The sequence below is a fragment of the Leclercia sp. GLN_9 genome (assembly GCF_043105735.1).
In the GTDB taxonomy this organism is placed as follows: domain Bacteria; phylum Pseudomonadota; class Gammaproteobacteria; order Enterobacterales; family Enterobacteriaceae; genus Enterobacter; species Enterobacter adecarboxylatus.
In genome coordinates this window covers 112,896-170,566 of sequence record NZ_JBICLV010000022.1, presented here as the reverse complement: position 1 = coordinate 170,566, position 57,671 = coordinate 112,896, and the positions used below count along the sequence as shown (strand labels likewise).

Genomic DNA, 57,671 nt, shown 5'->3' with positions numbered 1-57,671 from the left:
CTGAGGGTAACCACCAGGTCGTAGAGTTCAAAGCTGAAGGGCTGATCGATTACATGCACCAGCGCGCTGGCCAGCGACGCGGCATCGTTCGGGGTATCGATCTCGGCCAGCAGAACAAACTCGTCACCGCCAATACGGGCGAGGGTGTATTGACCTTTCAACGGCTGCTCAAGGCGTTCTGTGACAGCAATCAGCAGCTTGTCACCGGCGTCGTGCCCATAGGCATCGTTAACGGCTTTGAAGCCGTCCAGATCCATAAACAGCAGCGCGAATAACTTTCCTTCGCGATCGGCTTTGTTGATCGCCTGATCGAGACGGTCCTCCAGCAGCACACGGTTTGGCAAGCGTGTCAGCGTGTCGTGCAGCGCCAGCTGCGCCAGTTCACGGTTCGCTTCCGCGAGCGACGAGGCCAGAAGGGCGGTGCGAGCCTGTAGCCTGGCGTCAAACATCGAGACCAGCAGCGTAATACCCAGAATGGAGAGCGCAACGACGCTCACCAGCACCGCCAGCCAGCTGCCGTTTACGCCCTGGTGGTGCATATGGGCCTGAACCGGGAACTGCGCGGCCATCATCCCCGTGTAGTGCATGCCAGCAATGGCAACGCCCATCAGGACGGCGGCGCCTGCACGCATCAGCGCAACCTGGGCCGCGTCGCGGCGTAGACGAAACGTGAGCCACAGGGCGGCCAGCGAGGCGAGCAGGGCGATCACTACCGATAGCGCAACCCAGCGCATATCCCATACGATAGCCGGCTCCACCTGCAATGCAGCCATCCCGGTGTAGTGCATCGCGACAATACCGGTACCCAGAATCACGGCACCGGTGAACAGGCGACGCCTGCGAAAATGATCCCGGCTCACCAGCCAAATGGCGAACAGCGAGGCGCCGATGGCAATAAGCATTGAGAGTGCCGTTGGCAGCAGGCTGTAGTTCAGCCGCAGGGTGACATCCATCGCCAGCATGCCGATAAAATGCATAGACCAGATGCCGATGCCCATGGCGATACCGCCACCCGTCAGCCAGACACGTGCCGCGATGCCCGTACTTCCCACTACCCGGCCTGCCATATTCAGGGCGGTGTAGGATGCAAGAATGGCGACAACAAAAGAGATAACCACAAGAAGTTGGTCGTATTGGCTAACCAGCATGATCTCATCAACTCAAACGCAGGGAGGTATTACGTGATACCGGGTGAGACGGGCTGAGACATTATCATCCAACGGAGATGCCTCAAAGGCTTTTAAGTCCGCACATTTTTCGAGGGAAAGTAAGGGCTTAATCCAGATCTGCGCAGTTAATTAGCTTAAGTGGATTTACGGAGTCCATATTACGGCATTTGTCCGTTTCCGTAGACATCAGCTCAATCCACTGCATTAACAGTGCATCAAAAATGAAAACGCTAATCGCGAAGACGACTAACCACCCATACTTACGGATCATTCGGAGTTTCCGGGTACAAAGGAAAAGAGTGCAGGAAATATACACGAAAAATAGCGGCTGAGAAGTGGGCAGACCGATGTTTACGTTTCGGTTGTTAGCCGCGTGATGAGGGGAGCAAAACGGGGGAAAAGAGGGCATAAAAAAAGGCGCGTCCCCATGCCGGTTTGCGCCTTTTTATACAAGCATTTAGCTAATCGAAATTAGTTCATGCCGTACTTTTTCAATTTCTTACGCAGCGTACCACGGTTGATACCCATCATCAGGGCAGCACGGGTCTGGTTACCACGGGTGTATTGCATCACCATGTCCAACAGGGGCTGTTCAACTTCAGCCAGTACCAGCTCATACAGGTCGTTAACATCCTGACCATTCAGTTGAGCAAAATAGTTCTTCAGTGCCTGTTTAACCGAGTCACGCAGGGGCTTTTGAGTTACTTGATCCTGAGAGTTAACGGTGGAAACGGTCAGTACGTCAGAATTTACGCGTTGTTCGAACATAGTTCTGTCAGCTCTTTATTTCATTACGCAAGATTTTCGAAGTATGCCTCCAACGCCTCCAGCTGTACGCTGGCATCCTCTATGGCGTTGAATGTGCGCCGAAACTGGTCATTTGGAGCGTGTTCCTGGAGATACCAGGATACGTGTTTACGCGCAATTCGGTACCCTTTTGCCTGGCCGTAGTGGTCATGCAATTCCCGAACGTGCGAACAAAGCAAGCGCTTGACCTCTGCCAGTGGCAGCGGGGCAAGCAGCTCCCCAGTGTCCAGATAATGCTGGATTTCCCGAAAGATCCAGGGTCTTCCCTGAGCCGCACGTCCTATCATCAGAGCATCAGCTCCCGTATAGTCGAGCACAGCTCTGGCTTTAAGCGGGTCAGTAATGTCGCCATTCGCGATAACCGGAATGGAAACTTTCTGCTTAACTGCCCGAATGCTGTCGTATTCAGCTTCGCCGTTGAACAAACAGGCGCGAGTGCGTCCATGTATGGTCAGGGCCTGAATGCCACAATCTTCGGCCAGTTGGGCAATCTCTACGCAGTTACGGTGATCCGGCGACCAACCCGTGCGAATCTTCAACGTAACAGGAACGTCCACTGCGCTGACAACCGCCGTCAGGATTGACTTCACCTGGTCGGGGTATTGCAGAAGGGCTGAACCTGCAAGCTTGCGATTCACTTTTTTGGCCGGGCACCCCATATTGATATCAATAATCTGGGCACCACTTTCCACGTTAATACGCGCGGCGTCTGCCATCTCTTCAGGTACGCTACCGGCAATTTGCACGGTGCGGATACCCGGTTCATCAACGTGCACCATCCGAAGACGGGATTTATCGCTTTCCCAAACCTGCGGGTTAGACGACATCATCTCGGAAACGGTTAAACCTGCTCCCATCTCATAGCACAGCGTCCTGAAGGGCCGGTCGGTAATACCTGCCATAGGTGCTGCGATCAGGCGATTTCTGAGCTGGTGGTTTCCGATGCGCATGAGTTAAGAAATGACCATACTGTGACTGCAAGGCGGCGTATCTTACGCATTTTTTGCACGAGATGAAAGGCCAAACTTTGAACAATCCTCTGTTGTAGATCAAGGAATCGCAACTCTGACTTTTTAGTGCGGATTATTCACTATTTAAATCATTGGGTTAGTGTTGAATGGATATTTTGTGGGCGCTTACAATTTCCCGTAACTTCTCATCATTTCTGGATAAATGAATCAATTCTCCGGGATAATCTGCTGCTATAAGCAGCAGATTATGGTGCATCTTTGCAATCTGCGTCACATTTCAGCACAGGATATCAGAGCAAAAAATGGGCTTATTCAACAACCAGACGGCCATGAAGGGATTGTACCGGGCGGCTGTTATCGTGATGCATGGTGTGGGTGAATTTTTCCAGCTGTGCGGCAGAGACGGTCAGAGGATGCTTGAGCACTACCCACGTTACCCCTTCTGAGCAAGGTGGCGTGGTCAGAGAGCCGCTAAAGCGCCAGTAGGTTTTATCCGCAGGAAGCAATTTGTTCATATCGAGATTTGGCGTAATCGTGACGTTTTGATCAACCCGATCCGGCATTACGCCCCAGAGTTTATCCAGCTCAGGGTTTGCGGCACCCTGATCAAACATAACAGCAACAACCGTCAGTTCGCCGTCGGCATTTTTGTGGACCAGATGCATTTCCATTGCGTATTTTTTACCGTGCACCGTATTTTCGCTTGGCGCATGGAAATGGAACTGCTGTAACGTCCAGTTTTGGTTATCAAGCGTGATGCTGTCGCGTGTATCCGCCTTTTCACTTGCCTGGATAGTGTGACCGTTGTTCGTCAGGGTGACCGGGCCGTCGATATAGTGTGTTTCCAGCGGAGAGAGGTGGGCCTTAACGGTGGTATCGATGTTGACAGGGGACTGATTCATGCCGCTTTTGCATATTTTGTATGCCTCGTCCAGCTCGCCCCAATGTTCCGGTGCGCCTTCCGCCTGATAACTCCAGTGTGATGCAAAAGCCGAAGTTGAGATCATACCCAGCGCCAACAGCGCTGCCTTGCCTGAAATGTTTTTCATGATATTTATCCGATAGATTTTTATATTCAAATCATTAATTAACATTATGATTTGTGTGGTTATTTTAACGGACAAATAAGAGGGAAGGGAGAAAATTCAGACGAGGAAAGGCGTGGTCAGAGGACCACGCCAAAGGCTTATTTTTTACGGCCAGTGATGCGGCACCACTCTTCTTTCTCGACAACCGGGTCGAGGTCAAAGAGATCGGCATAGGCTTCGCAGACGCTGTCTGCCTGGCTGGCAAGGATACCGGAAAGGCCCAGCAGGCCACCCTCAACCGGTAGTACGCTGATTAATGGCGCCAGCTCGCGTAACGGGCCAGCCAGGATATTCGCGACGACCACATCGGCTTTCATGGCCGCTGGCTGGGCATCCGGCAAATAGAGTTCGAGACGATCGGAAACGCCATTGCGCTCGGCGTTGTCACGGCTGGCCTGAATCGCCTGCGGATCGATGTCGATCCCGATCGCTTTTGCTGCGCCCAACTTCAGGGCGGCGATGGCGAGGATCCCGGATCCGCAGCCAAAGTCGATCACCGTTTTGCCATCCAGATCCAGACCATCCAGCCACTGCAGGCACAGGGAAGTCGTCGGGTGGGTGCCTGTTCCGAATGCCAGGCCCGGATCGAGCATCACGTTAACGGCATTTTCATCCGGCACGTCGCGCCAGCTTGGGCAGATCCACAGACGCTTGCCAAACTGCATCGGATGGAAGTTGTCCATCCACTCGCGTTCCCAGTCTTTGTCTTCAAGCTGTTCGATTTTGTGCGCAAAACCGGCGCCCAGCAGCGGATGATTTTCCAGAATCGCGACCACTTCGGCCATATCAGTTTCGGCATCAAACAGGCCGATGACGTCGGTGTCGCCCCACAGGCGGGTTTCACCCGGCAGCGGTTCAAACACCGGGGTGTCATGCGTGTCCTGGAAGGTGATAGAGACCGCACCGGCCTCCATCAACGCATCACTCATCTCTTCGGCATTCGCGCCGGTTGTGTTCAGTTTTAATTGGATCCACGGCATGGCAAAACTCTTTATTTATCAGTAGAAATGACGGCAGGTTGCGGGGCGGATTGACCGAAACGGTTTCCCACGACAAACGCCAGTAAACTTAGCAGTAACGAAGGCACAATCGGATGGAAGCCCAGATACTGAATTTTAAACGTGGCGAGAACGGCATACAGCACGCCTCCGACGATCATCGCGCTCAGGGCGCCCGCCGCATTTGCGCGCTCCCAGTACAGGCCCAGCACCAGTGGCCAGAGGAACACAGCTTCCAGACCGCCAAAGGCCAGCAGGTTCAGCCAGATGATCATCTCAGGTGGCTTCCACGCAGCCAGCAGCAGCAATACACCTAACAGCAGAGTAATGACTGCCGACATCCGTTTCAGCAGTCGCTCATTGTTCATCTGCTCAGGACGCATATTGAGATAGAGATCTTTAATGATGGTAGCGGAACTTTGTAGCAGCTGGGCGTTAATTGTCGACATGATCGCAGCCATTGGCGCGGCAAGGAAGATCCCGGCAGCAAACGGCGGCAGGACTTTTACCATCAGGGTGGGGATCACCAGGTCCGGCACGGTTAAGTCCGGGATCACCGCCCGGCCCAGCGCCCCGGCAAGGTGCATGCCGAGCATCAGGATTGCCACGACGATGGTGCCGATGATAATCCCCCGATGCACCGCCTTGCTGTCCTTATAGGAGATGCAGCGCACGGCCGTATGCGGCAGGCCAATCACCCCGAAGCAGACCAGTACCCAGAAGGAGGTCATAAAGGTGGGGGAGAGGATGTTCTCCGCGCCCTGCGGCGAAACCAGCTTCGGATCGATGGTCTGCAGCGTTTCCACCGCATGAGTTAGTCCCCCCGCTGCGTGTACCACGCCCACCAGCAGCACAATGGTGCCAATCAGCATCACCATACCCTGCATGGTATCGTTGAGCACGCTGGCGCGGAATCCCCCAAACGCGGTGTAGAGCGCAATACTGATACCAAAAATCAGCAACCCGGTTTCGTAAGGGATCCCGGCGGCGGTTTCAAGCAGGCGCGCGCCACCGATAAACTGCACGGTCATGGCGCCGATAAAGGCCACCAGCAGGCTCAGGCTGGCCAGCCAGACTAGTAGGCGGCTCTGATAGCGGGCAAACAGCATGTCGTTAAGCGTTACGGCGTTGTAGCGGCGCGCGAGAATCGCAAATTTTTTCCCCAGAATACCCAGCGAGAGCCAGATGGCAGGAAGCTGGATCATCGCCAGCAGCACCCAGCCCAGTCCGTATTTATAGGCCGCACCCGGGCCGCCAATAAAGGAGCTGGCGCTGATATAGGTGGCGGTCAGGGTCATCGCCAGCACAATACCGCCCATCGAGCGGCTGCCGAGGAAATACTCATTCAGGAAAGTGCCCGTTGTCCTTTTGCGCATGGCATAAACGGACAGGCCAAAAACAACAAACAGATACGCGACGAGCGGCAGGATCACTTCAAGCTGCATTATCGTCATCCTCCAGCGGAATATCGCGATAGATAAATTTCACCATCGCCCAACAGAGCAGAATAAACACCAGCGGGAGCAGCAGGCAGGCCATCTCAAACCAGTGCGGCAGACCGGTAATGCCAATGGCAGAATCAGGTATGTAAGCAGTTACTAACCATGCGGCGAGATAGATAAGGGTTAACCACAGCGCCCAGCGCGCTTCTTTGTGGGCCTGAACAAAACGTTTGTCCATTTTTTGTCCCTTGTGGAAAAGAAAGCGGGGATTGTACCTTATGGGGCTTCGCAATCCCCAGAAATAATAAAGGCCGGATTAACCGGCCTTTTGCTGCTTATAAATGCTTATTTTTCATGAAGACCGAGTTTCTTCTCCAGATAGTGGATGTTGGTGCCACCATGCTGGAAGTTCTCGTCGCTCATAATACGCATCTGCAGATCAACGTTGGTTTTGATGCCGTCGATGATCAGCTCCTGCAGGGCGTTCTTCATGCGGGCAATCGCCACGTCACGGGATTCGCCGTAGCAGATCAGCTTGCCGATCATGGAGTCATAGTACGGCGGTACGGTGTAACCGGCGTAGATATGGGACTCCCAGCGCACACCAAAGCCACCCGGCGCGTGGAAACGCGTGATTTTACCCGGGCTTGGCAGGAAGGTGTTCGGGTCTTCGGCGTTGATACGGCATTCCACCGCATGGCCTTTAACCACAACTTCATCCTGCTTGATGGACAGCGGTTGACCCGCTGCGATACGCAGCTGCTCTTTGATCAGGTCAACACCGGTAATCATTTCGGTCACCGGGTGTTCAACCTGAATACGGGTGTTCATTTCAATGAAGTAGAACTCGCCGTTTTCGAACAGGAACTCAAAAGTACCCGCCCCGCGATAGCCGATATCGACACAGGCTTTCGCGCAACGCTCGCCGATGTAGCGACGCAGTTCCGGGGTGATACCCGGTGCTGGTGCTTCTTCGACCACTTTCTGGTGACGACGCTGCATGGAGCAGTCACGTTCTGCCAGATAGATAGCGTTACCCTGACCGTCAGCCAGCACCTGAATTTCGATGTGACGTGGGTTTTCCAGGTATTTTTCCATGTACACCATGTCGTTACTGAAAGCGGCTTTCGCTTCAGCTTTGGTCATGGAGATGGATTGAGCCAGTTCAGTGTCGCTGCGCACAACGCGCATACCGCGACCGCCGCCGCCGCCGGACGCTTTGATGATAACCGGGTAGCCGATGCGTTTCGCATGAGCACGGTTAGCATCCATGTCGTCGGTCAGAGGGCCGTCGGAGCCAGGAACGGTTGGAACACCGGCTTTCTTCATGGCGGTGATCGCAGACACTTTGTCGCCCATCAGGCGGATAGTGTCAGCTTTCGGGCCGATGAAGATAAAGCCAGAACGTTCTACCTGTTCAGCAAAGTTGGCGTTCTCAGAGAGGAAGCCATAACCCGGGTGAATGGCCACCGCGCCAGTGATCTCAGCGGCGCTGATGATAGCCGGGATATTCAGATAGCTTTTTACGGACGGAGCCGGGCCGATACAGACCGTCTCATCCGCCAGTAATACGTGTTTCAGATCGCGGTCCGCGCTTGAGTGCACAGCGACAGTCTTGATGCCCAGCTCTTTACAGGCACGAAGAATACGCAGTGCGATCTCGCCGCGGTTGGCGATAACAATTTTATCCAGCATGTTCGCCTCGTTACTCGATGACGACCAGCGGCTCGTCAAATTCAACCGGCTGACCACTTTCGACCAGAATCGCTTTCACAGTACCTGACTTGTCAGCTTCGATCTGGTTCATCATTTTCATGGCTTCAACGATGCACAGGGTATCGCCCGCGTTAACTTTCTGGCCCACTTCGATGAACGCTTTAGCGTCCGGGCTCGGGGTGCGGTAGAAAGTACCAACCATTGGGGAACGTACGATGTGACCACTGATTTCCGCTGCTGCTGGCGCTTCCATTGCTGGAGCAGCCGCCGGAGCGACAGCGTTAGACAGAGCTGGCTGCTGCATCATTGGTGCAGCATAAGCTTGTTGCATAACCGGGAAGCCTGCGTTTGGCGCGGCACGGCTGATGCGTACAGACTCTTCGCCTTCAGAAATTTCCAGTTCGGAGATGCCTGATTCTTCAACCAGCTCGATCAGTTTTTTAATCTTACGAATATCCATGAGTGGGTTCCGTACTCTTTGTTTAGTGTGATTGTGACAGGCGTTTTACCGCTGTCTGTAAAGCGAATGAATAACCGTCAGCCCCCAGTCCACAGATGACGCCAGTGGCGATATCCGACAGGTAGGAGTGGTGGCGGAACGGTTCCCGCGCATGCACGTTGCTGAGGTGGATCTCGATAAACGGGATACTCACGGCCAGCAGCGCGTCGCGAATAGCAACACTGGTGTGCGTAAACGCGGCCGGATTAATCAGGATATAGTCTGTTGTGTCTTTAGCCTGATGAATGCGGTCGATGAGTGCGTACTCCGCGTTTGACTGAAAATGGTCAAGTTCCACATTAAGTGCCGCCGCTTCGTTACCCAATTGGTTAACAATATCGGTCAACGTCAGCGTGCCGTACTTCTCTGGTTCACGGGTGCCGAGCATATTCAGGTTCGGTCCGTTCAAAACTAAGATGTGAAACTTGTCAGCCATTGTGCCGCTATCTCCTGCGATTCTCCGGTAAAAAACAAAATATACCTTCGATGCGCGATTGTCACCCTTTCCGGCTCTGAAAAACCCGTCGGGGAAACCGAAGTCGCACATTATAACGATTTCGTAGCATTTGGCAGCTAAATACTGGTCTTATCAGGGAAGATTATCAACAGCATTCGGATAAATACTCAGGAAGGGTGAGCGATCTGTGGAGATTCGCCCACTTTCGTCCGTTATCGCCACCACTGGCGAAACTTCTTATAACGCCATGCCAGAAGCACTATGGCCAGCACAGCATAGATGATCGGCTGCGGCGAGAGAATTTTCACTGACCAAAGGTAGTGGATGGGGGCGAGGATCGCGACCAGATAGACAAAATTATGCAGAAGTTGCCAGCGCCTTCCCAGTTTTCGCTGGGCGTATTGGGTGGAGGTGAGGGTCAACGCCAGTAAAATCACCCAACTGATAATCCCCAGGGTTAAGTAAGGCCGGGTAATCAGTTCGCTCCCCAGCAGGGCCAGATTGTTAATGCCCAGCTCCAGGAACGCATAGCTGGTGAGATGCAGCGTCGCCCAGGCAAAACACCATAGCCCAAGCAGGCGGCGGGTACGGATCAATAAAGGCTGTTTTGCGTAGCGCGCCAGCGGCGAAACCAGCAGCGTCGCCAGTAAAAATTTCAGCGCGGTGCGCCCGGTGAAGTGCTGAATATCTTTTGCCGGATCGGCACTCAGGCCGCCGTGGTTGATGGCCCAGAACAGCCATATAAATGGAAGCAGCCCCGCAAGATGCAGGGCGACTTTCAGCCAGGTAATCTGTTTTGCCGTCAGACGCACTTAGAAAAACTCCCGTAAGTCGAGGCCGCGATAGAGTGATGCGACCTGGTCAGCATAGCCGTTAAATAGCAGCGTAGGCTGGCGTTTGACGTCCAGTGCGCCGCCCGAGCCAATAAACCGCTCGCTCGCCTGCGACCAGCGGGGATGATCGACGTGCGGGTTCACGTTGGCGTAAAAACCGTACTCATCCGGGGCCGCAAGGTTCCAGGTAGTGGGCGGGCGTTCACGGGTCAGCTTGATGCTGACGATCGATTTAATGCCCTTAAAGCCATATTTCCACGGCACGGTGAGGCGGATAGGCGCGCCGTTTTGCGGCGGCAGGGCTTTGCCGTAAACACCAACGGTCATCAGCGTCAGCGGGTGCATGGCTTCATCAATACGCAATCCTTCTACGTACGGGTAATCCAGGCCACCGCCAATAAACCGGTCTTTCTGGCCGGGCATGATCTCCGGGGCGTAAAGGGTCTGGAAGGCGACATACTTCGCGTTGCTGGTGGGTTCCACCATCGCCAGCAGCTTATGCAACGGAAAACCAATCCACGGCACCACCATCGACCAGGCCTCAACGCAGCGCATGCGGTAGATTCGTTCCTCCAGCGGGAAGCGGGTGGTCAAATCGTTGTAATCGAGAGTCAGAGGTTTCGCCACTTCGCCGTCGATTTTCAGCGTCCAGGGATCGGTCTTCAGGCTGCCCGCGTTGGCCGCAGGATCGGCTTTATCCAGGCCGAACTCGTAGAAGTTGTTATAGCCTGTCACTTTCTCTTCGGGGGTTTTGGCAAGCGTGCTCTGCCACTGGGCGGGTTGGGTAAAGTTAAGCGGTTTCCCGGACGGTGCTTTTGGGCGATCGTTGCCCTTAAACCAGTCCAGCAGGTCGGCCTGGGCGAGGGGGGAGAGCGTCAGCGCACCGGCACCGATCCCCAGCATTTTCAGGATCTGGCGTCGCTTAAGCATAAAAACGGATTCCGCGGTGATATCGGCTTCCGTCAGGGGTTTCACTTTCATGGCTTCCTCCGTCATGCGTTTTTTTAAGCATGACGGAGGAGCCGGGTTAAAGCGAATATGTCACGAAAATTTGAAGATTACGCCAGCTTCACCAGCGTACGGCCCTGGATCTGGTTATTGATGATCTTCGCGGCGTATTCCGGTGCCTGCTCAAGGCTAATCTGGGTGGCGCTTTGGGTGTAGAAGGAGGCGGGCAGATCGCGAACCAGTCGTTCCCAGGCCTGGGCGCGGCGCGCTGGCGGGGTCATCACGGAATCCACACCCTGCAGACGGACATTGCGCAGAATAAACGGCATCACCGTGGTCGGGAGGGCAAAACCGCCCGCCAGGCCACACGCCGCCACGCAACCGCCGTAGTTCATCTGCGCCAGCACTTTCGCCAGCACTTTATCCCCGACGGTATCGACGGCACCGGCCCAGATCTGTTTCTCCAGCGGGCGGGTCTCTGCGAACTCATCGCGGCCCAGAATGCGGCTGGCACCGAGGCTACGCAGGTAGTCATGGGTACTTTCACGCCCGGAGACTGCTGCCACCTGATAACCCAGCTTGTGCAGCAGAGCGACAGCGGTACTGCCGACGCCGCCGCTGGCACCCGTTACCACCACCTCACCGGATTGCGGTGTTACACCGGCCTCTTCCAGCGCCATTACGCACAGCATGGCGGTAAAACCGGCGGTGCCGATGATCATTGCTTTACGGCCATCGAGTCCGTTCGGCATAGGCACCAGCCAGTCGCCGTTAACACGTGCCTGCGCGGCCAGGCCGCCCCAGTGGTTTTCGCCCACGCCCCAGCCGGTCAACAGTACCTGCTGGCCAGCATGGAAACGCGGATCTTCGCTGGCGTGTACGCGGCCCGCAAAGTCGATACCTGGAACCATTGGAAAATTGCGAATGATTTTGCCAGTGCCCGTAATGGCGAGCGCGTCTTTATAATTCAGACTGGACCAGTCGATATCAACGGTCACGGCCCCCTCAGGCAGGCGGCTCTCCTCAATAGATTGCACTGATGCAAGTGTTTTGCCTTCCTGCTGTTCTAAGATCAAAGCCTGCATATGAATTCCTTACTCAGCATGATGATTGGAAAAAATTTTTTGAAGACTATACTCGCTCATTGATATGCAATGCCGATTTAACGCAATAAATTGCCAGATACACCGGATTTGGTAGTATGCCGATGCCGTAGTGCAAGTTAGCGCTCACTTGCTATCCTCATCAACTCACGGAGTAATCTCAAGGATGCGATTATCGACGAAGTTCTCCGCTTTCATCTCCTTGCTGACTGGCTTGACCATCTTTGTCACCCTGATCGGCTGCTCGCTCAGTTTTTATAATGCGATCCAAGGGAAGCTGGCGAACCGCGTACACTCCGTTGCGTCGGTCATTGATTCGCGTCTTGTCAGCACACCTTTTCCTGAACTTTCCCATCAGCTGGACGAGCTGATGGCACCGGTGGAAATCACGCGTGTTGAGATTAAGCAGGGCGGGAAAACCATTTTCAGCCACAACGGGTTAAAAGGCTATCGACCGGCCGGCGCGCCACTCCAGAATCTCGAACTGACCGTTCCTTCTCTTAAAAACCCCGGTATGACCATAAGTCTGGCCTATCTGGACCCGATGAACAGTTATTTTCGTTCGTTGGTGACCACCGCACCGCTGACGGTAGCGGTGATCTTCGTGGTCGTGCTGATCTTTCTGGCAGTGCGCTGGCTGCGTCGCCAGCTCTCCGGGCAGGAGTTACTGGAGGCGCGTTCGGTGCGCATCCTTAACGGTGAACGTGGCGCCCCTGTGCGCGGGTCCGTCTATGAATGGCCATCACGCACCAGCAGTGCGCTGGACGTTCTGCTGTCCGAAATTCAGTTTGCCAGCGACCAGCGCAGCCGGATGGACACGCTGATTCGCTCCTATGCCGCCCAGGACAACAAAACGGGCCTTAATAATCGTCTTTTCTTTGATAATCAGCTGGCTACCCTCCTGGAAGATCCTGAAAAGGTTGGGTCGCACGGGGTGGTGATGATTGTTCGCCTGCCGGACTTCGATCTACTGAAAGACAACTGGGGACGGGCAGTGGCGGAGGAGCATCTGTTTATGCTCATCAATATGCTCTCCACCTTTATGATGCGCTATCCCGGCGCACTGCTGGCGCGCTATCACCGCAGTGATTACGCCGTGCTGCTGCCGCATCGCACCCTGAAAGAGTCAGAGAGCATTGCCAGCCTGCTGTTGAAGTCGGTGGATACGCTGCCTCCCAGCAAAATGCTCGATCGTGATGACATGGTGCATATTGGCATTTGCGCCTGGCGCGGCGGCCAGACCACCGAACAGGTGATGGAGCACGCCGAAGCCGCCACCCGCAATGCTGTGTTGCAGGGGGCTAACAGCTGGGCGGTTTATGATGACTCCCTGCCAGAGAAAGGGCGGGGCAATGTGCGCTGGCGTACTCTGATCGAACAGATGCTTACCCGCGGCGGACCGCGGATTTATCAAAAACCGGCGGTGCTGGCAAATGGCCAGGTCCATCACCGGGAACTGCTCTGCCGCATCTTTGACGGCAACGAAGAGGTAGTGTCAGCAGAATATCTGCCGATGGTGCTGCAGTTTGGCCTGTCGGAGGAGTACGACCGCCAGCAAATTTCGCGATTGATGCCATTCTTATCCTTCTGGCCCGAAGAACACCTGGCGCTGCAGGTGACGGTGGAGTCTTTGATCCGCCCGCGTTTCCAGCGCTGGCTGCGCGATGTGTTGATGCAATGTGAAAAATCGCAGCGTAAACGGATTATTTTTGAACTTGCAGAGGCGGATGTTTGTCAACACATCAGTCGGTTACAGCCGGTGGTACGGCTGATCAATGCGCTGGGTGCGCGTGTGGCGGTAACGCAGGCGGGCTTGACGCTGGTCAGCACCAGCTGGATCAAGGCGCTGGAGGTAGAGCTGTTGAAGCTGCATCCGGGGCTGGTAAGGAACATTGAAAAACGTACGGAAAACCAACTGCTGGTACAGAGTCTGGTTGAAGCCTGCAAGGGAACGCAAACCCATGTTTTTGCCACAGGTGTGAGGTCTCGAACCGAATGGCGGACGTTGACAGAGCGCGGAGTTACAGGGGGTCAGGGCGATTTTTTTGCTGCCTCTCAGCCTCTTGACAGCAATGTGAAAAAATATTCGCAAAGATACTCTGTTTAACCTGCCGTTTGGTGAGTTTTCACGTAGAATATCGCGCCTGTAGCGTGATGTATGACGAGCAAAATGACAGTGAGCGACCTTAAACGGGTTACAAATGAACGTGAGGAACGCTGTTTTTTCTCTGACCTGAGGGAGTCAGGCGACGATTTGTAACAAAGGAAACGTGCTGCACAAATTTTCACCGTAGCAGGCGATTTTTGCGCCTTGTCGCTGCTGCGTGTGGTTGGTAAAGTAAGCGGATTTTGTTTTCCGCCCCAGCTTTCAGGATTATCCCTTAGTATGTTGAAAAAATTTCGTGGCATGTTTTCCAATGACCTGTCCATTGACCTGGGTACTGCGAATACCCTCATTTATGTAAAAGGACAAGGCATCGTACTGAATGAGCCTTCAGTTGTGGCCATTCGTCAGGATCGTGCTGGTTCACCGAAAAGCGTAGCGGCCGTCGGCCATGACGCTAAGCAGATGCTTGGTCGTACGCCGGGTAATATCGCTGCCATTCGACCGATGAAAGACGGCGTTATCGCTGACTTCTTCGTGACCGAGAAAATGCTTCAGCACTTTATCAAACAGGTGCACAGCAACAGCTTTATGCGTCCAAGCCCGCGTGTTCTGGTGTGTGTGCCGGTTGGCGCTACCCAGGTAGAGCGTCGTGCTATTCGTGAATCCGCTCAGGGCGCTGGTGCGCGTGAAGTCTTCCTGATTGAAGAGCCGATGGCTGCGGCTATTGGTGCCGGCCTGCCGGTTTCCGAAGCGACCGGCTCCATGGTGGTGGATATCGGTGGCGGTACCACTGAAGTGGCCGTTATCTCTCTGAACGGTGTGGTTTACTCCTCTTCCGTACGTATCGGTGGTGACCGCTTCGACGAAGCCATCATCAATTACGTTCGCCGTAACTACGGCTCTCTGATCGGTGAAGCCACCGCAGAGCGTATTAAGCACGAAATCGGTTCTGCTTACCCGGGTGACGAAGTGCGCGAGATCGAAGTGCGCGGCCGTAACCTGGCAGAAGGCGTTCCACGTGGCTTTACCCTGAACTCCAACGAAATCCTCGAAGCGCTGCAAGAGCCGTTGACCGGCATTGTTAGCGCCGTCATGGTTGCCCTCGAGCAGTGCCCGCCGGAACTGGCTTCCGATATCTCCGAGCGCGGTATGGTTCTGACCGGTGGTGGTGCGCTGCTGCGTAACCTCGACCGCCTGTTGATGGAAGAGACAGGTATTCCTGTCGTAGTTGCTGAAGATCCACTGACTTGCGTAGCCCGTGGCGGCGGCAAGGCGCTGGAGATGATCGACATGCACGGCGGCGACTTGTTCAGCGAAGAGTAGTCAGGTGTGAAAGGGTAGCGGATGGCTACCCTTTCTCTCTGACGCGAGAGTACGCATAGCCTATGAAGCCAATTTTTAGCCGTGGCCCGTCGCTACAGTTTCGCCTGATCCTTGGGGTGTTAGTAGCGCTTGGTGTCATTATTGCCGATAGCCGCCTCGGTACGTTCAGCCAGATCCGAACGTACATGGATACCGCCGTCAGTCCTTTCTACTTTGTATCAAATGGTCCCCGTGAACTACTCGACAGCGTCTCGCAAACCCTGTCCTCACGCGATCAACTCGAACTTGAAAACCGCGCGTTACGCCAGGAACTGCTGCTGAAAAACAGCGAACTACTGATGCTGGGCCAGTACAAGCAGGAGAATGCCAGACTGCGTGAACTGCTGGGTTCCCCGCTGCGTCAGGATGAGCAGAAGATGGTGACCCAGGTGATCTCTACCGTTAACGATCCGTACAGCGATCAGGTGGTGATCGACAAGGGCAGCGTCAATGGCGTATACGAAGGCCAGCCGGTGATCAGCGATAAAGGCGTTGTCGGCCAGGTGGTCGCCGTCGCCAAGCTCACCAGCCGTGTGCTGCTGATTTGCGATGCCACCCATGCGCTGCCGATCCAGGTACTGCGTAACGATATCCGCGTGATTGCGGCCGGTAACGGCTGTACTGACGATCTGCAGCTCGAACATCTGCCTGCGAATACCGATATTCGCGTGGGCGATGTGCTGGTGACATCGGGTCTGGGCGGGCGCTTCCCGGAAGGTTATCCGGTTGGGGTGGTCTCCTCCGTGAAGCTGGATACTCAGCGCGCCTATACCGTGATTCAGGCACGCCCAACGGCAGGTCTGCAGCGTCTGCGCTATCTGTTGCTGTTGTGGGGCGCCGATCGTAACGGGACCAATCCGATGACCCCGGAAGATGTACATCGCGTTGCGAATGAACGTCTGATGCAGATGATGCCGCAGGTTCTGCCTGCGCCAAACTCAATGGGGCCGCCTGCGCCAGTACCTGCGCCGGCAACCGGGCTGACCCAGCCGCTGCCTGATGCGCCACCGCCACCGCAACTCTCCCCGGGAGGGCAATAGTGGCAAGCTATCGTAGCCAGGGACGCTGGGTTATCTGGCTCTCGTTTTTGATCGCGCTGTTGCTGCAAGTGATGCCCTGGCCGGACGACATTCTCGTTTTCCGGCCAAACTGGGTGCTGCTTATTCTGCTCTACTGGATCCTCGCTCTGCCGCACCGCGTAAATGTGGGCACAGGTTTTGTGATGGGTGCCATACTGGATCTGATTAGCGGTTCAACGCTTGGCGTACGCGCCCTGTCCATGAGCATCATCGCATACCTGGTCGCTCTAAAATTCCAGCTCTTTCGTAATCTGGCGCTCTGGCAACAGGCGCTAGTGGTGATGTTGTTATCCATGGCCGCGGATATCATTGTTTTCTGGGCAGAGTTTTTAGTGATCAACGTCTCTTTCCGTCCGGAAGTGTTCTGGAGTAGTGTAGTAAACGGTGTGCTCTGGCCGTGGTTGTTCCTGCTGATGCGTAAGGTTCGCCAGCAATTTGCCGTGCAATAAAAGGTTTCTATGACGTCTCTATATCTTGCCTCCGGTTCACCCCGTCGCCAGGAGCTGCTCACCCAATTGGGTGTCGCCTTCGAACGTATCGTGACCGGTATCGAAGAAAAACGTGCTGAGGGCGAAAGCGCACAACAGTATGTTTCCCGTCTGGCACGGGAGAAAGCGCTGGCTGGCGTGGCGCAGGTGCCGCGTGATTTACCGGTGCTGGGGGCAGATACCATCGTGATCATGAATGGTGAAGTCCTCGAGAAACCGCACGACGAAAAGCATGCGTTTAAGATGCTGAGCAAATTGTCCGGCCAAACGCATCAGGTCATGACCGCCGTCGCGCTGGCAGACCGCCAGCAGGTGCTCGATTGCCTGGTGGTGACCGATGTGACGTTCAGAGTACTCACCGAAGAGGATATCGCCGGTTATATCGCCAGCGGTGAACCAATGGATAAAGCAGGTGCATACGGTATTCAAGGGTTGGGTGGCTGCTTTGTCAGGAAGATCAATGGCAGCTATCACGCCGTAGTCGGCTTACCGCTGGTGGAAACGTATGAGTTGCTGAGCAATTTTAACTCACTGCGTGAGGGAAGGGATAATTATGACGGCTGAATTGTTGGTAAACGTAACGCCCTCGGAAACCCGTGTGGCGTATATCGACGGTGGAATTCTTCAGGAAATTCATATCGAGCGTGAAGCGCGGCGCGGAATAGTAGGCAATATCTACAAAGGTCGTGTCAGTCGTGTACTACCGGGTATGCAGGCGGCATTTGTAGATATTGGCCTCGATAAAGCGGCCTTCTTACATGCTTCAGATATCATGCCGCATACCGAATGCGTGGCGGGTGAAGAGCAGAAACAGTTCACCGTTCGTGATATCTCCGAGCTGGTCCGTCAGGGCCAGGATCTGATGGTGCAGGTGGTGAAAGATCCCTTAGGCACCAAAGGTGCGCGCCTGACGACCGACATTACCTTACCTTCCCGTTATCTGGTCTTTATGCCGGGTGCATCGCACGTTGGCGTATCCCAGCGTATCGAGAGCGAAAGCGAGCGTGAACGCCTGAAAAAAGTCGTGAGCGCGTACTGCGATGAGCAGGGCGGGTTCATTATTCGCACCGCCGCAGAGGGGATAAGCGAGGACGATCTGGCCTCGGATGCCGCCTACCTGAAACGTGTCTGGACAAAAGTGATGGAGCGTAAAAAACGCAACCAGACCCGCTATCAGCTATACGGTGAGCTGGCGCTCGCCCAGCGCGTTCTGCGCGACTTCGCCGATGCCCAGCTTGACCGCATTCGCGTCGACTCCCGTCTGACTTACGATGCGCTGCTCGAATTTACCGCCGAATACATCCCGGAAATGCCGGGTCTGCTGGAGCACTACACCGGGCGCCAGCCGATTTTTGATCTCTATGACGTCGAGAACGAGATCCAGCGCGCGCTGGAGCGCAAGGTCGAACTTAAGTCCGGCGGCTATCTGATTATCGATCAGACCGAAGCGATGACCACCGTGGATATCAACACCGGGGCCTTTGTCGGCCATCGCAATCTGGGCGACACCATTTTCAATACCAATATCGAAGCGACACAGGCCATTGCGCGTCAGCTTCGTCTACGCAATCTGGGTGGCATTATCATTATCGACTTTATCGATATGAGTAACGAAGACCACCGCCGCCGCGTACTGCATTCCCTGGAGCAGGCGCTGAGTAAAGATCGCGTCAAAACCAGCATCAATGGCTTCTCCCAGCTGGGCCTGGTTGAGATGACCCGCAAGCGCACCCGCGAAAGCGTGGAGCATGTGCTGTGCAGCGAGTGCCCGACCTGTCATGGCCGCGGCACGGTAAAGACGGTAGAAACGGTCTGTTACGAGATCATGCGTGAGATCGTTCGCGTCCATCACGCCTACGACTCCGACCGCTTCCTGGTCTATGCTTCTCCTTCAGTGGCGGAAGCCCTTAAAGGCGAAGAGTCCCACGCGCTGGCAGAAGTGGAAATCTTTGTCGGCAAACAGGTAAAAGTGCAGATAGAGCCGCTCTATAACCCGGAGCAGTTTGACGTAGTAATGATGTAATCCGCAGGGTGCTGCGAGACAAGAACGGCTGACAAGGAGAGACGCGTGAGGCGATTGCCGGGGATTTTATTGCTTACAGGGGCAACGCTGATCGTGATTGTCGCGCTGCTCGTAAGCGGGCTGCGTCTCATATTGCCGCATCTGGACAGCTGGCGCCCTGAGCTGCTGGCGAAAATCGAATCCGCGACCGGTGTGCCCGTCGCGGCCAGCCAGCTCAACGCGAGCTGGCAGAACTTCGGCCCGACGCTGGAAGTGCGCGACATCAAGGCGCAGCTGAAGGACGGCGGTCACCTTAACATCAAGCGCGTCACCCTGGCGCTGGACGTATGGCAAAGCCTGCTGCACCTGCGCTGGCAGTTTCGCGATCTGACCTTCTATCAACTGCAGTTTCTGACCAACACTCCGCTACGCAGCGACGACCAGGGTGAAGGCTTCGAGGCCAACCGCATCAGCGATCTGTTCCTGCGCCAGTTCGATCACTTCGATCTGCGCGACAGCGAAATCAGCTTTATCACGCTTTCCGGGCAGCGCGCCGAACTGGCAATCCCTCAGCTTACCTGGCTTAACGGCAAAGATCGGCATCGGGCGGAAGGCCAGGTCAGCCTATCGAGCCTGAACGGGCAGCATGGCGTGATGCAGGTGCGGATGGATCTGCGTGACGACAATGGCCTGCTGAATAACGGCAAAGTGTGGATGCAGGCCGATGACGTAGACGTCAAACCCTGGCTGGGTGAGTGGCTACAGCAGAATATGCAGCTGGAAACCGCGCGTTTCAGTATTGAAGGGTGGATGACCCTCTCCAACGGCGAGTTCGCCAGCGGCGATATCTGGCTGAAGCAGGGGGGCGCCAGCTGGCCGGGTAAGGCGCGTCAGCATCAGCTTTCGGTTGATAACCTGACTGCGCACGTTACCCGCGAGAAAGAGGGCTGGCAGTTCGCCATCCCGGATACCCGTATTACGATGGACGATAAGGCGTGGCCGCGCGGCGCGTTGTCGCTGGCCTGGATCCCGGCGCAGGACGTTGGCGGTGCCAACAACAAACGCAGCGACGAGCTACGTATTCGTGCCAGCAATCTGGAACTGTCGGGCCTTGAAGGGCTGCGAACTATCGCGGCGAAGCTCTCCCCCTCGCTGGGCGAAGTGTGGCAGGCCACCCAACCGGTTGGGGCGATTAACGCCCTGGCCCTCGATATTCCACTGCAGGCGACGGAAAAAACCCGCTTTAACATCGCATGGACCGATCTCGCCTGGAAGCAGTGGGAACTGCTGCCGGGTGCCGAGCATTTTAGCGGCACTCTGGAAGGCAGCGTGGAAGATGGCCGTCTGGTGGCCCACATCCATGATGCGAAAATGCCTTACGAAACCGTCTTCCGCGCTCCGCTGGAGGTAGAGAAAGGCACGGCAACCCTTCATTGGTTGAAAAACGAGAAAGGATTCCAGCTCGACGGACGCAATATCGACGTCAAAGCCAAAGCGGTGCATGCCCGGGGTGGTTTCCGCTATCTGCAACCGGCGGGTGATGAACCCTGGCTGGGGATCCTGGCGGGCATAAGCACCGACGACGGGTCGCAGGCCTGGCGCTATTTTCCTGAAAACCTGATGGGCAAAGCGCTGGTGGATTACCTGAGCGGTGCTATTCAGGGCGGACAGGCGGATAACGCCACCCTGGCCTATGGTGGCAACCCACACCTCTTCCCCTACAAGCACAACGAAGGTCAGTTCCAGGTTCTGGTGCCGTTACGCAACGCCACCTATGCCTTCCAGCCTGACTGGCCAGCCCTGAAAAACCTCGATATTGAACTTAACTTTATCAATGACGGGTTATGGATGAAGACCGACGGCGTCGCGCTGGGCGGGGTGAAGGCCAGTAACCTGACCGCGGTGATCCCGGACTATTCGAAAGAAAAACTGCTGATCGACGCCGATATCAACGGGCCAGGAAAAGCCGTTGGGCCGTACTTTGACGAGACGCCGCTGGATGATTCACTGGGTGCCACCCTTAAGCAGCTCCAGTTGGATGGTGATGTGAATGCTCGCTTACATCTGGATATCCCGCTGGACGGTACCATGACCACCGCCGAAGGCGACGTCAGGCTGAAAAATAACAGCTTATTCATTAAGCCGCTGAACAGCAGCATTAACAATCTGAGCGGCCAGTTCAGCTTCGTGAATGGCGATCTGAAAAGCGGGCCGCTGACGGCAAGCTGGTTCAATCAGCCGCTGAATATCGACTTCTCCACCACAGAAGGCGAGAAGGCCTATCAGGTGGGGATCAATCTGGATGCCAGTTGGCAGCCGTCTCGGTTGGACGTGCTGCCAAAAACGCTCAGTCAGTCTCTGGGTGGCCGCTTGCCGTGGAACGGTAAGGTCGCCATTGAGCTGCCTTATCGGGGTGATGCCCATTACAAGGTTGATCTCAGCGGCGATCTGAAGAACGTCAGCAGCGATCTGCCATCTCCGCTGGACAAACCGGCGGGCGAACTGCTGCCAGTAAAAGTGAACGTCGACGGGGATCTCAACAGCTTTACCCTGACGGGCAATGCGGGCGGCAAAAACCACTTTAACAGCCGCTGGCTGCTGAACCGCAGGCTGACGCTCGATCGCGCCATCTGGACCTCCGACAGTCGCACGCTGCCGCCACTGCCGGAACAGGCAGGTGTTGAACTCAACCTGCCGCCAATGGACGGTGCCGAGTGGTTAGCGCTGTTCCAGCGTGGCGTCGGGGAAAATGTGGATGACTCAGTGCAGTTCCCGCAGCACATCACGGTGCGCACTCCCGCGCTGACGCTGGGTGGGCAGCAGTGGAATAATTTGAGCATTGTCACGCAGCCTACCCTTAACGGCTCAAGCGTTGAGGCGCAGGGACGGGAAATCAACGCCACCCTGCTGATGCGCGACACTGCGCCATGGCAGGCGGCGATCCGCTATCTCTATTACAATCCGGGCACCGCCACCACCGGGAAAGGCAACACTGTTTCGCCATTAGCCAGCACCACACAGGTCAATTTCAGCGGCTGGCCTGATTTACAGCTGCGCTGTGCCGAGTGCTGGCTGTGGGGACAGAAATATGGCCGTATCGATGGTGATTTCACCATCAAGGGCAACACCCTGACTCTGGCGGGCGGGCTTATTGATACTGGCTTCGGCCGCCTGACCGCCAACGGTGAATGGGTAAACGGTGCCGGGGAGCAGCGCACCTCACTGAAAGGGCAACTCAAAGGCAACAAGCTGGATGCGGCATCGAACTATTTCGGTATCACTACTCCGATTCGCGGGTCGTCGTTTGATCTCGACTACGATCTGCACTGGCGTGACCAGCCGTGGAAGCCTGACGAAGCCTCGCTGAACGGCATCCTTAAGACCCGGCTGGGCAAAGGTGAAATAGCCGATCTGAGCACCGGCCATGCGGGCCAACTGCTGCGTCTGCTCAGCTTCGACGCCCTGCTGCGTAAGCTGCGCTTCGACTTCAACGATACCTTCAGCGAAGGGTTCTACTTTGACTCGATTCGCAGTACCGCGTGGATCAAAGATGGGGTGTTGCACACTGATGATACTCTGGTGGACGGACTGGAAGCGGATATCGCCATGAAAGGCTCCGTCAATCTGGTGCGCCGCGAGCTGGATATGGAAGCGGTAGTGGCACCGGAAATTTCTGCCACCGTCGGCGTGGCAGCGGCCTTTGCCGTTAACCCGATCGTCGGCGCGGCGGTGTTTGCCGCCAGTAAAGTGCTGGGGCCGCTGTGGAGTAAAGTCTCCATTCTGCGCTACCACATCACTGGCCCGGTCGATAAGCCGCAGATTAATGAAGTGTTGCGTCAGCCGCGTAAAGATGCACAGCAATGATTTGACGCAGGCAATTAATTGCCTCACTCTCAATAGATAAGATCTTAGATACGTCCTGTGGACGGCAACGAACGAGTAGCAAAACGATGAGTCTGAACCTGGTAAGTGAACATTTGCTGGCAGCGAACGGCCTGAGCCATCAGGACCTGTTCTCCATTCTTGGTCAACTGACCGAACGCCGTCTCGACTACGGCGATCTCTACTTTCAGTCGAGCTATCACGAATCCTGGGTTTTAGAAGACAGCATTATTAAAGATGGCTCTTACAACATCGACCAGGGCGTCGGTGTTCGTGCTATCAGCGGTGAAAAAACCGGTTTTGCCTATGCAGATCAGATTAGCCTGGCTGCGCTTGAGCAGAGCGCGCAGGCGGCACGGACCATCGTGCGCGACAGCGGTGACGGCCGGGTGAAAACCCTGGGTGAAGTACAGCACACTGCGCTCTACACCAGCGTCGATCCGCTGCAAAGCATGAGCCGTGAAGAGATGCTGGATATCCTGCGTCGGGTGGATAAAGTCGCCCGCGCGGAAGATAAGCGCGTCCAGGAAGTCTCCGCCAGCCTGAGCGGCGTATATGAGCTGATTCTGGTAGCGGCGACGGACGGCACGCTTGCCGCCGATGTACGTCCACTGGTGCGTCTGTCCGTCAGCGTGCTGGTGGAAGAGGACGGCAAACGCGAGCGCGGCTCCAGCGGCGGCGGCGGTCGTTTTGGTTATGAATGGTTCCTTAACCCGGTCGAAGGTGAAGTGCGCGCCGACGCCTGGGCAAAAGAGGCCGTGCGGATGGCGCTGGTTAACCTCTCTGCAGTAGCGGCACCTGCGGGCACCCTGCCAGTGGTACTGGGCGCGGGCTGGCCGGGCGTACTGCTGCACGAAGCGGTAGGTCACGGTCTGGAAGGCGACTTCAACCGTCGCGGCACCTCCGTATTCAGCGGTCACATGGGTGAGCTGGTCGCCTCTGAACTCTGCACCGTGGTGGATGATGGCACCATGACCGATCGTCGCGGCTCCATTTCTATCGACGATGAAGGGACGCCGGGTCAGTACAACGTGCTGATCGAGAACGGTATCCTGAAAGGCTATATGCAGGACAAACTGAATGCGCGCCTGATGGGTGTGGCCCCAACCGGTAACGGCCGTCGCGAATCCTACGCGCACCTGCCGATGCCGCGTATGACCAACACCTATATGCTGGCAGGTAAATCCACGCCGCAGGAGATCATCGAGTCGGTGGAGTATGGCATCTACGCCCCGAACTTTGGCGGCGGCCAGGTGGATATCACCTCGGGCAAATTTGTCTTCTCCACCTCAGAAGCCTATCTGATCGAGAAAGGCAAAGTAACCAAAGCGGTGAAAGGCGCGACCTTAATCGGTTCCGGCATCGAAGCGATGCAGCAGATCTCCATGGTCGGTAACGATCTGAAGCTGGATAACGGCGTGGGTGTCTGCGGTAAAGAAGGCCAGAGCCTGCCAGTAGGTGTGGGTCAGCCGACCCTGAAGGTAGATAACCTGACCGTTGGCGGTACCGCGTAATCTCTCCTTTCGACATGCCCTCTCCCTGTGGGAGAGGGCAACAGACTACTCCTTCCTTGCCCGCATCTCCTGAAACAGCGCCGCCACCTGCACGAAATAATCGGTCAGATAGTTAATGCACACCTGCACCTTCAGCGGCAGCTTGTCCTTTTCGGTATAGACCGCATACACCGGACGTGGATCCGATTGATAGCGTGGGAAGAGGATCTCCAGCTCACCGCTGTTGATCTCATTGATCACCCACATCAGCGGAACGTAGGCGATCCCGGCCCCGGCCACCAGCCAGCGGGAGATGGTCATCGGATCGTTGGTGACAAAACGCCCCTGCGGCAGCAGTTTGGTGGATAACCCTTCCGGCGCGACCAGTTCAAATTCATTATCCGGGCGCACGCTGTACTCCAGCCAGGCGTGATTGCTGAGATCGGCCGGTTTCTCCGGGATCCCCGCTCTGGCGAGATACTTTTTCGCCGCGCACACCACCATCGGCATACTGCCCAGACGGCGGGAGAAGAGGCTGGAGTCCTGCAACGCCCCGACGCGAATCACCACATCCAGCCCATCGGCAATCAGATCCGGGGCGGGAATGCCGGTGACCAGATTAACCGTCAGACCCGGATACTCCTGCAACATCTCGGCGGTCATTTCGGCCAGGACATTTTGTGCCATAGTTGAAGAGCAGCCGATACGTAGGGTGCCGATGGGGGTGTTATTAAAGGCGTAGAGTTGCTCATGTACCGCCTGGGCCTCATACAGCATTCGCCGACAGCCCTGATAATAAATTTTGCCTGCTTCGGTCAGGCCGAGGCTGCGGGTGCTGCGGTTGAGGAGCTTTACCTGGAGGTCATCTTCCAGTTTGGCGACGGTCTGACTGATTGACGAGACGCTCATCTGCAGTTGCCTTGCCGCGGCGGTAAAAGAACCCAGCTCAACGACTTTGGCAAAAACTGACATTCGTTTTAGACGTTCCATTGTTCACTCTGGCTTAAAAGTGATTTAGATCACATATGATAGATAACAGCATAACAGTTACGCTAATATATTATTTATACATTATAGCTACGCCACGCCGCCCGGCTTCTCTTGCCCCTTCTGCGGTGCCGTATGCTGAATAATTCTTTCGCCTGCTCGCACTAATCAAGGTCAACATGAGTCTGTTTCCCGTTATCGTGGTGTTCGGATTGTCGTTCCCACCGATATTCTTCGAACTTCTTTTATCACTGGCGATTTTTTGGCTGGTGCGAAAGGTGCTGGCTCCGACCGGGATCTATGATTTCGTCTGGCACCCTGCATTGTTCAATTCTGCGCTGTATTGCTGCCTGTTCTATCTGGTATCGCGCTTGTTTGTTTGAGGTTGATGTGAAAACGCTAACAAGAAAAATCTCCCGTACCGCCATTACTGTGGCGCTGGTCATCCTCGCGTTCATTGCTATTTTTCGCGCGTGGGTTTACTACACTGAGTCGCCATGGACGCGTGATGCACGCTTTAGTGCCGACATCGTCGCGATCGCCCCGGATGTGGCGGGACTGATCACTGCCGTCAATGTGCATGATAACCAGCTGGTGAAGAAGGATCAGGTGCTCTTCACCATTGACCAGCCCCGTTATCAGAAAGCGCTGGAAGAAGCGGAAGCGGATGTCTCCTACTACCAGGCACTGGCCGCGGAAAAACGCCGTGAGGCAGGGCGCCGTAATAAGCTGGGGATTCAGGCGATGTCCCGCGAGGAGATCGACCAGTCGAATAACGTGCTGCAAACGGTCCTGCATCAGATGGCGAAGGCCGAAGCCACACGCGATCTGGCGAAGCTCGATCTTGAGCGTACCGTGATCCGCGCCCCGTCTGACGGCTGGGTGACCAACCTCAACGTCTACACCGGCGAATTTATTACTCGCGGTTCCACCGCCGTGGCTCTGGTCAAACAGCACTCTTTTTATGTCCTCGCCTATATGGAAGAGACTAAGCTGGAGAACGTCCGTCCTGGCTATCGGGTAGAGATCACCCCGCTCGGCAGTAACCGTGTACTGAAAGGGACGGTTGATAGCGTGGCGGCAGGGGTGACCAACTCCAGCGCCACCCGTGACAGCAAAGGGATGGCCACCGTCGATTCCAATCTGGAGTGGGTGCGTCTGGCGCAGCGCGTGCCGGTACGTATTCGTCTTGACGATCAGCAGGGCAACCTGTGGCCTGCGGGGACCACCGCCACCGTGGTGATCACCGGTGAGAAAGATCGGGATGCCAGCCATGACTCGCTGTTCCGCAAAATTGCCCACCGCCTGCGTGAGTTTGGTTAATCGCCATGGGCATCTTCTCCATCGCCAACCAGCACCTGCGCTTTGCGATTAAGCTGGCCTTCGCCATTGTGCTGGCGCTGTTCGTCGGCTTTCACTTTCAGCTGGAAACACCCCGCTGGGCGGTGCTGACCGCGGCGATTGTCGCCGCAGGTCCGGCATTTGCAGCGGGGGGTGAACCTTACTCCGGTGCCATTCGCTATCGCGGGATGCTACGTATCGTCGGCACCTTTATCGGCTGTATCGCCGCGCTGACCATCGTTATTCTGATGATCCGTACCCCGCTGCTGATGCTGATGGTGTGTTGTATCTGGGCCGGTTTCTGCACCTGGATCTCCTCCCTGGTGCGGGTGGAAAACTCCTATGCCTGGGGGCTTTCTGGCTATACGGCGCTGATCATTATTATCACCATCGAGGCCAACCCGCTGCTGACGCCACAATTTGCCGTGGAGCGCTGCAGTGAGATCGTCATGGGGATCGTCTGTGCGATCGTGGCGGATCTGCTCTTCTCCCCACGCTCCATTAAGCAGGAGGTGGATCGCGAGCTGGACGCGCTGATCGTCGCCCAGTATCAGCTGATGCAGCTGTGCATTAAGCATGGCGACAGTGAAGAGGTTGATAACGCCTGGAGCGCGCTGGTGCGTCGTACCACCGCGCTGGAAGGGATGCGCAGCAACCTCAATATGGAGTCGTCGCGCTGGTCGCGGGCAAATCGCCGTCTGAAAGCGATCAATACCGTCTCCTTAACCCTGATCACCCAGGCCTGCGAAACTTATCTAATCCAGAACACGCGTCCCGAGGCGATCACGGAGACCTTCCGGGAACAGTTTGCTACCCCCGTCGCCACCGTTCAGGATGTGCATAAACAGCTCAAACGTATGCGGCGTGTCATCGCCTGGACTGGTGAACGCGACACTCCGGTGACGATCTATACCTGGGTTGGCGCGGCGACGCGTTATCTGCTGCTCAAACGTGGTGTGATCGGCAATACCAAAATCAGCGCTACCGAAGAGGAGGTGCTGCAGGGCGAGGTGGTGGTCAAAGCCGAATCGGCAGAACGTCACCATGCGATGGTCAACTTCTGGCGCACCACGCTTGCCTGTATGCTGGGGACGCTGTTCTGGCTGTGGACCGGCTGGACTTCCGGCAGCGGTGCCATGGTGATGATTGCCGTGGTTACCTCGCTGGCCATGCGTCTGCCTAACCCGCGGATGGTGGCGCTCGATTTTCTGTACGGAACCCTGGCGGCACTGCCGCTTGGCGCCTTCTATTTCCTGGTGGTTCTGCCCTCAACCCAGCAAAGCATGCTGTTGCTCTGTATCAGTCTTGCCGTGATGGCCTTCTTTATTGGTATAGAGGTGCAGAAGCGACGTCTGGGTTCGCTTGGGGCGCTGGCCAGCACCATCAATATTCTGGTGCTGGACAACCCGATGACGTTTCACTTCAGCCAGTTTCTCGACAGCGCGCTGGGGCAGATTGTTGGCTGCTTCCTCGCGATGATGGTCATTCTGCTGGTGCGCGATAACTCTCAGGCCCGCACCGGACGCGTGCTGCTGAACCAGTTTGTTTCCGCGGCTGTTTCAGCAATGACCACCAACACCGCCCGGCGTAAAGAGAATCATCTGCCTGCGCTCTACCAGCAGCTGTTTTTACTGCTGAACAAATTCCCGGGCGATATTGCGAAGTTCCGGCTGGCGCTGACCCTGATCATCGCCCATCAGCGCCTGCGCAATGCACCGGTGCCGGTCAATGACGATCTCTCTGCATTCCACCGCCAGCTGCGACGCACCGCCGATCATGTCATTTCGGCCTCCAGCGATGATAAGCGGCGACGTTACTTTACCCAGCTGCTGGCAGAGCTGGACATCTACCAGGAAAAACTGCGCATCTGGGAGGCACCGCGACAGGTGACCGAACCGGTGCAGCGGCTGGTGGGAATGCTGCATCGCTACCAGAATGCGCTCACCGACAGCTGATCCTCCTGAAAACCGACGCCGTAAGCGTCGGTTTTTTTGTGACTATACTTATCCTGGCAAGTACTTAAACCCGGACGGGAGGATACATGACGACCCAGGCTCTTCAGGACAGTGCGCTATTTCAGACAGGATATTTGGTCGATGGTGTATGGAAAACGCTCGATACCACATTTGATGTCGTAAATCCGGCCACCGGCGAGGTGATCGCCAAAGTAGCAAAAGCCGGCACCAAAGAGACCGAAGAGGCTATCGCCGCCGCCAGCCGTGCTTTCCCGGCGTGGCGTGCGAAAACCGCCAAAGAGCGCTCGGCCATCCTCTATCGCTGGTATGAATTAATCATTGAGAACAAGCAGTGGCTTGGACAACTGATGACCACCGAGCAGGGCAAGCCGCTGAAAGAGGCGGAAGGCGAGGTGGAGTACGCGGCCAGCTTTATACAGTGGTTCGCCGAGCAGGCCAAACGCGCTAACGGTGAAATCATTCCTCCGGTTAAACCTGGCTCCCGCATTCTGGCCACCCGCGAACCGGTTGGCGTGGTGGCGGCAATCACACCGTGGAATTTCCCGATGGCGATGCTGACCCGCAAGCTCGGCCCGGCGCTGGCCGCAGGCTGTACCGGGGTGATCAAACCGGCCAACAACACGCCGCTCAGTGCCTTTGCATTACTTACCCTCGCCAAAAAGGCGGGCGTCCCGGACGGCGTACTCAACGCGGTCGCAGGCAACACCTCTGAGATAAGCGATGCGATCATGGCCAGCCATGAGGTGCGAAAAATCTCCTTTACCGGCTCGACGGCGGTAGGAAAAACGCTGGTACGCAATGCCGCCGAGACCATGAAAAAAGTCTCGATGGAGCTGGGCGGTAATGCGCCTTATATCGTCTTTGAGGATGCCGATATTGATGCCGCGGTGAAAGGGGCCATCGCCAATAAATTCCGCAACGCGGGCCAGGTCTGCGTCAGCGTTAACCGCTTCTATATTCAGGAGTCGGTGTATGACGCCTTTGTCAGCCAGCTCGCCGCTGCCGTGAACGACTTAAAAGTGGGTAACGGCCTGGAGGAGGGCACCGTTGTCGGGCCGCTGATTGAGCCTGCCGCAGTGAAAAAAGTGCGCGAGCATGTCGAGGACGCCGTCGCCAAAGGGGCAACAATACTGGCAGGCGGCAAAGCGCACGAACGTGGGGGCAACTTCTGGCAGCCGACGGTGCTGGGCGATTGCCATGAAGGGATGGCGCTGGCCAGCGAAGAGACCTTTGGGCCTGTTGCGGCCTGCTTCCGTTTTACCTCAGAAGAGGAGGTGATTCAGCGCGCCAACAATACGCCGTTCGGTCTGGCTGCCTATTTCTACACCCAGAGTCTGCAGCGGGTGTTCCGCGTCTCGCAGGCTATTGAGAGCGGAATGATCGGAATTAACGAATGCGCGGTCTCCACTGAACTGGGTCCATTTGGCGGGGTGAAAGAGTCCGGGCTGGGTCGTGAAGGGTCTGTACTGGGACTGGAGGAGTTCCTGGAAGTGAAAACCCTGCATATCGGGGGATTATAATCGACAGGGCGGCATCAGCCGCCCGCCTGGACGGGGTGGCGGGAAATGAATATTTATACGTTTGATTTTGATGAAATCGACAGTCAGGAAGACTTTTACCGTGAGTTTTCAAGTACCTTTGGCATCGCGCGAGAGAGTGTGACGGACCTGGATTCTCTCTGGGAGATCGTCACCGGTAATCAACTGCCGCTGCCGCTTGAAATCGAGTTTACCCATTTACCGGAGAAGCTGCGCAGGCGGTTCGGGGCGCTGATCCTGCTGTTTGATGAGGCAGAAGAAGAGCTGGAAGGTCAGATTCGCTTTAACGTTCGCCCGTAAAAGGCAAAAAAAAAGCCCCTGCGAGGCAGGGGCAAGTCGTAGGTCAATACGACGAGGGTTTATTTGTACAGCTCGGCCGTGGCATGCCAGTGGTCACCTGTATTCAGTTCGGTGATGCGATAGCTGCTGGCGCCTGCTTTTTCTGCTTTTGCTGCCAGAGCCTGACGGACATCCATTGGCGAACCGGCAACTTCGGTAACGCCTACGCTACCCAGTGATTGCAGACCTTGCGCTTGCTCCGCGGTGACCTGATGCACAGCTGCGCTGGCACCAAATGAGAGAACGGAAGCTAAACCAAGGGTGGCGATGATTAATTTCGTGTTCATAGTCTTTACTCCTTACAGGGCACGTTCAACGACGAGAAGGGTTATGCTGCTATTTTTATGCCTGGTGTCGTTGAACAGATATAACGGGTATTACGGTTAATGCTCGGTACGACTTATTTGTACAGCTCAGCAGTAGCATGCCAGTGGTCACCAGAACGCGCTTCGATAACGCGATAGGAGGAGGCACCCTGTTCCTGCGCTTTTTTGTTCAGCATCTGATTCATGTCCATCGGAGAAGTACCGATTGCACCGACAGAGACAGTACCGATAGATTCACGGGTCTGGGCCTGATCGGCGTTAATTGAATCGGCGGCAAAAGCACCGAAAGACAGAACAGACAGAATGCTTAGTGTGGCTACGGTAGTTTTGATTTTCATGATTATCTTCCTCGTCATATTCTTTACTGGGGTCTTCGTTTCGTGACCCTCATCACAAAATCAAGTATACACTAATAACGGCAAAAATTAATACCATGCTAATTGTTTCCTATGAAATCACGTATTAAGCATCGGGGTTTTTATAACTGAAGGGAATAAAAAAGCAGGTATGAAGCGTGTTAAAGCGCTTAATATTCAGGAAAATCATAAAGATAGTACAATTTGATTATTCGTGCGATCGCAGGGCGAATCATCCACTGCATGAATGAATTGATGTGGAAAAACGCACTATTTGTTAAAGCGTGGATAACAGATTGTAAGGCAAAATGAGGCGGGAGCCGAAGATTCCCCGCTGCGATGTGCAGCAGGGAAGAGGATCAGAGTTCCTGTTCGAACAGGACCAGAATAGCTTCGTAGAGGTCTTTTACCGAGAAACCATTGGCTGGGGTCGTGAAGATGGTATCGTCACCGGCGATGGTGCCAAGAATGCCTTCTGCTTTACCGAGCGAGTCGAGCAGACGCGCAATCAACTGGGCTGCACCCGGGCTGGTGTGGATCACCACCACGGCATCGTTATAGTCGATATCCAGCACCAGATTTTTCAGGGGGCTGGAGGTTGTTGGTACACCCAGTTCAGCAGGCAGACAGTAGACCATCTCCATTTTGGCGTTGCGGGTACGCACCGCGCCAAACTTGGTTAACATGCGGGAGACTTTCGACTGGTTGATATTTTCGAAGCCTTCTTCCTGTAAGGCCTGGACGATCTCACCCTGAGAACTAAACTTTTCTTCTTTAAGCAGCGCTTTAAACGCTTTAACCAATTCTTCTTGTTTAGAAGAGATTCGCATAAATCACCCGAAATATAGCGGTAGAAACAACATTATTATGCACATGGATGAATTTTTATGCAAACTATCTGCCCAATCTTAGGCTGAAATAATGTTATGAAAGGGAGTGATTTTATCAAAATTCGTTATCGAGGAACATGCCTGCGTCACGCCTCGCAAATAACCTTAAAAGTAAATTAAATGTTATCAAATTGATGTTGTTTTGGTGGCTGGCGTGGGTGTATTGTAACCCCCTCTTGATTCGTTGCTTAGTTACCGCATAACGCCTGATAGCTTTCCGGCAGATGCGAAAAGTGCGTGACCGCTAATTCTCACACTGTGAAGATTGTAATTGTTGATCTGCTGAATTAAGGTCGCCGCGACGGAGTAACAGAAAGTTAGCTCACCATAATAAGGAGTTTAGGATGAAAGTCGCAGTCCTCGGCGCTGCTGGCGGTATCGGCCAGGCGCTTGCCCTACTACTGAAAACTCAGCTGCCTGCAGGCTCAGAACTCTCTCTGTACGATATTGCCCCGGTAACCCCTGGTGTGGCGGTTGACTTGAGCCACATCCCGACGGCTGTCAAAATCAAAGGCTTCTCCGGTGAAGATGCCCGCCCTGCGCTCGAAGGCGCAGACGTTGTGCTGATCTCCGCAGGCGTAGCACGTAAACCAGGTATGGATCGTTCCGACCTGTTCAACGTGAATGCCGGTATCGTTAAAAACCTGATCCAGCAAGTGGCGACCACCTGCCCGAAAGCCTGCATCGGGATCATCACTAACCCGGTTAACACCACCGTTGCTATCGCAGCGGAAGTGCTGAAAAAAGCGGGCGTGTATGACAAGAACAAACTGTTTGGCGTAACTACGCTGGACATCATCCGCTCCAACACCTTTGTAGCGGAACTGAAAGGCAAACAGCCAACCGAGCTTGAAGTTCCGGTTATCGGCGGCCACTCTGGCGTGACCATTCTGCCACTGCTGTCTCAGATCCCAGGCGTGAGCTTCACTGAGCAGGAAGTCGCTGACCTGACCAAGCGCATTCAAAACGCGGGCACCGAAGTGGTGGAAGCGAAGGCGGGTGGCGGCTCTGCAACCCTCTCTATGGGCCAGGCCGCAGCACGTTTCGGTCTGTCTCTGGTGCGCGCCCTGCAGGGCGAGCAGGGCGTGGTGGAATGTGCGTACGTTGAAGGCGACGGCGAGCATGCACGCTTCTTCTCTCAGCCGCTGCTGCTGGGTAAAAACGGTATCGAAGAGCGTAAATCTATCGGCACCCTGAGCGCGTTTGAGCAGCAGGCGATGGCCGGTATGCTGGACACGCTGAAGAACGATATCGTCCTGGGCGAAGAGTTCGTTAACAAGTAAGCGACTCACTTCTCGTCAGGGCAATAAAAAACCGGAGCAATGGCTCCGGTTTTTTTATGTCTGCACACTCAGTTGGTGGCGGGGTATTCCTGAATGGTCACCTGTAGCGTCAGTTTCTTATCATCCCGCATCACTTCTACCGGAATGATGGAGCCTGGCCTGATTTCAGCCACCTGATCCATGGTCTCCAGAGCCGACAACGCCGGTTTACCGTTCACCGAGACAATCACATCATTGACCTTAATGCCTGCTTCTGCCGCCGGGCCACCGGAGGTGACTTCGTTCACCACAATGCCCTGAATCTGATCGATGCCACCGCCCTGGGTATGCAGCGGAGCGATCTCACGCCCGCCAATACCAATGTAGCCACGGATCACGCGTCCGTCGCGAATGAGCTTATCCATAATCTTGTTGGCCAGCTGGAACGGAATGGCAAAGCCGATGCCTTCAGGTGTTTCTCCGTCGTTGCTTTTATCAAAGGAGAGCGTATTGATACCCATCAGCTCACCCACTGAGTTCACCAGCGCACCGCCGGAGTTACCGTGGTTAATGGAGGCGTCCGTTTGTAGGAAATTCTGTCGCCCGGAAGGGTTCAGACCAATACGCCCGGTCGCGCTAATAATCCCCTGAGTAATGGTCTGCCCGAGGTTATAAGGGTTACCGATAGCCAGCACCACATCACCGATGTGCGGAATGCGCTTACGATTAATAGGGATCACCGGCAGGCCGCCCGTGGCGTTAATTTTGAGTACTGCCAGGTCGGTTAAACTGTCCGACCCCACCAGCAGCGCCTCAAAGACGCGGCCATCCTGGAGGGCAACGATAATCTGGTCGGCATCATTGATCACATGTTTGTTGGTAATGATGTAGCCGCGTTCATCCATGATCACCCCGGACCCCAGCGTGCGGATCTCCAGTTGATTATGGCTGGTGCTGTTAAGTCCACGGTTATAGACGTTAACCACCGCAGGGGCAGCACGGCGCACTGCCTGGTTGTAGCTGGCAGGCGTTTCATCTGCGCTGTCGAATTGCGGCGCAGCCAGCTGATTGAACTGACGTAAAGAGGGCATCGCGACCAGTAACAGGCCACCTACAACCAGGCCGATGGCGACCGAACGAATGAGCTTTAAAACCATGATACGGGCGTCGTTAAGGGAAGATCGCAAGCAGCATAGCATGACTTATCCGGACATCACACGGGGTGATGTCCGGATGCGTACAGGCTTAACGCAGCAGAATATAAAGCGTGTCGTTACCGCGCACGATCTGCAGGGCAATAACGGAAGGTTTGCCTGCCAGCACTTTGCGCATTTCGGCAATGGACTGCACGCGAACGCGGTTCACCCCGATGATGACATCATTCTCATGCAGACCGGCCTGCGCGGCAGGGCTGCTCTTCTCGACGCTGTCGAGGGTGATGCCTTTCGTGCCGTCTTTCAGCTGCCCGTCGCTTAAGGTCGCTCCTTGCAGCGCCGGGGCAATCATCTCTGCGCTGGCGGATGAAGAGGTGCTTTTGTCCAGCGTGACCTGCAGGTCCAGCGGTTTACCGTCACGTAAAATGCCGAGCTTAACCGTGGCGCCAGGTTCCGTGGTGGCGATGCGCGAGCGCAGTTCGGCAAAGCTGCTTAACGGTTTATCATTCAGGCTGACGATCACGTCCCCGGATTTGACGCCCGCTTTTGCCGAGCCGGAATTAGGTAACACTTCACTGACGAAGGCGCCGCGCTGCACGTTCAGGTTGAACGCTTTGGCGATATCCGCGCTCATTTCCGTGCCTTTGATGCCCAGCAAGCCGCGTTTCACTTCGCCAAAATCAATCAGCTGCTGTGCCAGCGTACGGGCCATATTGCTGGGGATGGCGAAACCAATTCCCACGCTGCCGCCGCCGGGAGCCAGAATGGCGGTGTTAATACCGATCAGCTCCCCGTTCAGGTTCAACAGCGCGCCGCCGGAGTTACCGCGGTTAATGGAGGCGTCGGTCTGGATAAAGTTTTCCAGCCCTTCGAGGTTCAGACCACTGCGACCCAGCGCGGAGACGATGCCAGAAGTGGCCGTCTGGCCCAGACCGAAGGGGTTACCTACCGCGACGGCGAAGTCCCCGACGCGCAGTTTGTCGGAATCCGCGATGGCGATCTGCGTCAGGCCGGTGGGGTTCTGCAACTGCAGCAGGGCGATATCGCTCTGATCGTCCCCGCCAATCAGCTTGGCATCGAACTCACGACCATCATTCATCTGGACACTGATTTTATCCGCATGGCTGATGACATGGTTATTGGTCAGGACATAGCCTTTCGCAGCGTCGATCACGACCCCGGAGCCCAGTCCTTCAAAAGGCTGTGCTTGATCAGGGGCATCATCGCCGAAATACTTTTTCAGCTCTTCCGGGATGCGCTGGCTTTGCACGGCGGTGCCTTCCACCTGCACGCTAACCACCGCGGGCAGGACTTTTTCCAGCATCGGGGCAAGGCTCGGGAGCGCAGCCTGGCCCGGAACCTGCGAAGGGATTGCTGCCGCCGCCGGATACGATGCCGACAGCGATAATCCGATACTCAATGCTAACGCGCTCAACAGCTGATTTTTTTTGTTCATTTATGCTGGCTCTCGCAACCTGGAATGGAGGAATAACAATCCTGAAACAGTCTGATGTTATTGAATTTTAAAACGCTGAACAATGAGGTGTTTGACTAAATAATAGCTGGGGACGGGAAGAAAGGACGGGCGCAAGGGCTGCGCCCGTAAAATTTATTTATGAAGTGCGATTAATCGCGCTTTGCGCCACCACGCAGCAGGCCGGATGCGCCTTCGGAGTAATCACGTGGCATCTGTACGGGCGCCTGATCGTTACCCGCTTCGGACTCTGCCAGGCGGTTGCGGAACGGATTGTTTTCCGCGCTCATTTCCGGCAGCAGGTTGCTGGAGCTTTTCGCCATATGCTGATAAAGCTTGCGATAATCATGGGCCATGTTGTCCAGCAGCTCGGCGCTCTGGGCGAAGTGACTCACCAGCTCTTCGCGATACTCTTCCAGTTCAGCTTTGTTCTTTTCCAGTTCGTACTGCAAAGCCTGTTGCTGGCGCAATTTGCGATTTCCAAAACGCATGGCCACGGCACCGATAGCGATGCCGACGACTAAACCAATTAGCGCATATTCCCAGGTCATGAACTTCTCCCGTTGTCTTGTGGTTCCGTAGGGTGTTGGCTCGGCTTCATGCCTGCGCCTGATTATGCCACTATAACCGCTATTTCCTTAGAAGTGGAATCCCACCGCATCATCGCGTACTGTAGAACGGCCTTTTTTTCGCCAACTCAACAGGCTGGCGGGTATTAATTGAAGGAATAACAATAAGATTATGCAAAGCCTTTCCCCAACATCGCGTTACCAACAGGCCCTGAATGAAGGTTCTCACCAGCCGGATGATGTACAGCGTGAAGCCGTAAGGCGTCTGGATAGCATCTGGCAGGCGCTGACCACCCAGCCGACCGAGGCTGCGCCTGCGGGAGGACTGAAAGCCGCGTTTGGACGGCTGCTGGGAAAGAAAGCGCCGCAAAGCGTCACGCCGGTACGCGGCTTATATATGTGGGGAGGCGTTGGCCGCGGCAAAACCTGGCTGATGGATCTTTTTTACCAAAGCCTGCCGGGAACACGTAAGCAGCGCCTGCATTTTCACCGCTTTATGCTGCGGGTACATGAAGAGCTGACGGCCCTGCAGGGGCAGAGCGATCCGCTGGATATCGTTGCCGAGCGCTTCAAAGCCGAAACCGACGTGCTGTGCTTTGATGAGTTTTTTGTTTCGGATATTACTGACGCCATGCTGTTGGGCGGGCTGATGAAAGCGCTATTTGCCCGCGGCATTACGCTGGTGGCGACCTCCAACATTCCACCGGATGAGTTGTACCGTAACGGCCTGCAACGCGCCCGTTTCCTGCCCGCCATCGATGCAATTAAAGAGCATTGCGACATTATGAATGTTGATGCTGGCGTCGATTATCGCCTGCGTACCCTGACCCAGGCCCATCTGTGGATTTCACCGTTAAACGACGGCACGCAGCAGCAGATGGACAAGCTGTGGCTGATGCTGGCAGGCGCCGAGCGGGGTAACGCTCCCGTGCTGGAAGTGAACCATCGCCCGCTGCAAACGCTGGGTGTCGTCAATCAGACCCTCGCCGTATCGTTTGCGACCCTGTGTGTCGATGCCCGCAGTCAGCACGACTATATTGCGCTCTCGCGCCTTTTCCATACGGTGATGCTTTTCGATGTTCCGGTGATGACCAGGCTGATGGAGAGCGAAGCCCGGCGTTTTATCGCACTGGTTGATGAGTTTTACGAACGCCACGTCAAGCTGGTGGTGAGCGCCGCTGTTCCTTTATATGAGATCTATCAGGGGGAGCGGCTGAAGTTTGAGTTCCAGCGCTGCCTGTCACGCCTGCAGGAAATGCAAAGCGAAGAGTACCTGAAGCGCGAGCATATGCCTTAAGTCTGCGGTCCTCTCCTCGTGGAAGAGGGCCGGGGTGAGGGCGACAGCCCGGACTTTCCCTACCCCCGGAAAAACCCGCGTCAAATCACAATTAGGGGTCGATCTTTACCCCTGACTTCTCTATAATCTTGCGACCCCACGTTACAAGAAGGTTTTTTTCCCAAAACTTTCTCTGCGCCGGCATAGGCTATTCGAAGGGGTAGGTTTGCTGGACAATGTCGTGTGAACCTCAACTACTAAACGTTTGGGTGTTCACCAACGTGTAACTTATTTATTTGGGTAAGCTTTTAATGAAAACTTTTACAGCTAAACCAGAAACCGTAAAACGCGACTGGTATGTTGTTGACGCGACCGGTAAAACTCTGGGCCGTCTGGCTACCGAACTGGCTCGTCGCCTGCGCGGTAAGCATAAAGCGGAATACACTCCGCACGTAGATACCGGTGATTACATCATCGTTCTGAACGCTGACAAAGTTGCTGTAACCGGCAACAAGCGTACTGACAAAGTGTACTATCACCACACCGGCCACATCGGCGGTATCAAACAAGCGACCTTTGAAGAGATGATTGCCCGCCGTCCTGAGCGTGTGATTGAAATCGCGGTTAAAGGCATGCTGCCAAAAGGCCCGCTGGGTCGTGCTATGTACCGTAAACTGAAAGTTTACGCAGGTAACGAGCACAACCACGCGGCACAGCAACCGCAAGTTCTTGACATCTAATCGGGATTATAGGCAATGGCTGAAAATCAATACTACGGCACTGGTCGCCGCAAAAGCTCCGCCGCTCGCGTGTTCATCAAACCGGGCAGTGGTAAAATCGTTATCAACCAACGTTCTCTGGAACAGTACTTCGGTCGTGAAACTGCCCGTATGGTAGTTCGTCAGCCGCTGGAACTGGTCGACATGGTTGAGAAACTGGATCTGTACATCACCGTTAAAGGTGGTGGTATCTCTGGTCAGGCTGGTGCGATCCGTCACGGTATCACCCGCGCTCTGATGGAGTACGATGAGTCCCTGCGTGGCGAACTGCGTAAAGCTGGCTTCGTTACTCGTGATGCTCGTCAGGTTGAACGTAAGAAAGTCGGTCTGCGTAAAGCACGTCGTCGTCCACAGTTCTCCAAGCGTTAATTGGTTTCTGCTTCGGCAGACAACAATTGGCGAAAAACCCGCTTCGGCGGGTTTTTTTATGGCTACCGCATAGGTTATCCACACGGCGCCCCCCTTTCTGCGCTCTTTTTCCGCATTTCCAGAATCCCCTCACCACAAAGGCCGCAAAATCTGGTAAACTATCATCCACTTTTCTGTCCAAATAACGGTGAATGCTCGATTTTTGTTCTCTTTTTGAACAAGAGGAGACGTTCTCAGGGATGGACAACAAAACATCTGGCTAGCCTGTATGGCTGGTAGCAGTAAAAATTCTGAATATACCTGGAGGTTTTCATGGCTGTCGCTGCCAACAAACGTTCGGTAATGACGCTGTTTTCTGGTCCTACTGACATTTATAGCCATCAGGTTCGTATCGTGCTGGCCGAGAAGGGTGTCAGTTTTGAGATCGAGCATGTGGAAAAGGATAACCCGCCTCAGGATCTGATCGATCTCAATCCAAGCCAGAGCGTACCAACGCTGGTGGATCGTGAGCTGACCCTGTGGGAATCCCGTATCATTATGGAATATCTGGATGAGCGTTTCCCTCATCCGCCGCTGATGCCGGTTTACCCGGTTGCGCGTGGTGAAAGCCGCCTGTACATGCAGCGTATCGAGAAAGACTGGTATACGCTGATGAACGTCATCGTGAACGGTTCTTCATCAGAAGCCGATGCTGCGCGTAAACAGCTGCGCGAAGAGCTGCTGGCGATTGCGCCAGTATTCGGTCAACGTCCGTTCTTCCTGAGCGACGAGTTCAGCCTGGTCGATTGCTACCTGGCTCCGCTGCTGTGGCGTCTGCCGATTCTGGGCGTGGAGTTTAGCGGCCCGGGAGCAAAAGAGCTTAAAGGCTATATGACGCGTGTCTTCGAACGCGACTCTTTCCTTGCTTCTCTGACTGAAGCTGAACGTGAAATGCGTCTCGGCCGGGGTTAATGATTGTGGAAATGTCACAGCTTTCTCCGCGCCGTCCGTATCTGCTGCGTGCCTTCTATGAATGGTTGCTGGATAACCAGCTCACGCCGCACCTGGTTGTGGATGTGACGTTACCGGGCGTGCAGGTTCCTATGGAATATGCACGTGACGGGCAAATCGTACTGAACATTGCACCGCGCGCAGTCGGTGGCCTGGAGCTGGCGAACGATGAAGTTCGCTTTAATGCCCGTTTTGGCGGCGTGCCGCGCCAGGTGTCCGTGCCGTTGGCTGCCGTACTGGCCATCTATGCCCGTGAAAACGGTGCTGGCACCATGTTTGAGCCGGAAGCAGCTTACGATGAAGAGGTTACCAGCCTGAATGATGAAAACGGCGCAGCGGAGAGCGAAAGCGAAACCGTTATGTCGGTCATTGATGGCGATAAACCCGATCATAATGACGATCCTGATGATGAACCACCGCCGCGTGGTGGCCGACCGGCACTCCGGGTCGTAAAATAGTCTGCAGTTAAAGAGATAAATACCCAGCCTGATATCAATCGGCTGGGTATTTTTTTTGCATAGTATACTTGGGAGTTGCGTTTTTTAATCAGCAATATGAATGTATTAGCGTTATTCAACTCAAAAATTTGCGAAAATTGACCTAATAAATAATTGTGAAATGAATATATATTTTGCTCTTATCCCTTATTATCTCTAAAAATATTATTGCTGACTATCATTTGAGTTAATCTAAAACGGGCAGTTAATATTGCTAAGTTGAATCTATATATTCAGCGGATATTATAGTCACATGCTATCCAGCATCTTGTTACAGCAGTAGTGGATATATCGTTTTATATTTGCATCTAACTTATTCATACGTTAAGGATTAACAAATGAAAAAGGTTCTGCTCAGGTATACAACATGCGTGATTTTACGGTTGCAACGGCAGTTAGCCCTGAGCCGCACCCTTTTAGTCGTGCAGTATTCCCGGCAGCGGCCTCTTTGGTTATTCATAATACCACCGGTCAGGCGATCACCGCTGATAATCACCGGCGTGATCAACTGATATTCAGCTGTGTTATCCGTAATTACTCTCTTTTATTGAGCTTGCTCTGAATAAAAGAGTTCTTATCCTTTATCGACTCTTTTTTAATAGCACGTTAAACACGGACAGTTATGTTTTTGCTATTAAGGAATTTTTACTATGTTATGCTTTAATAAACCGGCAATAAAAACCTTACTGGCTTTATCATTGTTTTCTGCGCAGTTTCCTCTCTATGCCGCAGGAATGGTTCCTGAAACCAGTTTGCTGGTCATTGATGAAGCGACCCATAGCGGTACTATCAACGTAAAAAATACGGATAGTCATCCTTCCCTGTTATATACCAATGTTGTGGATCTTCCCGATGATATTGGTTTAAAACTGGTTGTTACCCAGCCGGTGGTGCGCCTTGAACCTGGGCAGACTCAACAGCTGCGTTTTTTACTGCAAACGAGCAAACCGTTAGAGGTTGAGCATTATAAACGTGTCACCTTCGAAGGTATCCCACCGAAGAGTGACGATAAAAAAATCAAAATTGGCATTAATATTCGTCAGGATCTCCCAGTACTTATTCGACCGGCAAAACTCCCTGTCGTGACCGATGCCTGGAAGGATCTTGAATGGTCTACAGCCGGTTCATCCGTTACGGTTAAAAACCCGAGCAAATATGTCGTGCGCCTTGCTACGAATGTTCTTCTGCAGCCATCGGGTATCTCTGGCACGCTGCCAAAAACCTACATTTTGCCTGGTGAAAGCATGACTACATCGGTGGGCAAATCGGTCAGTGGTAACACTCAAGTCAAGTTTTTCCCCGCCAGCCGTTATGGCGTAGAAGTACCTAGCTTCATATCGGAACTAAATAAAAAATAAAGGAATATGGCGGTGCGTAAAAAAAGCCACCTCGCAATTTTTGTGCGCGCAGTTATTTACGGCGCATTACCTCTGATACTTCTCGACTCACCTTTGTTACAGGCGAGGGAAGTTACCTTTGACACGGGGATATTAAAATCGCGTGGCCTGGGTGCGGATCTTAACCGCTACTTTGCCGAAGCGCCCCGTTTTTTACCCGGAACGCATTCTGTTTCTGTAAAAGTGAACGGCAAAGAGCGTGGAACGGCTGCGGTTCGTTTTAACGAAGATGGCGTTATGTGTGTTGATAACGACTTTCTTGAGTTTGCCGGAATCATGCCTGTTTCCATCAAGTCGGGTGAAGCCTGTCATGATATTCGCAGCGATTACGCCCAGGCGGTGATAAATGCGCTCCCCAATCAGGAAGCAGTTGAGTTATATCTGCCGCCGGAAGCGATTAATAGCCTGACATCAGACATCAAAAACTTTCAGCATGGTGGTGTAGCCGGCATGTTGAATTACTCATTATTCAGCACCAAAAGTGAGTACACAGGAAGCGATAGCGACAGTAGCAGGTATTCTCAGGCAAGTCTTGAAGCGGGTTTTAATGCGATGGACTGGTCGCTGCGCAGCCGTTATATCCTGACAGATAATGATGGTGATCGAAACGCGGAGAGTATTTATACCTACGCGGAGCATGTCTTTGTCCCTCAACGTTTGACGATGCAGGTGGGGGAAATCAACGCCATGTCAGACGTGTTGAGCGGCGTGCCTATCATGGGTGTGCAGCTGATGCCAACCAATGGCTTACAGCATGATTACACCGGTATAAGCGTATCCGGCATTGCGCGTACGCCACAGGCGCGTGTTGAAATCCGGCAGAATAATCGCCTTATTTTTAACACCCTGGTGCCAGCTGGCCCCTTCACGCTTGATGATGTACCGATTGTGCGCAATAACGTCGATCTTGACGTGACGGTCGTTGAAACAGACGGGTCAACGAGTCATTTCATCGTACCTGCCGCATCTGTTAGATCGCAGCGCCTGTCGCGCCCGAATGGCCTGACGATCTCGGCAGGGCAAGTGCGCAGTATAGAGAGCGACTACAGCGATCCCATGGTCTTCAACGTTTCCAATGGCTGGCGGATCCTGCCCTGGATGAACCTCCTTGCATCCGGTGTCGTAGCGGAGAAATACCAGGCCGCAGGTGCGCGAACGGAATTTATGGTCACTGAAGGGTGGGGCGTCTCCACCAGTATGGCTGCCAGTAAAGCCAAGTTTGGTGATAGCGATAACGGCGTTAAAAACGAGCTGCAAAGTGATTACGCGCTAACAGAAAATATGGGATTGTCGGCGAGCGTTGCCCACTATAGCGGCAATTACCGCGAGCTGACTGATGCGATGGATGATGATTATGTCGGGTATGACAACAGCTATGCTGCCAACCTCAACTGGTCTACATCTTTGGCAGGCACATTTAGCGCGGGCTTTAACTATAACCAGGCGACAGGCGATGGGCAGGATTCCCGTTATTTACTCCTATCATGGGGTAAAACATTTAAATACGCTTCGGTTAACGTTAACTGGCAAAGCGCAATAGGGGATACCGATGATGACCAGAACGAAGACCTCTTATATGTAAACCTGAGCATTCCGCTGGGGGGCACTCAGAGCCTCAGTTCTTACATGCGCAAGCAGGGTGACAGTACCAGCTATGGTCTGGCAAACAGCGGTTCGCTGGGCGAAAACACCAATTACTATATCTCAGCAGACCGGGATAACGATTCAAACGAAAACAGCTTTAACGGCAACATCAACACCAATCTGCACTACACCCAGTTGAGCGTAGGTGGCGGTACCAGTGGTGATAATCAGCGTAACTATAATGCGACGCTGTCGGGCGGCATTGCCATGCATAAAGATGGTGTCACCTTCTCGCCATATTCCATCAGGGAAACCTTTGCGATTGCCAAACTCAGCGAACCGAAAGCGGGCGTGGAAATCTCTACACCTCAGGGCACCGTCTGGACCGATCACTGGGGCCAGGCTGTGGTGCCAGGGTTAATAGAGTGGCGTAACTCCCGTATAGAAGTTGATGCGAACAAATTGCCGCAGAGTATGACGCTGGCAAACGGCACGAAATACATTGCTGCCGCACATGCTTCTGTCAGCGAAGTGAGCTTCAAAGTATTGAACAGCCGTCGCGTGATGTTACGTATTAAGCAGGCCGATGGTAAGCCGCTTAAAAAAGGCTTATCCGTGGTGGATGGTAAAAATAACTATATCGTCACGGTTGTTGATGATGGGCATGTGTTCCTGAACGATGCCGATCAAATTACCGCGCTTTATGCCATGGACGATAATAACAATCGTCTGTGTAAGTTGAATTTTACGCTTCCTGAGAAGCATGACGAAGACACGTTTTATGAGGAAGTTAACGGAGTATGTCGATGAACGTTCAACGTCTGGCAGCGTTATTACTGCTTGCTTTACCGTGTCTTTCTTATGCTGATGATTGCCAGATAACGCTCTCCCAGCAGGTGGTGGATTATCACCAGATACGCCGTGACAACATCGTCCTGACCCAGCAAAGCTGGAATAAAATGCCGGAGAAAGATATCAGTGTCAGCGTCTTTTGCCCGGATAAAAAGCAGATGGCAATCTTGCTGCAAGGGACTGCAGGTGAGAAAGGGCGTTTCATGTTTGGGCAGAATGGTGGCGTGGCCATCAAAGTGAGCAACCTGACGCTCGACGGTAAAAGCTACAGCGTGGGTAAAACAACCGATCAGGTAAATTTCACCCCGGATAAAGACGACACGCCATCGCTCTCTATCCGCAATAACGAGGCGATAATTGCAGTCGAAAACGGCCAGGTGCCCAGCGGTCAGCAAATGAATTTTACCGTCACGCTATTCCCGGTGCTGAATGATAACGCGTTTAAACGAATCTCGGATCAAACCACGCTGGAAAGCGATTTGACCTGGCGAATCCTCTCGAAGTAAGCAAAAAAATGGCCCGGCATTTGCCGGGCCATATTCATTACACTTCCAGGTAATTCATAATCCCGTCAGCCGCTTTACGGCCTTCGGCAATCGCCGTTACCACCAGGTCGGAACCGCGAACGATATCACCACCGGCAAAGATTTTCGGGTTGCTGGTCTGGAACGCATTATCGCTGCCTTCCGGGGCGATGATACGGCCCTGTGAATCCAGCTCGACGCTGTGCTTCGCCAGCCACTCCATGCTGTGAGGGCGGAAACCAAACGCCATCACTACGGCATCTGCCGGGATCACATGCTCGGAACCGGCAACGATTTCTGCGCGACGACGGCCTTTCGCATCCGGCGCACCCATCTCAGTGCGCGCCATCTTCACGCCGCTGACTTTGCCGTTGGCGTTCACTTCAATACCCAGTGGCTGGATGTTGAACTGGAACTCCACACCCTCTTCACGCGCGTTTTTCACTTCACGTTTAGAGCCAGGCATGTTCTCTTCGTCACGACGATAGGCACAGATAACGTGTGCGGCATTCTGACGAATGGAGGTACGCACGCAGTCCATAGCGGTATCACCGCCGCCAAGTACGACAACGCGTTTGCCTTCCATGCTGACGTATGGCTCAGCGGCAGTTTCGCCGTAACCCATCATCTGTTTGGTATTGGCAATCAGGAACGGCAGGGCATCGAATACGCCGTTGGCATCTTCGTTTTCCAGTCCGCCACGCATCGACTGATAGGTGCCAACGCCCAGGAACACAGCGTCGTAATCTTTCAGCAGATCGTCGAGCTGCACGTCACGGCCCACTTCCACATTCAGTTTGAACTCAATGCCCATACCGGTGAAGATTTCACGGCGGCGAGTCATGACCTCTTTTTCCAGCTTGAATGCCGGGATGCCGAAGGTCAGCAGACCGCCGATTTCCGGGTGACGGTCGAACACCACTGCTTTCACCCCGTTGCGGGTCAGCACGTCAGCGCAGGCCAGGCCTGCCGGACCGGCACCGATGATCGCTACGCGTTTGTCGGTCTGACGCACACCCGTCATGTCCGGGCGCCAGCCCATCTCAAACGCTTTATCGTTGATGTAGCGTTCGATGTTGCCGATGGTTACCGCACCGAACTCGTCGTTCAGAGTACAGGAGCCTTCACACAGACGATCCTGAGGACACACGCGGCCGCACACTTCCGGCAAGGTGTTGGTCTGGTGAGACAACTCGGCGGCTTCAAAAATACGCCCTTCGTTGGCCAGCTTCAGCCAGTTCGGGATGTAGTTATGCACCGGACACTTCCACTCGCAGTACGGGTTGCCGCAGGACAGGCAGCGGTCTGCCTGTGCTTTAGCCTGACCTTCGGAAAACGGCTCGTAGATTTCAACAAATTCAATTTTACGGATCTTCAGCGGCTTCTTCGGCGGATCCACACGCTGCAGGTCGATAAACTGGTATACATTCTGGCTCATCTAAATTCCTCAAATCTGATTCATCGGGCTATTTTTCTTGTGATTCTGGACCTGGGCAGTGCTCAGACTCCTCGCGTACTACGTGTACGCTGCGGGTCTTGCGCGCTGTCCGTGTCCAGACTCACTGCGACAATGACGCCCGCTAAATCCAGATTTACTGCGCCTGCACACGCAGCTCTGCTGCGCTACGACTACGGTGACCCAACAGGGCTTTAACATCGCTGGACTTCGGTTTAACCAGCGCGAATTTCGCAGAGAACGCTGGCCAGTTCGCCAGAATCTCTTCGCCGCGCACGGAACCGGTATGATGCACGTGCTCGGTGATCAAACCGCGCAGGTGCTCTTCATGGATCGCCAGGGTTTCAACATCCAGCACTTCCACCAGCTCCGGGTTCACGCGTTTGCGGAAATCACCGCTTTCGTCCAGGACATAGGCGAAACCACCGGTCATACCTGCCCCGAAGTTAACGCCGGTTTTGCCCAGCACGCAGACAATACCGCCGGTCATGTATTCACAGCCGTTATCGCCGATACCTTCCACCACGGTGATGGCACCGGAGTTACGCACCGCAAAACGCTCACCTGCACGACCTGCAGCAAACAGACGACCACCGGTAGCACCGTACAGACAGGTGTTGCCGATGATGCTGGCATCGCAGCTGCGGAAGGCAGAGCCGACCGGAGGACGCACCGCCAGCAGACCGCCCGCCATGCCTTTACCGACGTAGTCGTTGGCATCGCCAGTCAGGTACAGCTCAACGCCACCGGCATTCCACACGCCGAAGCTCTGACCTGCGGTACCGCTGAAGTGAGCGGTAATCGGATCGGCAGCCAGACCCTGGTCGCCGTGCGTCTGTGCGATGTAACCCGAGAGCGTTGCGCCGACTGAACGATCGGTGTTGCGAATATCAAACCAGAAGGTTTTGCTCTGCTTGTCATCCACAAATGGCTTCGCCTGTTGCAACAGCTGAGCGTTCAGCACGCCATTGTCGAACGGCGGGTTATTCTCGGTGCAGTACACCGCTTTGCCCGGATGCGGTTCAGCCGTTTCCAGCAGGCGGGACAGCTTCAGGTTCTGCTGCTTAGCCGTGAATCCTTCCAGCTCTGTCAGCAGGTCGGTACGGCCAATCAGATCCACCAGACGCGTCACGCCCAGCTGCGCCATCAGCTCGCGTGTTTCGCGGGCGATGAAGTCAAAGTAGTTGGTCACTTTGAACGGCAGGCCGTGGTAGTGGTTCTTACGCAGTTTTTCGTCCTGAGTTGCAACGCCGGTTGCGCAGTTGTTCAGGTGACAAATACGCAGATATTTACAGCCCAGCGCCACCATCGGGCCAGTACCGAAGCCGAAGCTTTCTGCACCCAGAATCGCCGCTTTGATGATATCGAGGCCGGTTTTCAGGCCGCCATCTACCTGCAGACGGATCTTGTGACGCAGACCGTTAGCCACCAGTGCCTGCTGAGTTTCCACCAGGCCAAGCTCCCATGGACAACCCGCGTATTTCACTGAGGAGAGCGGGCTGGCCCCGGTGCCGCCGTCGTAACCGGCGATGGTGATCAGGTCCGCGTAGGCTTTTGCCACACCGGTGGCGATAGTGCCCACGCCCGGCTCGGAAACCAGCTTCACGGAGATCATCGCTTTCGGGTTGACCTGTTTCAGGTCGAAAATCAGCTGCGCCAGATCCTCGATAGAGTAAATATCGTGGTGCGGCGGTGGGGAGATCAGCGTCACGCCCGGTACCGAGTAGCGCAGTTTGGCGATGTACGGGGTCACTTTGTCACCCGGTAATTGACCGCCTTCGCCCGGTTTTGCACCCTGAGCGACTTTAATCTGAATTACGTCAGCATTGACCAGGTACGCCGGGGTCACACCGAAGCGACCGGAAGCAACCTGCTTGATGCGCGACACTTTGTTCGTGCCATAGCGCGCCGGATCTTCACCGCCTTCACCGGAGTTGGAGTTCCCGCCGATGCTGTTCATCGCTTCTGCCAGCGCCTCGTGGGCTTCCGGGCTGAGTGCGCCGATAGACATCGCGGCGGTATCAAAGCGTTTGAACAGTTCAGACGCCGGTTCAACCTCATTGATGCTGACCGCGGTATCGCCCGGGTTCAGCGCCAGCAGATCGCGCAGCGTGGCTGCCGGACGGTTGTTCACCAGCTCAGCATATTGCTGATAATCGCTGTACTCACCGCTCTGAACGGCCTGTTGCAGGGTGCGCACCACGTCCGGGTTATAGGCATGGTATTCGCCACCGTGCACATACTTCAGCTGTCCACCCTGATCCAGCGGCTTACGTGCCAGCCAGGCGCGTTTGGAGAGATTCAGCAGATCCTGCTGGAAGTCACTAAAGTCCGCGCCGCCGATGCGGCTGATTACGCCCTGGAAGCAGAGGTCGGAAACATCGTCATGTAGACCGACGGCTTCGAACAGCTTCGAGCAGCGGTAAGAGGCGATGGTCGAGATGCCCATCTTGGACATGATCTTGTACAGACCTTTGTTGATGCCGTTACGGTAGTTCAGCATCACGGTACGGTAATCTTTCTCGATGGCCTGACTATCAACCAGTTTTGCCAGGGTTTCGTAGGCGAGGTACGGGTAAATCGCCGTTGCACCAAAGCCCAGCAGCACTGCGAAGTGGTGCGGATCGCGCGCACTGGCGGTTTCCACAATGATGTTGGCATCGCAGCGCAGGCTCTTATCGACCAGACGCGTCTGGATAGCCCCGACGGCCATAGGCGCCGGAACCGGCAGACGGTTTTTCGCAATATTGCGGTCGGACAGCACCAGCAGCACGGTACCGTTACGTACCATCTGTTCCGCTTTGTCACACAGCGCATTCACCGTCTCTTCGAGAGTGGTTTCGGTCACGTCGAAAGTGATGTCGAGCGTGTCAGCGCGGTAGTGCTCCTCTTGCATGGTGGTGAGCTGTTTGAAATCGGAGTACAGCAGGATCGGTGACTTAAAGGTCAGGCGGTGGGCCTGGCCTTCGGCTTCACAGAAGACGTTCATCTCACGACCGATGCTGGTGGCCAGCGACATCACGTGCGCTTCACGCAGCGGATCGATTGGCGGGTTGGTCACCTGCGCGAACTGCTGACGGAAGTAGTCGTAAATGATTCGCGGCTGACTGGAGAGCACGGCAAACGGGGTATCATCACCCATGGAGCCGACCGCTTCCTGGCCGTTTTCACCCAACACGCGGATAACGGAGTCCAGCTCTTCCGCGCTGTAGTTAAACTGTTTCTGGTAGCTGGCGAGGGTATCGTCATCCAGTTCGCGGCTGCCCACGTCCTGATCCGGCAGATCTTCAAACGGCACCAGACGGCGAACGTTTTTCTCCATCCACTCTTTGTACGGATGACGGCTTTTCAGATCGTTATCGGTTTCCGCGGAGTGCAGGATGCGACCGCCGCGGGTGTCGATCACCATTAGCTCGCCCGGCCCTACACGGCCTTTTTCGACCACTTCGTCAGGCTGGTAGTCCCAGATCCCCACTTCAGAGGCGCAGGTGATCAGCTTGTCTTTAGTAATGACGTAGCGCGCCGGGCGCAGACCATTACGGTCGAGGTTACAGGCCGCAAAGCGACCATCAGACATCACGATACCTGCCGGACCATCCCACGGCTCCATGTGCATGGAGTTAAAGTCGAAGAAGGACCGCAGCTCAGGATCCATATCCGGGTTGTTCTGCCAGGCTGGCGGAACCAGCAGGCGCATGGCGCGAACGATATCCATCCCGCCTGCCAGCAGCAGTTCCAGCATGTTATCCATTGAGCTGGAGTCAGAGCCGGTTTCGTTGACGAACGGCGCAGCGTCGTGCAGATCCGGGATCAGCGGGGTCTGGAATTTATAGGTACGTGCGCGAGCCCACTGGCGGTTACCGGTGATGGTGTTGATTTCGCCGTTGTGCGCCAGATAGCGGAACGGCTGAGCCAGCGGCCAGCGTGGTACGGTGTTGGTGGAGAAGCGCTGGTGGAACAGGCAAATGGCCGATTCCAGACGCAGGTCCGCCAGGTCCAGGTAGAAGCGCGGCAGGTCAGCCGGCATACACAGACCTTTATAGATGTTCACCAGGTTCGAGAGGCTACAAACGTAGAACTCTTTATCGTCCTGCAGGCGTTTTTCAATGCGGCGACGGGCGATAAACAGACGGCGTTCCATATCACGTGGACGCCAGCCCGCAGGCGCGTTGACAAAGATTTGCTCGATACGAGGCAGCGAGGAGAGGGCGATTTCACCGAGTACCCCTTCGTTAGTGGGTACGTCGCGCCAGCCAACGATAGACAGGGTTTCGCGTTGAAGTTCTTCTTCGACGATGCGGCGTGAGACGGCTGCTTTTTCTGCGTCCTGATTCAGGAACAGCATGCCGACAGCGTAGTTTTTGGCTAAACGCCAGCCGCGCTCTTCCGCCACGATGCGAAAGAAACGATCCGGTTTTTGCAGCAGCAGACCGCAACCGTCGCCGGTTTTACCATCCGCAAGGATAGCGCCACGGTGCTGCATACGGGCCAGTGCGTGTATAGCGGTACGCACTACCTTGTGGCTAGGTTCGCCTTCTATGTGGGCGATCAGGCCGAAACCACAGTTATCCTTCTCAAGGGATTTATCGTACAACATATCAGTGAACCTCCCCAGGCTCTTCGGGACTTCTCTCTGGACCGTGGCGCACAGGCACAGCAAGAGCGCGGCGACGGGGTTTGCGTTTCATACGCGTACCTCGCATTCGCCCTCTTAATATCCTTTTCACACAGGTCAAACAAGTTTGAGGACTTGCTTCAGAGGGAATCTCAACTACTGCATAAATATGATGAGCAGGCTGCTCATCCAGAAAGCTTCCAGCGGATTTCCAACTTATCGGGAATCCGTACACAGGTCAAATGGCAATCTTATTTATACAAAAATGTGCTAAAGGAAGGTTATTTGTCTGATTTGATTAGTTATTTAGTCAGTTTCACATCCCTGTAACCTTGCTGTGGGCTTTAGGGATGTGTGATCTGACTCACTATATGAAAGCGGTATTATCGCTGTAGCATGCTGAATAGTGCGATTTAAGCAGGATTTAATGCCGCCACGGCGATAAAGCCCGCATGATGTCACTGTTTTTCAGCACAGACGATATAAATGAAAAAATCTGGCAGGACATAAGGAAAAGTAATTAGAAAGGCGATGAATGAAATTGCAATTATCCTGGTTAATTATGCAAAGGATAAAAGCTCGCCGGGACGATTGATCCAGGTCATCGCCGTCGGAGGTTGAAAATGGCAGGCTTGTCCCCTTTCTACGGGGCGGTCTATCAGATTATGCAGTTACAGAAATTAGTCAATATGTTTGGTGGGGATCTTTCACGCCGGTACGGGCAAAAGGTCCATAAACTGTCGCTGCACGGCGGCTTTAGCTGCCCCAATCGCGATGGCACCATCGGGCGCGGCGGCTGTACCTTCTGTAATGTGGCCTCCTTTGCTGACGAATCACAGCAGCATCAGTCTATCGCTGCACAGCTTGCTCACCAGTCGACGTTAGTTAACCGGGCGAAACAGTATCTGGCCTATTTTCAGGCCTATACCAGTACCTGGGCGGAAGTGCAGGTGCTGCGCTCGATGTATCAGCAGGCGGTGAGTCAGGCCAACATCGTCGGGCTTTGCGTCGGCACACGGCCTGACTGCGTGCCCGAGGCGGTGCTCGATCTGCTCAGCGAATACAAAGAGCAGGGGTATGAAATCTGGCTGGAGCTGGGATTACAGACCGCGCACGATAAAACCCTGCATCGCATCAACCGCGGCCATGATTTCGCCTGCTATCAACGCACCACCCAACTGGCACGCGAACGCGGACTTAAGGTCTGTACTCATCTGATTGTCGGTCTGCCGGGTGAAGGGCAAGCCCACGCACTGGAAACCCTGCATAAGGTGGTGGAGACCGGCGTTGACGGCATCAAGCTGCACCCGCTGCATATCGTTACGGGCAGTATTATGGCCAAAGCCTGGGAAGCCGGGCGACTCAACGGCATCGAGCTGGACGAGTATGTGCTGACAGCCGGAGAGATGATCCGTCACACACCGCCGGAGGTGGTGTATCACCGTATCTCCGCCAGCGCCCGCCGTCCAACGCTGCTGGCACCGCTATGGTGTGAGAACCGCTGGACGGGGATGGTGGAGCTTGACCGCTACCTGAATGAGCAGGGAGGGCAGGGTTCGGCGCTGGGACGGGCATGGATAATGCCTGATCCGCTCACCCCCAGCCCTCTTTCCTGAGGGTTGAGAGAAAAGATTTACTTCCGGCGTCTGCCTAATAAGCTGCCCAGCACTCCACGTACAATCTGATTTGTCACCTGACGCGCCGCGCTTTTCGCCATGGTTTGTACGACACCGTCGCGTTTACCGCCGCGCGGACCGGTGCTGCCAAACAGGATGTCTTTCAACCCGCCCAGTATCCCGTCATCGACTGCCACGGGCTGGTCTTTCGCGGCGGGGGCCTCCTGTTGCGCCGTACGGGTTTGCACCGCTTTTTGCAGCATCTCAAATGCAGATTCTCTGTCCACCTGATCTTCGTATTTACCGTAGACCGGGGAGTGGTTAATCAGTCCGTTACGCTCATCGTCGCTGATTGGCCCCATCCGTGAGTTAGGGGCGATGACCATCGCGCGCTCCACCATTGACGGGCTGCCTTTGGCATCGAGAAACGAGATCAGCGCCTCGCCGGTACCCAGCGCCTGGATGGCTGCTTCGGTATCAAAAGCCGGGTTGGTGCGCATGGTCTGCGCTGCGGCTTTCACGGCTTTCTGATCCTTTGGCGTAAAGGCGCGCAAAGCATGCTGGACACGATTGCCCAGTTGGCCCAGTACGTTGTCGGGAATATCGGCCGGGTTCTGCGAAACAAAGTACACGCCCACGCCTTTGGAGCGGATCAGGCGGATCACCTGTTCGATCTTATCCAGTAGAACCTGGGGCGCATCACTGAACAGCAGATGGGCTTCGTCAAAGAAGAAAACCAGTTTCGGTTTTTCCAGATCGCCCGCTTCAGGCAGTTGCTCAAAGAGTTCGGAGAGCATCCACAGCAAGGTGGCCGCGTAGAGCTTCGGCATCTGGTAGAGCTTTTCTGCACTCAGGATGTTGATAATGCCTTTGCCGTTGCTGTCGGTACGCATCCAGTCTTTGATATCCAGCATGGGTTCGCCAAAGAAGTGCCCGGCGCCTTGTTGTTCCAGCGTCAACAATCCGCGCTGGATAGCCCCCACGGAGGCGCTACTGATGTTGCCATACTGATTCTGGAAAGATTTGGCGTTATCTCCGATGTACTGGGTAATGGCCCGCAGATCCTTGAAGTCGAGCAGCAGCAATCCCTGATCGTCGGCAATGCGGAAGATAATGTTCAGTACGCCGGTTTGTACCTCGTTGAGGTCGAGCAGACGCGCCAGCAGCAGCGGGCCGAGATCGGAAACCGTGGCGCGTACCGGGTGACCTCTCTCACCGAAAATATCCCAGACCACCACCGGATTACTCTCGGGTTGCCAGTCGGTAACGCCAATATTTTTCAACCGTTCAAGAAGCTTCTCCGAGCCGATGCCCTCCCGGGCAATGCCGCTGAGATCGCCTTTAACGTCGGCCATAAATACCGGCACGCCGATACGCGAAAATGACTCAGCCAGCTTTTGCAGCGTCACCGTTTTACCCGTGCCGGTGGCACCGGTAATCAGGCCATGTCGGTTAGCCATGGCGGGCAGGAGAGACAATTCATTATCCAGCGTCCGGGCAATCAGCAGGGGTGTACTCATGATCGGCTTCCTCGTTCATTCCTGCGTGGAGTATAGGCAACCTGACGGTAAAGTGGATGTGTCAGTTTCCGACTTTGCGGCGCGTTATCCAGCACGGACTATGCTTTTGCATAGGGTTAACAACATATTGGAAAGCTATGTCCAGATTCTTCTTTAATGACCGCAAACAGCTGGTTAATGATGCTATTGAAGGTATGCTCATCTCTGCCCCACACGGCAATCTCGTCAAACTGGATAGCGATCCGGCTATCCGTGTGGTGGTGCGTGCCGACTGGGATAAAAGCCGCGTGGCGGTAATTTCTGGCGGCGGATCCGGTCATGAACCGGCGCATGCAGGCTTTGTAGGTAAAGGAATGCTTACCGCTGCCGTCTGTGGCGATCTGTTTGCTTCACCAAGCGTAGAGGCGGTGCTGAACGCTATCGTGGCGGTGACAGGGGATCGCGGCTGCCTGCTGATCGTCAAAAACTATACCGGGGATCGTCTCAACTTTGGCCTCGCGGCGGAAAAAGCCAAGCGCTTCGGACTCAAAGTGGAGATGGTGATTGTGGCCGATGATATTGCTCTGCCGGATAACAAGCAGCCGCGCGGCATTGCCGGAACTGCGCTAGTGCATAAAATTGCCGGGTATGCCGCCGAACAGGGGAAATCGCTGAGCGATGTGCGGGACATGGCCCTTCAGGCCTGCGACAACCTCTGGAGTCTGGGGGTGGCGATGCAGACCTGCAATCTGCCGGGCAGCGACGATGAAGAGGGGCGTATCAGGAAAGGCCATGTTGAGCTGGGACTGGGGATCCACGGTGAGCCAGGGGCTTCGGTGGTCGATACGCAAAACAGCAGGGCGATTATCGAGACGCTGGTGAAGCCCTTGCTGGCGCAGGCCGGTGAAGGACGGCTGGCCGTGCTCATCAATAACCTCGGCGGCGTCTCGGCGCTGGAGATGGCGCTGCTGACCAAAGAGCTGGCGCATTCGGCCCTGAAAAATCAGATCGCGTATTTTATTGGCCCGGCACCGCTGGTGAGTTCGCTGGACATGAAGGGCTTTTCCTTATCCCTGCTGAAACTGAATACGGCTTTTGAACAGGCGCTCAACGCGCCGGTAGAGACGCTGGGCTGGCAAAAGCCCGTGGCCTTTACCCCGCTGCGCACGCTGGCGCATACCCCACTGTACTACAGCGTGGAGTTTACCCCGTCAGCGAATGCAAACGTCGCCCGGTATCTCGCCGCGGCAACGGGCTGCTTAATCGCCCTGGAAAATCGCCTTAACGCGCTGGATGCGAAAGTGGGAGATGGCGATACAGGATCGACCTTTGCGCAAGGTGCGCGGGACATTGCGCAATGGCTGGAGGAGGATCGGTTGCCGCTGGACGATCTGCCGCAGCTGTTGTTGGTGGTGGGTGAGCGGCTGGCGACGGTGATGGGGGGATCGAGCGGCGTGTTGATGTCGATCTTCTTCACTGCCGCCGGACAGGCGCTGCGTAGCGGTAAATCCTTACCCGATGCCTTACTGACCGGGCTTGCGCAAATGAAACATTATGGTGGGGCAGATCGCGGCGATCGTACCTTGATCGATGCGCTCCAGCCCGCGCTGGAAGCGTTGCAGACAGGGGATCTTCAGGCCGCCGCCAGCGCAGCGCAACAGGGGGCCGATGCCACGGCAAGCATGGGCAAGGCCGGGGCCGGACGTTCATCCTATGTCAACAAAGAGAATCTGCACGGGGTGACCGATCCTGGCGCAGTAGCGGTGGCCGAGGTGTTTGCTGCATTTATGCGGTAGGTGAAAACATCGGGTGGCGGCGGGGTGAAAGCAAAACGGTAACAACCGTTACCGTTTTGAATGTTACAGGCGCAGTGCCATCGTGCTTTAGCGGCTTAGAAATCTGCTTTTAACACCACGCGGTAACGGGCTTTGCCGTCACGAACGTGCTGGATGGCTTCGTTGATTTTCGACATCGGATACGTCTCGATGGTCGGGGCGACTTTGGTGCGGCCGGCAAATTTCATCAGCTTGCGCAGCTCATACGGTGTGCCCGTCGCAGAACCTGACACGCTGCGATCGCCGCCGATCAGCGTGAAGGCTGGAACCGGCAGGGGCTTCAGGACGGCACCCACGGTATGGAAATTACCGCCGTAGGCCAGCGCTTCAAAGTACGGCTGCCAGTCGAGATCGACGTTAACGGTATTGATGATCAGATCAAACTGACCGGCCAGCGCTTTCAACAGCTCAGGATCCCGGCTGTTCACTACCTTGTCGGCTCCCATCGCCAGCACTTCTTGCTCTTTCGCCGGGTTGGAGCTGAACGCCGTCACTTCGCAGCCCATCGCATGCAGAAGCTTGATGGCGATATGGCCCAGACCGCCAATACCGATTACCCCCACGCGGCTGGTGGCGGTGATATGGTGCATCAGCAGCGGTTTGAAGACTGTGATCCCGCCGCACAGCAGCGGACCGGCAGATTCGATATCCATCTGTTCAGGGAGAGGAATGACCCACTGCCAGTCGGCGCGCAGTTTGTCAGCGAAACCGCCGTTGTTCAGAATGGTTGGGGTAGCCCCTTCAAGGCAGTTAATCTGGTTGCCGCTGATACAGGCATCGCAGTGCCCACAGCTCCGTGCAGTCCAGCCGATGCCCACGCGCTGACCAACCTTCAGCCCTTTATCCTGGGCAGCACTGCCCAGAGCAACCACGCGGCCAATCACTTCGTGCCCGGCAATCAGTGGGTATTGCGAAAAGCCCCATTCGTTATCGATCATCGACAGATCGGAATGGCAGATCCCGCAGTAATCGACCTGGACTTCGACGTCTTCTGCTTTCAGCTCGCCCGCATCGTATTCGTACAGCTCAAGTTCTGCACCCGCCTGCGGTGCGGCGTAGCTTTTTATCTTTGACATGATATTTACCCCCTGATGGTGTGGAACTGAGAGTGTAGAGCATTCAGTTTACAACCGCTTAACAGAAGGGGGCAGGAAAGGAATTACAATGTTTTCAACATCCGCACTTCGCAGTCCACGTGTCCGGTGCAGCCCAGGGAGTGGTCAATGTGTTCAAAGCCAAGGTGCTCATACAGGGCAATAGCTTCTTTGAGGAAGGCAGTGGTTTCGAGGTAGCAGCGTTTAAAGCCTTCGGCGCGCGCGTGGTCGAGAGCAACCAGCGCCAGCTTTTTCGCCAGCCCTTTTCCGCGTGCGGAGGGCAGGAAATACATCTTTTGCAGTTCGCAAATATCCGGTTCGCTGCAGCTCAGGGGGGCAACACCGCCGCCGCCGACAACGCTGCCGTTTTGTTCGATGATCCAGTAGGCGTGGCCCGGCTGGCTGTAAACCTGAAACAGCTCGTCCAGGTTTGGGTCGGCAACCGTGTAGCCCTTGTCGGCGGTCAGACCGTATTCGGCAGACACTGTGCGGATAACGGTCGCAATCGCACTGTTGTCTTGTTGAGAGATACGACGCATGGCGGTCGCAGCGGGGGTAATCACGCTCATAGCATTACTCATGACAAAAATTGACACACATCTGCTGTTAATAGCATCGCAGAAAGGGGAGTG

The 57,671-nt window shown here is 55.0% G+C and carries 51 protein-coding genes (1 of these 51 only partly in view); 25 read left to right on the top strand and 26 right to left on the bottom strand.

Translation table 11 applies throughout. The features are described from left to right. From ACF8PE_RS16045 to ACF8PE_RS15980, 14 genes are all read right to left on the bottom strand, one after another. Positions 1-1,148, bottom strand: partial view of a bifunctional diguanylate cyclase/phosphodiesterase gene (locus ACF8PE_RS16045; protein ID WP_144883246.1) — the 5' portion only. The gene continues 934 nt to the left of window position 1, outside the view; 1,148 of the gene's 2,082 nt are visible here — the first part of the coding sequence; the start codon lies at positions 1,146-1,148; its stop codon lies beyond the left edge, outside the window. Positions 1,149-1,275: 127 nt separating this feature from the next. Beyond that, positions 1,276-1,440, bottom strand: a complete 165-nt coding sequence (locus ACF8PE_RS16040; protein ID WP_032614592.1) for a DUF2556 family protein — start codon at positions 1,438-1,440, stop codon at positions 1,276-1,278. A gap of 200 nt (positions 1,441-1,640) precedes the next feature. Then, positions 1,641-1,937, bottom strand: coding sequence for a DNA-binding transcriptional regulator Fis (fis, locus tag ACF8PE_RS16035; RefSeq protein WP_000462905.1), 297 nt, complete (start codon positions 1,935-1,937; stop codon positions 1,641-1,643). 23 nt (positions 1,938-1,960) lie between these two features. Beyond that, on the bottom strand, positions 1,961-2,926 hold the full coding sequence (dusB, locus tag ACF8PE_RS16030) for a tRNA dihydrouridine synthase DusB (protein ID WP_032614590.1): 966 nt from the start codon (positions 2,924-2,926) through the stop codon (positions 1,961-1,963). Between the two features lie 329 nt (positions 2,927-3,255). After that, positions 3,256-3,996: a carbonic anhydrase gene (locus tag ACF8PE_RS16025; RefSeq protein WP_059309065.1), complete on the bottom strand. Its 741-nt coding sequence runs from the start codon at positions 3,994-3,996 to the stop codon at positions 3,256-3,258. Between the two features lie 137 nt (positions 3,997-4,133). Next, positions 4,134-5,015, bottom strand: coding sequence for a 50S ribosomal protein L11 methyltransferase (gene prmA, locus ACF8PE_RS16020; protein WP_117386331.1), 882 nt, complete (start codon positions 5,013-5,015; stop codon positions 4,134-4,136). 11 nt (positions 5,016-5,026) lie between these two features. Next, positions 5,027-6,478 carry a sodium/pantothenate symporter gene (panF, locus tag ACF8PE_RS16015; RefSeq protein WP_032614586.1) on the bottom strand — a complete coding sequence of 484 codons (1,452 nt, stop codon included), beginning with the start codon at positions 6,476-6,478 and terminating at the stop codon, positions 5,027-5,029. After that, positions 6,468-6,713 (bottom strand): YhdT family protein, encoded by a 246-nt coding sequence (locus ACF8PE_RS16010; protein WP_032614584.1) that lies wholly within the window; start codon positions 6,711-6,713, stop codon positions 6,468-6,470. The genes panF and ACF8PE_RS16010 overlap by 11 nt, the downstream gene beginning before the upstream one ends. 107 nt (positions 6,714-6,820) lie before the next feature. Continuing rightward, a complete protein-coding gene (gene accC / locus ACF8PE_RS16005) occupies positions 6,821-8,170 on the bottom strand; it encodes an acetyl-CoA carboxylase biotin carboxylase subunit (RefSeq protein WP_032614582.1) in 1,350 nt (449 codons plus the stop codon). 10 nt (positions 8,171-8,180) lie between these two features. Next, positions 8,181-8,651 carry an acetyl-CoA carboxylase biotin carboxyl carrier protein gene (accB, locus tag ACF8PE_RS16000; protein WP_032614580.1) on the bottom strand — a complete coding sequence of 157 codons (471 nt, stop codon included), beginning with the start codon at positions 8,649-8,651 and terminating at the stop codon, positions 8,181-8,183. Between the two features lie 22 nt (positions 8,652-8,673). Next, on the bottom strand, positions 8,674-9,126 hold the full coding sequence (aroQ, locus tag ACF8PE_RS15995) for a type II 3-dehydroquinate dehydratase (RefSeq protein ID WP_032614579.1): 453 nt from the start codon (positions 9,124-9,126) through the stop codon (positions 8,674-8,676). A gap of 233 nt (positions 9,127-9,359) precedes the next feature. Then, a complete protein-coding gene (msrQ, locus tag ACF8PE_RS15990; RefSeq protein WP_032614577.1) occupies positions 9,360-9,959 on the bottom strand; it encodes a protein-methionine-sulfoxide reductase heme-binding subunit MsrQ in 600 nt (199 codons plus the stop codon). Next, positions 9,960-10,961: a protein-methionine-sulfoxide reductase catalytic subunit MsrP gene (msrP, locus tag ACF8PE_RS15985; protein WP_032614575.1), complete on the bottom strand. Its 1,002-nt coding sequence runs from the start codon at positions 10,959-10,961 to the stop codon at positions 9,960-9,962. A 77-nt stretch (positions 10,962-11,038) separates the two neighbouring features. Continuing rightward, positions 11,039-12,013, bottom strand: coding sequence for an MDR family oxidoreductase (locus ACF8PE_RS15980; protein WP_032614573.1), 975 nt, complete (start codon positions 12,011-12,013; stop codon positions 11,039-11,041). Between the two features lie 184 nt (positions 12,014-12,197). Between ACF8PE_RS15980 and csrD the strand changes: the two genes are divergently transcribed. From csrD to tldD, 8 genes are all read left to right on the top strand, one after another. Then, a complete protein-coding gene (gene csrD / locus ACF8PE_RS15975) occupies positions 12,198-14,138 on the top strand; it encodes an RNase E specificity factor CsrD (protein WP_032614571.1) in 1,941 nt (646 codons plus the stop codon). A gap of 279 nt (positions 14,139-14,417) precedes the next feature. Then, positions 14,418-15,461, top strand: coding sequence for a rod shape-determining protein MreB (gene mreB / locus ACF8PE_RS15970; protein WP_000913396.1), 1,044 nt, complete (start codon positions 14,418-14,420; stop codon positions 15,459-15,461). A gap of 62 nt (positions 15,462-15,523) precedes the next feature. Beyond that, on the top strand, positions 15,524-16,540 hold the full coding sequence (mreC, locus tag ACF8PE_RS15965; protein WP_032614569.1) for a rod shape-determining protein MreC: 1,017 nt from the start codon (positions 15,524-15,526) through the stop codon (positions 16,538-16,540). Next, positions 16,540-17,028 (top strand): rod shape-determining protein MreD, encoded by a 489-nt coding sequence (mreD, locus tag ACF8PE_RS15960; RefSeq protein WP_032614566.1) that lies wholly within the window; start codon positions 16,540-16,542, stop codon positions 17,026-17,028. Before mreC ends, mreD begins: the two co-directional genes overlap by 1 nt. 9 nt (positions 17,029-17,037) lie before the next feature. Further along, entirely contained in the window at positions 17,038-17,631 is a 594-nt protein-coding gene (locus ACF8PE_RS15955) for a Maf family protein (protein WP_392495067.1), read from the top strand. Continuing rightward, on the top strand, positions 17,621-19,090 hold the full coding sequence (gene rng / locus ACF8PE_RS15950) for a ribonuclease G (protein WP_392495066.1): 1,470 nt from the start codon (positions 17,621-17,623) through the stop codon (positions 19,088-19,090). Before ACF8PE_RS15955 ends, rng begins: the two co-directional genes overlap by 11 nt. Positions 19,091-19,135: 45 nt before the next feature. Continuing rightward, a complete protein-coding gene (gene yhdP / locus ACF8PE_RS15945; RefSeq protein ID WP_032614559.1) occupies positions 19,136-22,933 on the top strand; it encodes an AsmA2 domain-containing protein YhdP in 3,798 nt (1,265 codons plus the stop codon). A gap of 86 nt (positions 22,934-23,019) precedes the next feature. Beyond that, entirely contained in the window at positions 23,020-24,465 is a 1,446-nt protein-coding gene (gene tldD, locus ACF8PE_RS15940) for a metalloprotease TldD (protein ID WP_392495065.1), read from the top strand. A 45-nt stretch (positions 24,466-24,510) separates the two neighbouring features. On the opposite strand, the gene aaeR is transcribed toward tldD, so the two are convergent. Continuing rightward, entirely contained in the window at positions 24,511-25,434 is a 924-nt protein-coding gene (gene aaeR, locus ACF8PE_RS15935; RefSeq protein WP_032614555.1) for an HTH-type transcriptional activator AaeR, read from the bottom strand. Positions 25,435-25,610: 176 nt separating this feature from the next. On the opposite strand from aaeR, the gene aaeX reads away from it, so the two are divergent. From aaeX to ACF8PE_RS15910, 5 genes are all read left to right on the top strand, one after another. After that, positions 25,611-25,814, top strand: coding sequence for a p-hydroxybenzoic acid efflux pump operon protein AaeX (gene aaeX / locus ACF8PE_RS15930; RefSeq protein ID WP_032614553.1), 204 nt, complete (start codon positions 25,611-25,613; stop codon positions 25,812-25,814). Positions 25,815-25,821: 7 nt separating this feature from the next. Continuing rightward, complete coding sequence (gene aaeA, locus ACF8PE_RS15925; protein WP_032614642.1) at positions 25,822-26,754, top strand: p-hydroxybenzoic acid efflux pump subunit AaeA; 933 nt, start codon at positions 25,822-25,824, stop codon at positions 26,752-26,754. A 5-nt stretch (positions 26,755-26,759) separates the two neighbouring features. Beyond that, positions 26,760-28,727, top strand: coding sequence for a p-hydroxybenzoic acid efflux pump subunit AaeB (gene aaeB / locus ACF8PE_RS15920; RefSeq protein ID WP_032614551.1), 1,968 nt, complete (start codon positions 26,760-26,762; stop codon positions 28,725-28,727). Between the two features lie 86 nt (positions 28,728-28,813). Beyond that, positions 28,814-30,268, top strand: coding sequence for an NAD-dependent succinate-semialdehyde dehydrogenase (locus tag ACF8PE_RS15915; protein ID WP_392495064.1), 1,455 nt, complete (start codon positions 28,814-28,816; stop codon positions 30,266-30,268). Between the two features lie 45 nt (positions 30,269-30,313). Beyond that, positions 30,314-30,586, top strand: coding sequence for a hypothetical protein (locus ACF8PE_RS15910; protein WP_392495063.1), 273 nt, complete (start codon positions 30,314-30,316; stop codon positions 30,584-30,586). Positions 30,587-30,645: 59 nt separating this feature from the next. Here ACF8PE_RS15910 and yhcN (ACF8PE_RS15905) read toward each other — a convergent pair whose 3' ends face one another. The 3 genes from yhcN (ACF8PE_RS15905) to argR form a co-directional block, all read right to left on the bottom strand. After that, positions 30,646-30,912, bottom strand: a complete 267-nt coding sequence (gene yhcN / locus ACF8PE_RS15905) for a peroxide/acid stress response protein YhcN (protein ID WP_032614544.1) — start codon at positions 30,910-30,912, stop codon at positions 30,646-30,648. Positions 30,913-31,025: 113 nt separating this feature from the next. Continuing rightward, complete coding sequence (yhcN, locus tag ACF8PE_RS15900) at positions 31,026-31,289, bottom strand: peroxide/acid stress response protein YhcN (RefSeq protein WP_032614542.1); 264 nt, start codon at positions 31,287-31,289, stop codon at positions 31,026-31,028. 377 nt (positions 31,290-31,666) lie between these two features. After that, entirely contained in the window at positions 31,667-32,137 is a 471-nt protein-coding gene (gene argR, locus ACF8PE_RS15895; protein ID WP_032614540.1) for a transcriptional regulator ArgR, read from the bottom strand. A 404-nt stretch (positions 32,138-32,541) separates the two neighbouring features. Here argR and mdh point away from each other — a divergent pair, with 404 nt between their 5' ends. Continuing rightward, positions 32,542-33,480: a malate dehydrogenase gene (gene mdh, locus ACF8PE_RS15890; RefSeq protein ID WP_032614538.1), complete on the top strand. Its 939-nt coding sequence runs from the start codon at positions 32,542-32,544 to the stop codon at positions 33,478-33,480. 68 nt (positions 33,481-33,548) lie between these two features. Here mdh and degS read toward each other — a convergent pair whose 3' ends face one another. The 3 genes from degS to zapG all read right to left on the bottom strand — a co-directional run bounded on the left by degS (position 33,549) and on the right by zapG (position 36,638). Then, a complete protein-coding gene (degS, locus tag ACF8PE_RS15885; protein ID WP_032614536.1) occupies positions 33,549-34,616 on the bottom strand; it encodes an outer membrane-stress sensor serine endopeptidase DegS in 1,068 nt (355 codons plus the stop codon). Between the two features lie 88 nt (positions 34,617-34,704). Further along, positions 34,705-36,069, bottom strand: coding sequence for a serine endoprotease DegQ (gene degQ, locus ACF8PE_RS15880; protein WP_059307095.1), 1,365 nt, complete (start codon positions 36,067-36,069; stop codon positions 34,705-34,707). Positions 36,070-36,239: 170 nt separating this feature from the next. After that, the gene (gene zapG, locus ACF8PE_RS15875; RefSeq protein ID WP_032614532.1) at positions 36,240-36,638 is read right to left on the bottom strand and encodes a Z-ring associated protein ZapG; all 399 of its coding nucleotides are present in this window, start codon (positions 36,636-36,638) and stop codon (positions 36,240-36,242) included. 190 nt (positions 36,639-36,828) lie between these two features. Between zapG and zapE the strand changes: the two genes are divergently transcribed. The 9 genes from zapE (at position 36,829) to ACF8PE_RS15830 (ending at position 44,906) form a co-directional block, all read left to right on the top strand. Next, positions 36,829-37,953: a cell division protein ZapE gene (zapE, locus tag ACF8PE_RS15870; RefSeq protein WP_032614530.1), complete on the top strand. Its 1,125-nt coding sequence runs from the start codon at positions 36,829-36,831 to the stop codon at positions 37,951-37,953. 290 nt (positions 37,954-38,243) lie between these two features. Beyond that, positions 38,244-38,672 carry a 50S ribosomal protein L13 gene (rplM, locus tag ACF8PE_RS15865; RefSeq protein ID WP_024551131.1) on the top strand — a complete coding sequence of 143 codons (429 nt, stop codon included), beginning with the start codon at positions 38,244-38,246 and terminating at the stop codon, positions 38,670-38,672. A gap of 15 nt (positions 38,673-38,687) precedes the next feature. Further along, positions 38,688-39,080 carry a 30S ribosomal protein S9 gene (rpsI, locus tag ACF8PE_RS15860; RefSeq protein WP_003025138.1) on the top strand — a complete coding sequence of 131 codons (393 nt, stop codon included), beginning with the start codon at positions 38,688-38,690 and terminating at the stop codon, positions 39,078-39,080. A gap of 312 nt (positions 39,081-39,392) precedes the next feature. Continuing rightward, positions 39,393-40,031, top strand: coding sequence for a stringent starvation protein SspA (gene sspA, locus ACF8PE_RS15855; RefSeq protein ID WP_059307097.1), 639 nt, complete (start codon positions 39,393-39,395; stop codon positions 40,029-40,031). Positions 40,032-40,036: 5 nt separating this feature from the next. Then, complete coding sequence (gene sspB, locus ACF8PE_RS15850; RefSeq protein ID WP_392495070.1) at positions 40,037-40,528, top strand: ClpXP protease specificity-enhancing factor; 492 nt, start codon at positions 40,037-40,039, stop codon at positions 40,526-40,528. Between the two features lie 406 nt (positions 40,529-40,934). After that, complete coding sequence (locus tag ACF8PE_RS15845) at positions 40,935-41,129, top strand: hypothetical protein (RefSeq protein ID WP_127472197.1); 195 nt, start codon at positions 40,935-40,937, stop codon at positions 41,127-41,129. Between the two features lie 88 nt (positions 41,130-41,217). Then, positions 41,218-41,925 (top strand): fimbria/pilus chaperone family protein, encoded by a 708-nt coding sequence (locus ACF8PE_RS15840; RefSeq protein WP_032614524.1) that lies wholly within the window; start codon positions 41,218-41,220, stop codon positions 41,923-41,925. Between the two features lie 6 nt (positions 41,926-41,931). Then, entirely contained in the window at positions 41,932-44,358 is a 2,427-nt protein-coding gene (locus ACF8PE_RS15835) for a fimbrial biogenesis outer membrane usher protein (RefSeq protein ID WP_117386334.1), read from the top strand. Further along, positions 44,355-44,906 carry a hypothetical protein gene (locus ACF8PE_RS15830; protein ID WP_148569585.1) on the top strand — a complete coding sequence of 184 codons (552 nt, stop codon included), beginning with the start codon at positions 44,355-44,357 and terminating at the stop codon, positions 44,904-44,906. Before ACF8PE_RS15835 ends, ACF8PE_RS15830 begins: the two co-directional genes overlap by 4 nt. Positions 44,907-44,943: 37 nt before the next feature. Here ACF8PE_RS15830 and ACF8PE_RS15825 read toward each other — a convergent pair whose 3' ends face one another. Further along, complete coding sequence (locus tag ACF8PE_RS15825; protein WP_032614517.1) at positions 44,944-46,362, bottom strand: glutamate synthase small subunit; 1,419 nt, start codon at positions 46,360-46,362, stop codon at positions 44,944-44,946. Between the two features lie 154 nt (positions 46,363-46,516). Then, positions 46,517-50,977: a glutamate synthase large subunit gene (gene gltB, locus ACF8PE_RS15820; RefSeq protein ID WP_150872572.1), complete on the bottom strand. Its 4,461-nt coding sequence runs from the start codon at positions 50,975-50,977 to the stop codon at positions 46,517-46,519. Between the two features lie 683 nt (positions 50,978-51,660). Between gltB and ACF8PE_RS15815 the strand changes: the two genes are divergently transcribed. Further along, positions 51,661-52,611 (top strand): TIGR01212 family radical SAM protein, encoded by a 951-nt coding sequence (locus tag ACF8PE_RS15815; protein ID WP_155167688.1) that lies wholly within the window; start codon positions 51,661-51,663, stop codon positions 52,609-52,611. 17 nt (positions 52,612-52,628) lie between these two features. Here the strand turns inward: ACF8PE_RS15815 and ACF8PE_RS15810 are convergent, their stop codons facing one another. Beyond that, complete coding sequence (locus ACF8PE_RS15810) at positions 52,629-54,131, bottom strand: helicase HerA-like C-terminal domain-containing protein (protein ID WP_059307100.1); 1,503 nt, start codon at positions 54,129-54,131, stop codon at positions 52,629-52,631. A 137-nt stretch (positions 54,132-54,268) separates the two neighbouring features. Here ACF8PE_RS15810 and ACF8PE_RS15805 point away from each other — a divergent pair, with 137 nt between their 5' ends. Further along, on the top strand, positions 54,269-55,906 hold the full coding sequence (locus tag ACF8PE_RS15805; protein ID WP_059307101.1) for a dihydroxyacetone kinase subunit DhaK: 1,638 nt from the start codon (positions 54,269-54,271) through the stop codon (positions 55,904-55,906). A 95-nt stretch (positions 55,907-56,001) separates the two neighbouring features. Here ACF8PE_RS15805 and ACF8PE_RS15800 read toward each other — a convergent pair whose 3' ends face one another. Then, entirely contained in the window at positions 56,002-57,021 is a 1,020-nt protein-coding gene (locus ACF8PE_RS15800; protein WP_032614507.1) for an NAD(P)-dependent alcohol dehydrogenase, read from the bottom strand. Positions 57,022-57,104: 83 nt separating this feature from the next. Continuing rightward, a complete protein-coding gene (locus ACF8PE_RS15795; RefSeq protein WP_032614505.1) occupies positions 57,105-57,608 on the bottom strand; it encodes a GNAT family N-acetyltransferase in 504 nt (167 codons plus the stop codon). Positions 57,609-57,671: the final 63 nt, after the last annotated feature.

Coding starts and splice junctions, on each gene's coding strand:
- ACF8PE_RS15835 (WP_117386334.1), top strand. CDS start 41,932: ATGGCGGTGCGTAAAAAAAGCCACCTCGCAATTTTTGTGCGCGCAGTT.
- ACF8PE_RS15815 (WP_155167688.1), top strand. CDS start 51,661: ATGCAGTTACAGAAATTAGTCAATATGTTTGGTGGGGATCTTTCACGC.
- ACF8PE_RS15805 (WP_059307101.1), top strand. CDS start 54,269: ATGTCCAGATTCTTCTTTAATGACCGCAAACAGCTGGTTAATGATGCT.
- ACF8PE_RS15795 (WP_032614505.1), bottom strand. CDS start 57,608: ATGAGCGTGATTACCCCCGCTGCGACCGCCATGCGTCGTATCTCTCAA.
- degS (WP_032614536.1), bottom strand. CDS start 34,616: ATGGTTTTAAAGCTCATTCGTTCGGTCGCCATCGGCCTGGTTGTAGGT.
- ACF8PE_RS15825 (WP_032614517.1), bottom strand. CDS start 46,362: ATGAGCCAGAATGTATACCAGTTTATCGACCTGCAGCGTGTGGATCCG.
- ACF8PE_RS15915 (WP_392495064.1), top strand. CDS start 28,814: ATGACGACCCAGGCTCTTCAGGACAGTGCGCTATTTCAGACAGGATAT.
- prmA (WP_117386331.1), bottom strand. CDS start 5,015: ATGCCGTGGATCCAATTAAAACTGAACACAACCGGCGCGAATGCCGAA.
- ACF8PE_RS16010 (WP_032614584.1), bottom strand. CDS start 6,713: ATGGACAAACGTTTTGTTCAGGCCCACAAAGAAGCGCGCTGGGCGCTG.
- yhcN (WP_032614542.1), bottom strand. CDS start 31,289: ATGAAAATCAAAACTACCGTAGCCACACTAAGCATTCTGTCTGTTCTG.
- ACF8PE_RS15810 (WP_059307100.1), bottom strand. CDS start 54,131: ATGAGTACACCCCTGCTGATTGCCCGGACGCTGGATAATGAATTGTCT.
- yhcN (WP_032614544.1), bottom strand. CDS start 30,912: ATGAACACGAAATTAATCATCGCCACCCTTGGTTTAGCTTCCGTTCTC.
- ACF8PE_RS15980 (WP_032614573.1), bottom strand. CDS start 12,013: ATGCAGGCTTTGATCTTAGAACAGCAGGAAGGCAAAACACTTGCATCA.
- gltB (WP_150872572.1), bottom strand. CDS start 50,977: ATGTTGTACGATAAATCCCTTGAGAAGGATAACTGTGGTTTCGGCCTG.
- ACF8PE_RS16025 (WP_059309065.1), bottom strand. CDS start 3,996: ATGAAAAACATTTCAGGCAAGGCAGCGCTGTTGGCGCTGGGTATGATC.
- mdh (WP_032614538.1), top strand. CDS start 32,542: ATGAAAGTCGCAGTCCTCGGCGCTGCTGGCGGTATCGGCCAGGCGCTT.
- zapE (WP_032614530.1), top strand. CDS start 36,829: ATGCAAAGCCTTTCCCCAACATCGCGTTACCAACAGGCCCTGAATGAA.
- dusB (WP_032614590.1), bottom strand. CDS start 2,926: ATGCGCATCGGAAACCACCAGCTCAGAAATCGCCTGATCGCAGCACCT.
- mreC (WP_032614569.1), top strand. CDS start 15,524: ATGAAGCCAATTTTTAGCCGTGGCCCGTCGCTACAGTTTCGCCTGATC.
- aroQ (WP_032614579.1), bottom strand. CDS start 9,126: ATGGCTGACAAGTTTCACATCTTAGTTTTGAACGGACCGAACCTGAAT.
- tldD (WP_392495065.1), top strand. CDS start 23,020: ATGAGTCTGAACCTGGTAAGTGAACATTTGCTGGCAGCGAACGGCCTG.
- csrD (WP_032614571.1), top strand. CDS start 12,198: ATGCGATTATCGACGAAGTTCTCCGCTTTCATCTCCTTGCTGACTGGC.
- rplM (WP_024551131.1), top strand. CDS start 38,244: ATGAAAACTTTTACAGCTAAACCAGAAACCGTAAAACGCGACTGGTAT.
- fis (WP_000462905.1), bottom strand. CDS start 1,937: ATGTTCGAACAACGCGTAAATTCTGACGTACTGACCGTTTCCACCGTT.
- ACF8PE_RS15800 (WP_032614507.1), bottom strand. CDS start 57,021: ATGTCAAAGATAAAAAGCTACGCCGCACCGCAGGCGGGTGCAGAACTT.
- argR (WP_032614540.1), bottom strand. CDS start 32,137: ATGCGAATCTCTTCTAAACAAGAAGAATTGGTTAAAGCGTTTAAAGCG.
- rng (WP_392495066.1), top strand. CDS start 17,621: ATGACGGCTGAATTGTTGGTAAACGTAACGCCCTCGGAAACCCGTGTG.
- sspA (WP_059307097.1), top strand. CDS start 39,393: ATGGCTGTCGCTGCCAACAAACGTTCGGTAATGACGCTGTTTTCTGGT.
- accB (WP_032614580.1), bottom strand. CDS start 8,651: ATGGATATTCGTAAGATTAAAAAACTGATCGAGCTGGTTGAAGAATCA.
- mreB (WP_000913396.1), top strand. CDS start 14,418: ATGTTGAAAAAATTTCGTGGCATGTTTTCCAATGACCTGTCCATTGAC.
- zapG (WP_032614532.1), bottom strand. CDS start 36,638: ATGACCTGGGAATATGCGCTAATTGGTTTAGTCGTCGGCATCGCTATC.
- accC (WP_032614582.1), bottom strand. CDS start 8,170: ATGCTGGATAAAATTGTTATCGCCAACCGCGGCGAGATCGCACTGCGT.
- aaeX (WP_032614553.1), top strand. CDS start 25,611: ATGAGTCTGTTTCCCGTTATCGTGGTGTTCGGATTGTCGTTCCCACCG.
- panF (WP_032614586.1), bottom strand. CDS start 6,478: ATGCAGCTTGAAGTGATCCTGCCGCTCGTCGCGTATCTGTTTGTTGTT.
- ACF8PE_RS15955 (WP_392495067.1), top strand. CDS start 17,038: ATGACGTCTCTATATCTTGCCTCCGGTTCACCCCGTCGCCAGGAGCTG.
- aaeB (WP_032614551.1), top strand. CDS start 26,760: ATGGGCATCTTCTCCATCGCCAACCAGCACCTGCGCTTTGCGATTAAG.
- ACF8PE_RS15845 (WP_127472197.1), top strand. CDS start 40,935: ATGCGTGATTTTACGGTTGCAACGGCAGTTAGCCCTGAGCCGCACCCT.
- ACF8PE_RS15910 (WP_392495063.1), top strand. CDS start 30,314: ATGAATATTTATACGTTTGATTTTGATGAAATCGACAGTCAGGAAGAC.
- aaeR (WP_032614555.1), bottom strand. CDS start 25,434: ATGGAACGTCTAAAACGAATGTCAGTTTTTGCCAAAGTCGTTGAGCTG.
- ACF8PE_RS16040 (WP_032614592.1), bottom strand. CDS start 1,440: ATGATCCGTAAGTATGGGTGGTTAGTCGTCTTCGCGATTAGCGTTTTC.
- ACF8PE_RS15830 (WP_148569585.1), top strand. CDS start 44,355: ATGAACGTTCAACGTCTGGCAGCGTTATTACTGCTTGCTTTACCGTGT.
- ACF8PE_RS15840 (WP_032614524.1), top strand. CDS start 41,218: ATGTTATGCTTTAATAAACCGGCAATAAAAACCTTACTGGCTTTATCA.
- degQ (WP_059307095.1), bottom strand. CDS start 36,069: ATGAACAAAAAAAATCAGCTGTTGAGCGCGTTAGCATTGAGTATCGGA.
- rpsI (WP_003025138.1), top strand. CDS start 38,688: ATGGCTGAAAATCAATACTACGGCACTGGTCGCCGCAAAAGCTCCGCC.
- msrP (WP_032614575.1), bottom strand. CDS start 10,961: ATGAAAGTGAAACCCCTGACGGAAGCCGATATCACCGCGGAATCCGTT.